55 protein-coding genes and 1 pseudogene (1 of these 56 running past the window's edge) are annotated in these 56657 nt (G+C 63.0%); 29 read left to right on the top strand and 27 right to left on the bottom strand.

Going from position 1 to position 56657, the window contains the following annotated elements:
- Positions 1 to 24: 24 nt before the first annotated feature.
- Positions 25 to 1428, bottom strand: a complete 1404-nt coding sequence (locus F8G81_RS06280; protein ID WP_267278150.1) for a GntP family permease — start codon at positions 1426 to 1428, stop codon at positions 25 to 27.
- Between the two features lie 61 nt (positions 1429 to 1489).
- A complete protein-coding gene (locus F8G81_RS06275) occupies positions 1490 to 2017 on the bottom strand; it encodes a gluconokinase (protein ID WP_267278149.1) in 528 nt (175 codons plus the stop codon).
- 197 nt (positions 2018 to 2214) lie between these two features.
- Between F8G81_RS06275 and F8G81_RS06270 the strand changes: the two genes are divergently transcribed.
- The 3 genes from F8G81_RS06270 (at position 2215) to F8G81_RS06260 (ending at position 5494) form a co-directional block, all read left to right on the top strand.
- Positions 2215 to 2949, top strand: a complete 735-nt coding sequence (locus F8G81_RS06270) for a FadR/GntR family transcriptional regulator (protein ID WP_267278148.1) — start codon at positions 2215 to 2217, stop codon at positions 2947 to 2949.
- 149 nt (positions 2950 to 3098) lie between these two features.
- Positions 3099 to 4853: a cytochrome c oxidase subunit I gene (gene ctaD, locus F8G81_RS06265; RefSeq protein WP_267278147.1), complete on the top strand. Its 1755-nt coding sequence runs from the start codon at positions 3099 to 3101 to the stop codon at positions 4851 to 4853.
- Positions 4854 to 5017: 164 nt separating this feature from the next.
- Positions 5018 to 5494, top strand: coding sequence for a hypothetical protein (locus F8G81_RS06260; RefSeq protein WP_267278146.1), 477 nt, complete (start codon positions 5018 to 5020; stop codon positions 5492 to 5494).
- 125 nt (positions 5495 to 5619) lie between these two features.
- Here the strand turns inward: F8G81_RS06260 and F8G81_RS06255 are convergent, their stop codons facing one another.
- From F8G81_RS06255 to F8G81_RS06220, 8 genes are all read right to left on the bottom strand, one after another.
- Positions 5620 to 5823 carry a cold-shock protein gene (locus tag F8G81_RS06255; RefSeq protein ID WP_024365339.1) on the bottom strand — a complete coding sequence of 68 codons (204 nt, stop codon included), beginning with the start codon at positions 5821 to 5823 and terminating at the stop codon, positions 5620 to 5622.
- Between the two features lie 275 nt (positions 5824 to 6098).
- Entirely contained in the window at positions 6099 to 6860 is a 762-nt protein-coding gene (locus F8G81_RS06250) for an HpcH/HpaI aldolase family protein (RefSeq protein WP_267278145.1), read from the bottom strand.
- Positions 6861 to 6902: 42 nt separating this feature from the next.
- Positions 6903 to 7391 carry an HAD domain-containing protein gene (locus F8G81_RS06245; protein WP_267278144.1) on the bottom strand — a complete coding sequence of 163 codons (489 nt, stop codon included), beginning with the start codon at positions 7389 to 7391 and terminating at the stop codon, positions 6903 to 6905.
- The gene (locus F8G81_RS06240) at positions 7388 to 7936 is read right to left on the bottom strand and encodes a hypothetical protein (protein WP_267278143.1); all 549 of its coding nucleotides are present in this window, start codon (positions 7934 to 7936) and stop codon (positions 7388 to 7390) included. The genes F8G81_RS06245 and F8G81_RS06240 overlap by 4 nt, the downstream gene beginning before the upstream one ends.
- Positions 7937 to 7962: 26 nt before the next feature.
- Entirely contained in the window at positions 7963 to 8352 is a 390-nt protein-coding gene (locus tag F8G81_RS06235; RefSeq protein WP_267278142.1) for a VOC family protein, read from the bottom strand.
- Positions 8353 to 8458: 106 nt separating this feature from the next.
- Positions 8459 to 9223 carry a DinB family protein gene (locus tag F8G81_RS06230; RefSeq protein WP_267278141.1) on the bottom strand — a complete coding sequence of 255 codons (765 nt, stop codon included), beginning with the start codon at positions 9221 to 9223 and terminating at the stop codon, positions 8459 to 8461.
- Between the two features lie 31 nt (positions 9224 to 9254).
- A complete protein-coding gene (locus tag F8G81_RS06225) occupies positions 9255 to 9443 on the bottom strand; it encodes a hypothetical protein (protein WP_267278140.1) in 189 nt (62 codons plus the stop codon).
- Between the two features lie 41 nt (positions 9444 to 9484).
- The gene (locus F8G81_RS06220) at positions 9485 to 10147 is read right to left on the bottom strand and encodes a DUF2087 domain-containing protein (RefSeq protein WP_267278139.1); all 663 of its coding nucleotides are present in this window, start codon (positions 10145 to 10147) and stop codon (positions 9485 to 9487) included.
- A 6-nt stretch (positions 10148 to 10153) separates the two neighbouring features.
- On the opposite strand from F8G81_RS06220, the gene F8G81_RS06215 reads away from it, so the two are divergent.
- The gene (locus tag F8G81_RS06215) at positions 10154 to 10900 is read left to right on the top strand and encodes a potassium channel family protein (protein WP_267278138.1); all 747 of its coding nucleotides are present in this window, start codon (positions 10154 to 10156) and stop codon (positions 10898 to 10900) included.
- Positions 10901 to 10972: 72 nt separating this feature from the next.
- Entirely contained in the window at positions 10973 to 11752 is a 780-nt protein-coding gene (locus F8G81_RS06210; protein ID WP_267278137.1) for an alpha/beta fold hydrolase, read from the top strand.
- Between the two features lie 63 nt (positions 11753 to 11815).
- Here F8G81_RS06210 and F8G81_RS06205 read toward each other — a convergent pair whose 3' ends face one another.
- The gene (locus F8G81_RS06205) at positions 11816 to 12688 is read right to left on the bottom strand and encodes a prephenate dehydratase (RefSeq protein WP_267278136.1); all 873 of its coding nucleotides are present in this window, start codon (positions 12686 to 12688) and stop codon (positions 11816 to 11818) included.
- Between the two features lie 79 nt (positions 12689 to 12767).
- Between F8G81_RS06205 and F8G81_RS06200 the strand changes: the two genes are divergently transcribed.
- Entirely contained in the window at positions 12768 to 13625 is an 858-nt protein-coding gene (locus F8G81_RS06200) for an alpha/beta fold hydrolase (protein ID WP_267278135.1), read from the top strand.
- 169 nt (positions 13626 to 13794) lie between these two features.
- A complete protein-coding gene (locus tag F8G81_RS06195) occupies positions 13795 to 15378 on the top strand; it encodes an alkaline phosphatase D family protein (RefSeq protein WP_267278134.1) in 1584 nt (527 codons plus the stop codon).
- A 47-nt stretch (positions 15379 to 15425) separates the two neighbouring features.
- Here the strand turns inward: F8G81_RS06195 and F8G81_RS06190 are convergent, their stop codons facing one another.
- Entirely contained in the window at positions 15426 to 15989 is a 564-nt protein-coding gene (locus F8G81_RS06190; RefSeq protein WP_267278133.1) for a TetR/AcrR family transcriptional regulator, read from the bottom strand.
- Positions 15990 to 16120: 131 nt separating this feature from the next.
- Here F8G81_RS06190 and F8G81_RS06185 point away from each other — a divergent pair, with 131 nt between their 5' ends.
- Together F8G81_RS06185 and F8G81_RS06180 are read left to right on the top strand one after the other, a co-directional pair.
- Entirely contained in the window at positions 16121 to 16639 is a 519-nt protein-coding gene (locus F8G81_RS06185; RefSeq protein WP_267278132.1) for a cupin domain-containing protein, read from the top strand.
- Between the two features lie 60 nt (positions 16640 to 16699).
- On the top strand, positions 16700 to 17665 hold the full coding sequence (locus tag F8G81_RS06180; protein ID WP_267278131.1) for a HoxN/HupN/NixA family nickel/cobalt transporter: 966 nt from the start codon (positions 16700 to 16702) through the stop codon (positions 17663 to 17665).
- Between the two features lie 6 nt (positions 17666 to 17671).
- On the opposite strand, the gene F8G81_RS06175 is transcribed toward F8G81_RS06180, so the two are convergent.
- A complete protein-coding gene (locus tag F8G81_RS06175) occupies positions 17672 to 18928 on the bottom strand; it encodes a S8 family serine peptidase (protein ID WP_267278130.1) in 1257 nt (418 codons plus the stop codon).
- 254 nt (positions 18929 to 19182) lie between these two features.
- Between F8G81_RS06175 and F8G81_RS06170 the strand changes: the two genes are divergently transcribed.
- Positions 19183 to 19338, top strand: a complete 156-nt coding sequence (locus F8G81_RS06170; protein WP_267278129.1) for a hypothetical protein — start codon at positions 19183 to 19185, stop codon at positions 19336 to 19338.
- A 63-nt stretch (positions 19339 to 19401) separates the two neighbouring features.
- Positions 19402 to 19581, top strand: a complete 180-nt coding sequence (locus F8G81_RS06165) for a hypothetical protein (protein WP_267278128.1) — start codon at positions 19402 to 19404, stop codon at positions 19579 to 19581.
- Between the two features lie 296 nt (positions 19582 to 19877).
- On the opposite strand, the gene F8G81_RS06160 is transcribed toward F8G81_RS06165, so the two are convergent.
- Positions 19878 to 20291: a hypothetical protein gene (locus tag F8G81_RS06160; RefSeq protein ID WP_267278127.1), complete on the bottom strand. Its 414-nt coding sequence runs from the start codon at positions 20289 to 20291 to the stop codon at positions 19878 to 19880.
- Between the two features lie 540 nt (positions 20292 to 20831).
- Here F8G81_RS06160 and F8G81_RS06155 point away from each other — a divergent pair.
- The 3 genes from F8G81_RS06155 (at position 20832) to F8G81_RS06145 (ending at position 22058) form a co-directional block, all read left to right on the top strand.
- Positions 20832 to 21191: a hypothetical protein gene (locus F8G81_RS06155; protein ID WP_267278126.1), complete on the top strand. Its 360-nt coding sequence runs from the start codon at positions 20832 to 20834 to the stop codon at positions 21189 to 21191.
- A gap of 67 nt (positions 21192 to 21258) precedes the next feature.
- Positions 21259 to 21528: a DUF1778 domain-containing protein gene (locus tag F8G81_RS06150; protein WP_267278125.1), complete on the top strand. Its 270-nt coding sequence runs from the start codon at positions 21259 to 21261 to the stop codon at positions 21526 to 21528.
- Positions 21525 to 22058 carry a hypothetical protein gene (locus F8G81_RS06145; protein WP_267278124.1) on the top strand — a complete coding sequence of 178 codons (534 nt, stop codon included), beginning with the start codon at positions 21525 to 21527 and terminating at the stop codon, positions 22056 to 22058. The genes F8G81_RS06150 and F8G81_RS06145 overlap by 4 nt, the downstream gene beginning before the upstream one ends.
- 124 nt (positions 22059 to 22182) lie before the next feature.
- Here F8G81_RS06145 and F8G81_RS06140 read toward each other — a convergent pair whose 3' ends face one another.
- Positions 22183 to 22557 (bottom strand): hypothetical protein, encoded by a 375-nt coding sequence (locus F8G81_RS06140; protein ID WP_267278123.1) that lies wholly within the window; start codon positions 22555 to 22557, stop codon positions 22183 to 22185.
- A 160-nt stretch (positions 22558 to 22717) separates the two neighbouring features.
- Between F8G81_RS06140 and F8G81_RS06135 the strand changes: the two genes are divergently transcribed.
- Both F8G81_RS06135 and F8G81_RS06130 read left to right on the top strand, forming a co-directional pair.
- Complete coding sequence (locus tag F8G81_RS06135; protein WP_267278122.1) at positions 22718 to 23359, top strand: response regulator transcription factor; 642 nt, start codon at positions 22718 to 22720, stop codon at positions 23357 to 23359.
- Positions 23356 to 25104, top strand: a complete 1749-nt coding sequence (locus tag F8G81_RS06130; protein ID WP_267278121.1) for a sensor histidine kinase — start codon at positions 23356 to 23358, stop codon at positions 25102 to 25104. Before F8G81_RS06135 ends, F8G81_RS06130 begins: the two co-directional genes overlap by 4 nt.
- A gap of 39 nt (positions 25105 to 25143) precedes the next feature.
- On the opposite strand, the gene F8G81_RS06125 is transcribed toward F8G81_RS06130, so the two are convergent.
- Both F8G81_RS06125 and F8G81_RS06120 read right to left on the bottom strand, forming a co-directional pair.
- Positions 25144 to 26019, bottom strand: coding sequence for an NmrA/HSCARG family protein (locus tag F8G81_RS06125; RefSeq protein ID WP_267278120.1), 876 nt, complete (start codon positions 26017 to 26019; stop codon positions 25144 to 25146).
- A 174-nt stretch (positions 26020 to 26193) separates the two neighbouring features.
- The gene (locus tag F8G81_RS06120; protein ID WP_267278119.1) at positions 26194 to 26349 is read right to left on the bottom strand and encodes a hypothetical protein; all 156 of its coding nucleotides are present in this window, start codon (positions 26347 to 26349) and stop codon (positions 26194 to 26196) included.
- A 117-nt stretch (positions 26350 to 26466) separates the two neighbouring features.
- Here F8G81_RS06120 and F8G81_RS06115 point away from each other — a divergent pair, with 117 nt between their 5' ends.
- Entirely contained in the window at positions 26467 to 28281 is a 1815-nt protein-coding gene (locus tag F8G81_RS06115; protein WP_267278118.1) for a tetratricopeptide repeat protein, read from the top strand.
- Between the two features lie 58 nt (positions 28282 to 28339).
- On the opposite strand, the gene F8G81_RS06110 is transcribed toward F8G81_RS06115, so the two are convergent.
- Positions 28340 to 29689: a flavin monoamine oxidase family protein gene (locus tag F8G81_RS06110; RefSeq protein ID WP_267278117.1), complete on the bottom strand. Its 1350-nt coding sequence runs from the start codon at positions 29687 to 29689 to the stop codon at positions 28340 to 28342.
- A gap of 315 nt (positions 29690 to 30004) precedes the next feature.
- Here F8G81_RS06110 and F8G81_RS06105 point away from each other — a divergent pair, with 315 nt between their 5' ends.
- Both F8G81_RS06105 and F8G81_RS06100 read left to right on the top strand, forming a co-directional pair.
- A complete protein-coding gene (locus F8G81_RS06105) occupies positions 30005 to 31072 on the top strand; it encodes an IS110 family transposase (RefSeq protein ID WP_267278116.1) in 1068 nt (355 codons plus the stop codon).
- 126 nt (positions 31073 to 31198) lie between these two features.
- Entirely contained in the window at positions 31199 to 32398 is a 1200-nt protein-coding gene (locus tag F8G81_RS06100; RefSeq protein ID WP_267278115.1) for a serine hydrolase domain-containing protein, read from the top strand.
- 204 nt (positions 32399 to 32602) lie between these two features.
- On the opposite strand, the pseudogene F8G81_RS06095 reads toward F8G81_RS06100, so the two are convergent.
- From F8G81_RS06095 to F8G81_RS06070, 6 genes and pseudogenes are all read right to left on the bottom strand, one after another.
- A pseudogene (locus tag F8G81_RS06095) lies at positions 32603 to 33486 on the bottom strand (sulfurtransferase).
- Positions 33487 to 33567: 81 nt separating this feature from the next.
- A complete protein-coding gene (locus tag F8G81_RS06090; RefSeq protein ID WP_267278114.1) occupies positions 33568 to 34185 on the bottom strand; it encodes a CGNR zinc finger domain-containing protein in 618 nt (205 codons plus the stop codon).
- Positions 34186 to 34241: 56 nt separating this feature from the next.
- On the bottom strand, positions 34242 to 35030 hold the full coding sequence (locus F8G81_RS06085) for an enoyl-CoA hydratase/isomerase family protein (RefSeq protein WP_267278113.1): 789 nt from the start codon (positions 35028 to 35030) through the stop codon (positions 34242 to 34244).
- 56 nt (positions 35031 to 35086) lie between these two features.
- Positions 35087 to 36301, bottom strand: coding sequence for an alpha/beta fold hydrolase (locus tag F8G81_RS06080; RefSeq protein WP_267278112.1), 1215 nt, complete (start codon positions 36299 to 36301; stop codon positions 35087 to 35089).
- Complete coding sequence (locus F8G81_RS06075) at positions 36302 to 37024, bottom strand: flavin reductase family protein (protein ID WP_267278111.1); 723 nt, start codon at positions 37022 to 37024, stop codon at positions 36302 to 36304.
- 173 nt (positions 37025 to 37197) lie between these two features.
- Entirely contained in the window at positions 37198 to 38367 is a 1170-nt protein-coding gene (locus F8G81_RS06070; RefSeq protein ID WP_267278110.1) for a thiolase family protein, read from the bottom strand.
- A gap of 286 nt (positions 38368 to 38653) precedes the next feature.
- On the opposite strand from F8G81_RS06070, the gene F8G81_RS06065 reads away from it, so the two are divergent.
- The 4 genes from F8G81_RS06065 to pip all read left to right on the top strand — a co-directional run bounded on the left by F8G81_RS06065 (position 38654) and on the right by pip (position 42556).
- A complete protein-coding gene (locus F8G81_RS06065) occupies positions 38654 to 39547 on the top strand; it encodes an alpha/beta hydrolase (protein ID WP_267278109.1) in 894 nt (297 codons plus the stop codon).
- A 35-nt stretch (positions 39548 to 39582) separates the two neighbouring features.
- Positions 39583 to 40434, top strand: coding sequence for an MBL fold metallo-hydrolase (locus tag F8G81_RS06060; protein WP_267278108.1), 852 nt, complete (start codon positions 39583 to 39585; stop codon positions 40432 to 40434).
- Positions 40431 to 41465 (top strand): TDT family transporter, encoded by a 1035-nt coding sequence (locus F8G81_RS06055; RefSeq protein WP_267278107.1) that lies wholly within the window; start codon positions 40431 to 40433, stop codon positions 41463 to 41465. Before F8G81_RS06060 ends, F8G81_RS06055 begins: the two co-directional genes overlap by 4 nt.
- A gap of 116 nt (positions 41466 to 41581) precedes the next feature.
- Complete coding sequence (pip, locus tag F8G81_RS06050) at positions 41582 to 42556, top strand: prolyl aminopeptidase (RefSeq protein ID WP_267278106.1); 975 nt, start codon at positions 41582 to 41584, stop codon at positions 42554 to 42556.
- A 200-nt stretch (positions 42557 to 42756) separates the two neighbouring features.
- On the opposite strand, the gene F8G81_RS06045 is transcribed toward pip, so the two are convergent.
- On the bottom strand, positions 42757 to 44031 hold the full coding sequence (locus F8G81_RS06045) for an MFS transporter (RefSeq protein WP_267278105.1): 1275 nt from the start codon (positions 44029 to 44031) through the stop codon (positions 42757 to 42759).
- Positions 44032 to 44743: 712 nt separating this feature from the next.
- Between F8G81_RS06045 and F8G81_RS06040 the strand changes: the two genes are divergently transcribed.
- Positions 44744 to 45469, top strand: a complete 726-nt coding sequence (locus tag F8G81_RS06040) for a hemerythrin domain-containing protein (protein WP_267278104.1) — start codon at positions 44744 to 44746, stop codon at positions 45467 to 45469.
- 149 nt (positions 45470 to 45618) lie between these two features.
- Here F8G81_RS06040 and F8G81_RS06035 read toward each other — a convergent pair whose 3' ends face one another.
- Positions 45619 to 46461: a DUF6994 family protein gene (locus F8G81_RS06035; RefSeq protein ID WP_267278103.1), complete on the bottom strand. Its 843-nt coding sequence runs from the start codon at positions 46459 to 46461 to the stop codon at positions 45619 to 45621.
- A 240-nt stretch (positions 46462 to 46701) separates the two neighbouring features.
- Positions 46702 to 47325, bottom strand: coding sequence for a DUF4230 domain-containing protein (locus F8G81_RS06030; RefSeq protein WP_267278102.1), 624 nt, complete (start codon positions 47323 to 47325; stop codon positions 46702 to 46704).
- A gap of 324 nt (positions 47326 to 47649) precedes the next feature.
- On the opposite strand from F8G81_RS06030, the gene F8G81_RS06025 reads away from it, so the two are divergent.
- The 5 genes from F8G81_RS06025 to F8G81_RS06005 form a co-directional block, all read left to right on the top strand.
- Positions 47650 to 48960: a hypothetical protein gene (locus tag F8G81_RS06025; protein ID WP_267278101.1), complete on the top strand. Its 1311-nt coding sequence runs from the start codon at positions 47650 to 47652 to the stop codon at positions 48958 to 48960.
- 80 nt (positions 48961 to 49040) lie between these two features.
- Positions 49041 to 49268, top strand: a complete 228-nt coding sequence (locus F8G81_RS06020) for a hypothetical protein (protein ID WP_267278100.1) — start codon at positions 49041 to 49043, stop codon at positions 49266 to 49268.
- A 612-nt stretch (positions 49269 to 49880) separates the two neighbouring features.
- On the top strand, positions 49881 to 51944 hold the full coding sequence (locus F8G81_RS06015; protein ID WP_267278099.1) for a DUF262 domain-containing protein: 2064 nt from the start codon (positions 49881 to 49883) through the stop codon (positions 51942 to 51944).
- 111 nt (positions 51945 to 52055) lie between these two features.
- A complete protein-coding gene (locus F8G81_RS06010; RefSeq protein ID WP_267278098.1) occupies positions 52056 to 53165 on the top strand; it encodes a DNA cytosine methyltransferase in 1110 nt (369 codons plus the stop codon).
- A gap of 116 nt (positions 53166 to 53281) precedes the next feature.
- On the top strand, positions 53282 to 56657 hold the 5' portion of the coding sequence (locus tag F8G81_RS06005) for a DEAD/DEAH box helicase (RefSeq protein WP_267278097.1). The gene runs 1274 nt beyond the window's last position; 3376 of the gene's 4650 nt are visible here — the first part of the coding sequence; its start codon is at positions 53282 to 53284; the stop codon falls past the right edge of the window.

Genomic DNA, 56657 nt, shown 5'->3' with positions numbered 1-56657 from the left:
GGCGTGAGCAGCTGAGGGCAGCGGCTACCCAGCCACCCCGGCCAGCAGGAAGATCATGGCCGCGATGCCGAAGCCCATCACGCCGATCAGGGTTTCCATCACGGTCCAGGTCTTCAGCGTGGTCTTGACATCCATGCCGAAGAAGCGGCCCACCAGCCAGAAGCCGGAGTCGTTGACGTGCGAGACCACCACGGATCCTGCGGCCACGGCGATAACAAGGGCTGCAACCTGCATGCCGTTGAGGCCTGCCAAAGCAACGGCCGGGGCGATCAGCCCTGCAGTGGTGGTCAGGGCCACGGTGGCTGAACCCTGGGCGATGCGCAGGATGGCTGAGATCAGGAAGCCGGCCAGGATCAGCGGGATGCCGAGGTTGCCGAGTACGTCGGCCAGGGCATCGCCGATGCCGGAGGCCCGCAGCACGCCGCCGAACATTCCGCCGGCCCCGGTGATGAGGATGACCGAGCAGACAGGGCCCAGTGAAGACTCCAGCAGCTTCTCCAGTGCGCCGTTGGCAGTTCCGCGCCGGGCGCCGAGGACGTACATGGCCACCAGGACCGCGATCAGCAGCGCCACAGGGGTTTCGCCGATGGTGCGCAGGATCTGGAACCACTGCTCGTTCTTGACGGCCTCGGACAGCACGCCGGAGGAGGCAAGGGTGTTCAGGCCGGTGTTGATGAAGATCAGGACCAGGGGCAGGAGCAGCAGGCCGATGATGGTGCGGAAGCGCGGCGGGTGCGACTCGGCTTCCGCGCTGGCGTGGCCCAGGATTTCAGGCACGGGAAGGACCAGCTTCTTGCCGGTGTACAGGCCGTAGAGGTAGGCGGTCACATACCAGGTGGGGATGGCGGTGATGAGGCCGGCGATCATGACCAGGCCGATGTTCGCGTCAAAGAATGCGGCAGCGGAGACGGGTCCCGGGTGCGGCGGCAGGAAGATGTGCATTACCGAGAAGGCGCCGGCCGCCGGAAGGCCGAAGCGCAGCACTCCCCCGCCCAGGCGGTGGGCCACCGCAAAGACCACGGGCAGCATCACCACCAGGCCGGCGTCGAAGAAGATGGGGAAGCCGAAGATCAGCGAGGCCAGGCCAAGGGCGAACGGGGCACGCTTTTCACCGAAGACGCCGATCAGGTAGTCGGCCAGGACCTTCGCCCCGCCGCTGGTCTCCACGATGCGGCCCAGCATGGCGCCCAGGCCCACCAGGAGCGCCACGGTGCCCAGAGTGGTGCCGAAGCCATTGATCAGCACCGGCACCACCTGGTTGGCGGGGATTCCTGTGGCGAAAGCCGTGGCGAGGCTGACCACAATCAGGGCGATGAGGGCATGCATGCGAAGCCTGATGATCAGGAACAGCAGGACGCCTATTGCGGCCGCCGCGATGAGCAGCAAGGGCGCTGCGCCCATCGTTTGAGTCCAACCTTCGATGGTCATGGTTCTCCTTTGAAACAGCTGAAACAAATCGGGGAAAGTCGTGTTTGGGAAAAGAGGCCGGTCAGGCGGCCGGGAGCCTGAGCGCGGCGAGGATGGTCTGGACCAGCTCTTCCGGGGATTTGGAAATATCCAGGCGGAGGCTTCCCTGGGCAAGTTCCTCCGGGCTGAGCGGTTCCAGCGTCGCCAGCTGGCTGGGCAGGAGCGTGGGCGGCATAAAGTGGCCTTCGCGCCCCTGCATCCGCTGGCCAATCAGGTCAGCTTCACCATGCAGGTGCAGGAACAGGACTCGGCCTTCAGCCTCGGCCAGCAGGTCCCGGTAGCTCTTCCTGAGGGCCGAACACGTAAGTACGGTGCACTGGCCACTTTGAGCCTGGGCGGTCATCCAGTCCCGGATCTCCTGGAGCCACGGCCAGCGGTCCTCATCCTGCAGGGGAATCCCCTGGCTCATCTTGTTGATGTTGGCCTGCGGGTGGAATTCGTCCGCCTCGGCGCAGGCCCAGCCCAGTTGCTGGGAAAGGGCCGCAGCGATGGTGGACTTGCCGGAACCGGCTACCCCCATCACCACCAGGTGCGTGGCTGGATACTGCATGTTTACCTCCGAAGAAGACGTCTTTGGCTTAGTGAAGAAGCTCACGTGCACTGCCGTCTGGATAGCAGGCGAGTGCACTGGAGATAAGGTATCACCTTTCATCGCGATAGATACTATCTTTGAGTGTCACAAGTCATACCTTTTCGTCATATTGCCTATGATGAGAGGGCGCCTCGAGCGCGGATGGAGGCAGCAAAATGTCGACGGCGACAGTTGGGCCCGCGGATGAAGCGGACGACGGCGGGGCTTCCCCCGCGATGCAGGGACGCGTTCTTGAGGCGGTAGGCGTTGCCATCGCTTCCGGCAGCCTCCCGCCAGGCAGCCGCCTCACCTTGGACACGCTTCAGCAGGAGTATGGGGTTTCCCGGACCGTCGCGCGCGACACCATGAAGGTTTTGGAGTCGATGAACCTCGTCTACTCGCGGCGCCGCGTTGGCATTGTGGTCCAGGAGCGGGCGCTGTGGAATGTTTTTGACCCCAAGCTGGTGCGCTGGCGCCTTGCCTCCGACAGCCGGGCGGAACAGTACAGCAGCCTCACGGAGTTGCGGATCGCCGTCGAACCCATCGCCGCGGCCGGGGCTGCCCGCCGTGCCAGCGCGGCGGAGCGCGCCAAACTGACTGCCCTTGCCGCCGAGCTGAGGCGCCTGGGCGAAGCCGGGGAGCTGGAGGCGTTCCTGGCCGCCGATATCCAATTCCACTGCCTGCTGCTGCAGAGTTGCGGCAACGAAATGTTCACTGCCCTAGAAGGGATGGTGGCCGAGGTCCTGACCAGCCGGACGAAGCAGGGCCTGATGCCGTTCAGGCCACGGGACGAAGCACTTCAGGCGCACGAGGATGTTGCCGCCGCCGTCGCCCGCGGTGACGCGACCACCGCCGAGACCGCCATGCACCACATCCTGGACGAAGTGCGGAACGCGATGGGGCTGCCCTAAGAACCCCTCCGCGTGCACCCCTGAAACCCTTTCCCGGAGCGGCATTCATGGGTAACCTGAAGGAAATCAGGACCTCGGAATGTTATTCCGGGCTGATGAGGGGGCTCATGCACACGGGCCCATAGGCACCGTCCGGACGAGGTGAAAAATTGGCCATCACAGGACAATCATCTGAAGGGGTAGCCGCCACGGCATCACCCGCGGTGGTACCGCGGCGCAAAGGCAGCCTCATCGTCACTTGGGTTACCTCCACAGACCACAAGGTCATCGGGTACATGTACCTGATCGCGTCGTTTGTGTTCTTTATGATGGCCGGGGTGATGGCCCTGCTCATCCGGGCTGAGCTTTACGAACCTGGCATGCAGATCCTGCAGACCAAGGAGCAGTACAACCAGCTGTTCACCATGCACGGCACCATGATGCTGCTCATGTTCGCCACCCCGCTCTTCGCCGGGTTCACGAACGTCATCATGCCGCTGCAGATCGGCGCCCCTGACGTCGCGTTCCCGCGGCTGAACGCCCTGGCATTCTGGTTCTTCCTCTTCGGCTCGACCATCGCCGTCTCCGGATTCATCACACCCCAGGGCGCGGCGTCCTTTGGCTGGTTCGCCTATGCGCCGCTGAACAACACAACGTTCAGCCCCGGCGTCGGCGGGGACCTGTGGGTGTTCGGCCTGGCGTTGTCCGGCTTCGGCACCATCCTGGGCGCCGTCAACTTCATCACCACCATCATCTGTATGCGCGCCCCCGGCATGACCATGTGGCGGATGCCCATCTTCACCTGGAATGCCCTGGTCACGTCCATCCTGGTGATCATGGCGTTCCCGCCGCTGGCCGCAGCCCTGTTCGGACTCGGCGCTGACCGGCGGTTCGGCGCCCACATCTACGATCCGAACAACGGCGGCGCCGTACTCTGGCAGCACCTGTTCTGGTTCTTCGGCCACCCCGAGGTGTACATCATCGCGCTGCCGTTCTTCGGCATCGTGTCCGAAATTTTCCCGGTCTTCAGCCGCAAACCGATTTTCGGCTACAAGGGCCTGGTGTACGCCACCATCGCCATCGCCGCCCTGTCCATGACAGTCTGGGCGCACCACATGTACGTGACAGGATCCGTGCTCCTGCCGTTCTTCGCCTTTATGACCATGCTGATCGCGGTGCCCACCGGCGTGAAGTTCTTCAACTGGATCGGCACCATGTGGGGCGGCTCGCTGACCTTCGAGACGCCCATGCTCTGGAGCCTGGGCTTCATCATCACCTTCCTTTTCGGCGGCCTGACCGGCATCATCCTGGCGTCGCCGCCGCTGGACTTCCACGTCTCCGACTCCTACTTCGTGGTGGCGCACTTCCACTACGTGGTGTTCGGCACGGTGGTGTTCGCGATGTTCGCCGGCTTCTACTTCTGGTGGCCCAAGTTCACCGGCACCATGCTCAACGAGCGCCTGGGCAAGATCCACTTCTGGATGCTGTTCCTGGGCTTCCACGGCACGTTCCTCATCCAGCACTGGCTCGGCGCCGTGGGCATGCCCCGCCGGTACGCAGATTATCTGGTGGAGGACAACTTCATGTGGATGAACCAGTTCTCCACCATCGGCTCCTATTTGCTCGGCGCGTCCATGATCCCGTTCCTCTGGAACGTCTACGTCACGTGGCGGGCCGGCGAGAAGGTCACCGTGGACGATCCGTGGGGCTTCGGCGCCTCGCTGGAGTGGGCCACGTCCTGCCCGCCGCCGCGCCACAACTTCACGTCATTGCCGCGCATCCGCTCGGAGCGCCCGGCCTTGGACCTGCACCATCCGGAGATCAGGGTCCGCGAACACGAACCCGTCCACTCTCCGGCCGCCGCGGCCCTGGGCGCCGCCGACATCGGCGAAAAGGACGTCCGCAGCCCCAATCCGGACGAGTAACGCTCGCCCCTAATCTCTCTTCCAAACTGACTGGCAGCTAACGTCCTCATCAGCGCGTTTGACGACGTTAGCTGCGAGTCAGTTTGTTGTGCCGGGTTGTTGTGCCGGGCGGGAGCGGCCCGGAGTCGAGCATGCCGGATCCTTCGGCCGCGTAGACTCGCACCATGAAATCAGGTTGGGGGACCCTGGGTGTGCTGATCGTCGCCGTGATTGGGGTTGTGCCGAGCACAGGCTGCACACCCCTGGCGTGCCCGGCCATCGGCTACGTCAGCAGCATCACTGTGAACATCGAGGGAAATGCCGCGGCCGTCGATCGGGTGAGCGTGTGCGGCAAGACCGGATGCTCCCAGCCGGAGCCCACGGCCGCGCCGGCACCCTCGAAAACCGTGGTCACCGAGTTCGCCCCCGCGCCCCAGCCGACCGTCAGCCTGGCACCCTTTTACAGCCACCGCGAGGACAAGGACACCTGGGTGTTCACGCTGAATTCCGGGACGCCGCCGGAAGTCACCGTGAAGGCCATCGCCGCGGACGGCACCGTCATTGCCGAGAAAGATCAGGGCCTTGTGTGGACCAGGGTGGGTGGAACCGAGCAGTGCGGCGGACCCATCACCACCCCGCCCATCCAGTTTGCGGTGCCCTGAGCCCTGACCAATCACGTGCTGCACGTCCACGCTCACAGCACGGCCGGGTTAACAAAAGCAGGGCCGGTCAATGACCGGCCCTGCTTTAGAAGATGAAACCTTGCGGCCCCAGATTCTCTAATGAATTAGAGTGCCTGGATGTTGACGGCCTGCGGGCCCTTGGGGCCCTGCTCGGTCTCGAAGGAGACCTTCTGGTTCTCTTCGAGTGAGCGGAAGCCGGAAGAGGCGATCGCGGAGTAGTGAGCGAAAACGTCCTGTGAGGAGTCATCGGGGGAAATGAAGCCGAAGCCCTTTTCAGCGTTAAACCATTTGACGGTACCAGTAGCCATTTTTTATGTCCTTCGTGAAGGTGGAGGAAAAGTCCCGACTTTCGGGTCCTCCTGCGTGGGGTGTTCACAACCGCTTACTTCAGAAGAACGCGGACTTTCGACCGCGCGTACTGCCTGAACTACGAACTGCTAAAAACACAACAACAAGATCGACTCTACACGAGATCCCGGAGACCAATTACCACCGGTCCCTTGAGACCCAGTCAAGGGCGTACGACGGCGGCCGGAGGCTCCCGCCCCTACTCACGCGCCTGCTCCCCCACCTGCTCGCGCGCCTACTCGCCCAGTGCAGTCGAAAGATGGCGGGCCGCCGCGTCTTCGAGGTGGGTCAGGTCCGAGGACACTGTCACGAACGTAAAGCCTTCGTCGATCCGCCGGCGGGCGATCTCGCCGCTGCCGGTGTGGATCGCCGCGATGATGCCCGCGCCCCGGGCTGCATCACGGATGGTGACCAGGGCGGCGTCGAACACTTCGGCCACGTCCGGATCATCGGGGAACCTGCCGCCCACCGCAAGGCAAAGATCGGACGGTCCGATGTAGACGCCGTCGAGCCCGGGGACGGCGCAGATCTCGCGGACGTTGGCCAGCCCCCCGGGGGTCTCGATCATGGCCAGGCACAGCACGGTGGCGTCCGCCTCCGCGGGCACCGGCCCGATCCGGAGCCCGGAGCGCATGGGTCCGTAGGACCGGATGCCGTGCGGCGGGTAGCGCACGGCGCGCACTGCGGCGGCGGCTTCCTCCGCGTTGTTGACCAGCGGCACAATGACGCCGGCGGCACCGGCGTCGAGCGCCTGTCCGATGAAAGCGGCGTTGTTGGACGGTACGCGGACAATCCCGGCTGCGCCGGAGGCGTCGATGGCCATCAAACCGTGCAGCCAGCCGGAATAGCCCATCAGCCCGTGCTGCGCGTCCAGCGCCACGTAGTCGTACCCGAGGCGCGCCACCCGCTCGGTGGACACCGGTGAATCCAGGACCACCCAATATCCGACGACGGTCTGGTGGGCCCGGGCTTTGGCGGCGAATGATGCGGCACTCATTGGCAGATTCCTCTTCAGTGGGCGGCGGGAATTAACGCCAATCTACCGCCCGGTCTCCTCATCGCTGTCGATAAACACTTCGACGGCCACCACCTGCAGTTCTGTCAGCCCCTGGGCCGGGACCGGCTTCTCCAGCAGGACCGGCTGGTCGTACTGATGGGCCCACTCGCGGGCGTCGGGTCCCAGCACGTCGTCGATCCAGACCACTGAGTCCCAGTCCGCCTCTCCGGAGTCCCTCATCCGGGCCAGCCAACGCCTCACCGACCGCAGTTTCGGCGTCGGCTCATCCTCGTCGGCGGCACGGAAGATGAGCGTCACACGCAAAGGGTCGGCGTCCAGCGCCAGCTGCGATTCCAGGCCTCCCGTCTGATCCGCCGGCCACGTGGACACCCAGGCGAGCCGGCCGCAACGGGCCAGCCGTCGCACCAGCGCGGCTGTGGCAGGAGGCAGTGACAGTTCCGGACGGTCGGCGCCGGGACGCACCACGGGGTTCAGGACGCCGTCGATGTCCAGCAGAATGATCGGCTTCATGACGGCGACCCCCGGTCCGGGGACGCGAGGCGGCGCTTGACGTCGTCGAGGTCACGTTTGAGCTCTTCCACCTGGAGCTTGTACGTGAGGAATTCCGCTTTCCGGCGTCTTGCTTCGGCGTAGCCGACAATCAGGGCGGCGAGCGCCAGGGGCAGGGAAATGACCAGCGCCCAGCCTGCCGCCACGAAGAACTCCATGGCCTGGGGAAGGGCAGCGCTGAAGTCAACGAAGTCATTGACGTTGTCAGCTATTCCACGCAGCTGCGCCTCAAGGGACTCCAGGAAACGTCCCACAACGGGCGTATCAGTGAGCGGAGGCACCCCCACACGGTCCTCATCTTTGCCGCTCCAGCGGGGGTCACCCACGTGGTTCAGGACGTAGATGCCCGCCCCGGCGTTGGTGACCAGAAAGACGAACACCGATCCCAGCGCAGCCAAGTGGAGACGGCGGGGGCGCCACAAGCCCAGCATCAGTCCGGTGGCGATGGCAGAGAGCCACGTGAGAGCTTTGAGCCAGTCCACGCTTACGCCGCTCAATATGTCCACAGCAACCGCCGTTCTCTAGAGCGTCCTCAGTCCTGGGCGATGCAGAACTCGTTGCCTTCGGGGTCCTGCATAACGTCCCAATGGAAATCGCCGACGTCGTGACCCTCCACAAACGAGGCACCCAGGAACTCGGCGTGCCTGCGCAGGCTGGCGGCATCCGGGGTATGAATGTCCAGGTGAAGGCGCCGGCGCCCGCCGGTGGGGCTGGCCACCTGCTGGAACCCCAGTTGGGGCGTTCCCGGGCCGGCTGCTTTCAGCCAGATGAACTGATCGATTCGCGAGGCCACCTCGAGGTTCAGGAACTGGGACCAGAAAGCGGCCAGCCGCTCGGCGTCCACGGCGCTGACCATGATTGAAGCGATGTACGACGGCGGAGCGTCCTTGAGTTGGGCGCTTCCGCTGACCTGAGTTTCCATGTCCGTCTCCCCTTTGTTGGCTTTCTGCTCCCGGACGCAATCTACCGGAATTGCGGCGGCAGCTGTTGCCTGCAATCAAAGATGTGTGAGCCCAGCGAAGCGAGGACTAGCCCTGCGTATTGATTTCCGCCTCGATGGCGTCAAGGTCGCGGACGGCGAAGCGGTGGTGCTCCCACTCCTCCAAAAGTATGGTGTGCAGGCACTGGAGTGTGGTCACCGTGTACTCGGGAGCATCGGGGGCCTTGTGCGGCCGTTCAAGGTCCTCCTCCCTAAGGCCGGCCAGGAACTCGCGAACCATGGCCATCCGGCTGGCCCGGACCTCTAGCACCTCCGAGTAGGACGGTGTGGCCGCGCTGAAGACGGACATGTCGAGGCCGTCGGTCTTATATTCGGCATTCGGTTGGCCGATGGGGTGGAATGGCTGCTCATTCTCCAGAATCCCCCCGCTCATCCACTTGTCCGTGGCCATCACCAGATGCCGCAGCGTCTGCGCAAACGTCCATTCGCCGTCCACAGAAATGTCCACCGTGCCGGCCGCCATCGCCGCTACGCGTTCCAGGGTGGCCGCCCAGGTCCGTTCGAGCACAGCCCAGGCTTCGCGCAGGCCCTCAGTATCCTCGGCGCGCCTCTTCTCGCGGCCGGGAAAACGGCGATTAAGTTCGGCCTCGACGAACGGGGCCACATCCACACCGTTGACCCGCAGGAAGCTTCTGCCTTCGAGGAGCCACGGCGCGTCGATGTCCGCCCGCTCCACATCCACCCCGCGCATCACCGCACCGGACAGGTCAGTCCGGACGAATCGGGCCCCGCGCAGGTTCACGTCGAAGAACTCCGCACCCTGCAGGTCGTCAGATCCGGTGAAGGTGGCCATGACGGTAATCTTTCATGCCGGCCTCCGCGCATCAAGGGATTCCGCCGCGCTGCTCCTTCGGCAGCGCCAGGTTCTCGGCCAGGTAGTCACCCGTACGGTGTCCCCACGGCTGCGGGTTGGAGTGGATGAGGACGGCGAATTTCATGAGCTCGACCCTTTCGTAGACGTGGCCGTGCGGCCGTGACATCAAGAAGTCGGAGGCGGGGCTGGAAATCGACATCGCCGAGCCTACTTTGTGAAAACAGTCATCCCAAGGCTTGCCTATTCTTCTTCCTGCCGGGAATAGGAGGATCCCGACGGCGTCCGCGTCAGCAGCCCGAAGTCGATCAGGTAGCGGCGGAGCAGCACAACGTCGTCGGTGTAGCTCAGGAGCCGTTCGTTGACCTGCTGTTCGGTGAGCTCCTCGCCCTGCCGGATGGCGTCACCGGCAATCCAGGCGAGCAGTTCCCGCCGCTGCGCCATGTTGGCCGGGTACCTGTCAATCCGGCCCAGGCGCATAAAACGATCGACGCCGGTTTGCGGCAGGCGCCTGGGTTGTTGGGTGAGGAGGTCCTGGAAGATGGTGCCGGAGGCTTCCAGTTCATTGGCACGTGTCCGTTCCACCAGGCCGGCTGCCAGCAGGACCTCAACGGCACGGGTGCGCCGTTGTTCGGACATACCGGCAAGCACATCCGGTGCCTTGGCCCCGAGCACTATCTGCGCGTAGGCGGTCCGCGCGTCCCGGTTAGCGAGGGCAGCCACCACGCGGCGCCAATGCGGTCCGCCCTGGTTGGATGCTCCGCCCAATGCGTTCACCTCCCCTTGCTGCGCCCAAGTGAGCCACTGGCTCGGTAGCGAAAGCCGGCTGATGGCCCCGCCAATTTCGGCGGCGGCAGCTAACAGGGACAGGATATCGAACCGCCTGGCGCCGGTTTGGCCTAGCATTCGTGCATGACCCAACTGCTCTGGCGCAAACACACCGAATGGCCGCTCGTCGGCGTTGCAACCCTGTTCCTTGCCGCCTACTCCGTCCAGGTCATCTACGACCTGCCCCCGAGCCAGGACGACGTTCTGGAGCTGGTGATCTGGTTGACGTGGGGACTTTTTGGGATCGACTACCTGGCCAACCTGATCCTTGCCGAGAACCGGCCCAGATGGTTCTTTCGCAACATCCACGAGCTGATCATCCTGGTCCTCCCGGTCCTGCGCCCGCTGCGGCTGCTCCGCCTGGTCACCCTGTTGCAGGTCCTGCACCGGACGGCGGGCCGCACCCTCCGGGGACGCGTCCTGACCTATGTCCTTGGCGCTGCCGTCCTGGTTACGTACGTCGGCGCGGTAGCCATCCTCGACGTCGAGAAGGGCGCCGAAGGATCGAACATCAACAACTTTGGCGATGCCCTTTGGTGGGCGGTGGTCACCATCAGTACCGTCGGGTACGGCGATCATTTCCCGGTCACCCTGGTGGGGCGGTTGGTGGCCATCGGGCTCCTGCTCGGCGGCATCGCCGTCCTGGGCGTGATCACGGCCTCTGTCGCGTCCTGGCTGGTGGAGGAGGTCTCCCTCGAGGTGGCCGAAGAGACGGATGCCTCGGAGGATCCCCTGCGCCGGGAGGTGGCCAACCTGGCCGAGCAGGTGCGCACACTCACAGCAAGGCTGGCGCCGGACACGGCGAACGACAGTGATGCCCCGGGGCTCTAAACGAAAACCCGGGCGTCGCTCTTAGCGGGCTGGCCCGTTGGCCTGCCGGGACACCCGGCGTAGGGTTTTCCCATGGAACCGATTCGGGCCATCCTGCTTCCCGGGAGCATCCTCCCTGCCCAGCTGGCCTATGGCGACCTGATCGAAGACCTGGCCCCAGGCGTGGACGCCATCGCCAAGGACCTGGAACTTTATGAGCGCGACGAGCCGCCGCCCGGCTGGAGCCTGGACACCGAGGTGGACGGCGTGCTCCGCGAAGCCGACGCGTTCGGCTGGGAGACCTTCCACCTGGTCGGCTATTCCGGCGGCGGTGCAGCGGCGCTCGCCGTGGCCGCCGAACATCCCGAACGCCTGCTCAGCCTGGCTCTGCTCGAGCCCGCCTGGGCCGGCAGCTGGGACTGGAGCCCCGCCCACGAAGAAGTGTGGAGGAAATACCGGGAGCTGGAAGAACTTCCGCCCGACGAGTTGATACTGGAGTTCACCAGGCTGGGTGTGAAGCCCGACGTCGTCCTTCCGCCGCCGGTTGAAGGCGCCCCGCCGCCGTGGATGGCCAGGCGGCCCGCCGGTGTCAGGGCCTTCCTGGAGACGTTCAAGAGCTACGACCTGGACCGGGAGAAGCTCGCAGCCTTCCGCAAGCCCGTGTTCTATGCCCTCGGCGGCCTGAGTAACCCGGACGCGTACGGCGAGATCGCGGACCGGCTGGCCAAGGTCTTCCCGGACTTCCACATCGAAGTGTTCGAGGAACGCCACCACTTCGACCCGCCGCACCGGGCCGAACCGCTGCGGCTGGCGGTACTGCTGCGGGAGCTCTGGGACCGCGCGGAAGGCAGGGAGCATCAAGTCACCCTTTGACGCGCCGTAACTACGTGACAGCCCGATCCCTGCGGACCGATGTTCCTGGCGCGACTGCTCCCGTCAGCGGGCCGGCGGGCCAGCGGCGGATTCAACGCCCGTCCGGTAGGGATGGGCTGCATAAACGCCGAGAATCCGCACCTCGGACGTGAAGAACTCCAGTTCGTTCAGCGCCAGGCTCAACGGGGTGTCCTCCGGGTGCCCTTCAACGTCGGCCAGGAACATGGTGGCGGCGAACTCCGCCCCCACCATATAGCTTTCGAGCCTGGTCATGTTGACGCCGTTGGTGGCAAATCCACCGAGCGCCTTGTACAGGGCAGAGGGCACGTTCCGGACCCGGAAAACCAGGCTTGTAATAACTGACTCCGGCAGCTCCTGGCGCACGGGAAGTGGACGCTTCTCCCCAAGGACCACGAAGCGGGTGGTATTGGTCGGGTCATCCTCTACCTCGGTTGCGAGGACATCAAGCCCGTACATTCCGGCGGCGAGCGGTGGGGCCAGGGAGACTTTGGTTGGGTCGTTCCATTCCCGCACCTCCCGTGCCGAACCGGCGGTATCCCCCGCGATAACGGGCTTCAGCCCGTGGGAGCGAATCAGCTTGCGGCACTGCCCGAGGGCATGCAGATGGCTGTGCACTTCCCTGGCCTGTTCGATGGTGCTCCCCGGTATCCCCAGCAAGTCGAAGCGGATCCGCAGGAAATGCTCACCCACAATCTGCAAGTTGGAGTCCGGGAGGAGTGCATGGATGTCAGCCACGCGGCCGGCGATCGAGTTCTCGATCGGAATCATCGCCAAATCCGCCTCACCGGCCGTGACGAGCGCAAAGACGTCCTCGAAGCTGGCACAGGGAACTGCCTCCATGTCTGGATACATTTCCAAGCAGGCGATGTGTGAGTTGGCCCCAGGTTCACCCTGGTATGCAATATTTCGAACCATAAAGCACATGCTCCCACGTCACGGGGACGCTCCGCGTTCTACCTGTCACGAACGGCGGGACCGGGCGTAAGGTTCGCTTATGGAACCGATTCGGGCCATCCTGCTTCCCGGGAGCGTGCTCCCCGCCCAACTGGCCTATGGCGATTTGATTCAAGCCCTGGGACCCGAGGTACAGGCCGTCGCGAAGGACATGGAGCTCTACGCCGACGACGAGCCACCGCCCGGTTGGAACCTGGACACAGAGGTGGACGGCGTGCTCCGCGAGGCTGATGCCCTCGGTTGGGAGGCGTTCCATCTGGTCGGCTACTCAGGCGGCGGCGCGGCGGCGCTGGCTTTCGCCGCCAGGCACCCCGACAGGCTGCGCAGCCTGGCGCTGCTGGAGCCCGCCTGGGCCGGCAACTGGGACTGGAGCCCTGCCCATGCCGAGCTCTGGAAGAAGTACGACGAGCTGGAAGCCCTGCCGCCTGAGCAGTTCATGCCAGCCTTTATGAGGCTGGGAGTTAAGCCCGACGTCGTCCTGCCGCCACCGCCGCCGGGTCCCCCGCCGCCGTGGATGGCCAAGCGGCCCGCGGGTATCAAGGCCTTCCTGCAGACTTTCAAGAGCTACGACCTGGCGAGGGAGCGCCTGGCCGCCTTTCCGCAGCCGGTGTTCTTCGCCCTGGGCGGGCTGAGCAATCCTGATGACTACGGCGAGATCGCCGGCCGGCTGGCAAGGGTCTTCTTCCCGGACTTCCATCTGGAGGTGTTCCCGCACCGCCATCACTTCGACCCGCCGCATCGGATCGAGCCGGAGCGGCTGGCCGAGTTGCTTCGGCGCCACTGGGAAGCGGCGGAAGGCAACCCGGCGGCGGGGCCTGCCGATTTTCGCGTCCTGCCGCGCGTCACATCAGAGTCCGGCACAGCGGAGATTCTGGACGACGTCCGTGGAGACCGTTGATCATCTGGAAACCTTGCCGTGGCCGCACGACTCACATTGTTGTCGGTGGAGTTGACCTTCCCCAGGCCTGGCACGTTCTCAGGCGGACTCAACAGGTTTTGTCACGCAGTTAACCGTCAATTCACGTCGTCCTCAGGACCCGTCCAACCGTCCTCCGTACGGTCGAGGCATGGACAACATTTCGCGCAGATCCCTCCTTTCCGTCGGACTCGGGGCCGGGCTGGTCGCCGCTCTGCCGGGTGCCGCCGTCGCCACCTCCATAGCGGACGACGCCGGCCTCCGCACCGATCCGTTCCTCCTGGGCATCGCCTCCGGCGAGCCGTGGCCGGACGGCTTTGTGATCTGGACCCGTCTGGCGCTGGATCCGGTCGCCGAGGACGGACTGGGTGGAATGCCCTCCCGCAACGTCGCGGTCGCCTGGGAAGTGGCCGAGGACCCGGGCATGCGCACGGTAGTGGCCCGCGGCATCGAGCAGGCCCGGATCGAAACGGCCCACTCCGTCCACGTGGAGCTCAAAGGGCTCAGGCCGGGCCGTGAATACTTCTACCGGTTCCGCACCGGCCGGCACGTCAGTGCGGTGGGCCGTACCCTCACCAGCCCGGCCCCTCACGAGATGCCGGCGGCGCTGGCCATGGCGTTCGCCAGCTGCTCGCAGTACGAGCACGGCTACTTCACCGCTTACACGCGGCTGGCCCAGGACCACCCGGACCTGGTGCTGCACCTGGGCGACTACATGTACGAGTACAAGAAGGACAGCTATGTGATTGGCGGCGGAAACCCGCGCGATCACCAGGGCCCGGAGACCTCCAGCCTGGCCGGCTACCGGCAGCGGCACGCGCAGTACAAGTCCGACGCCGACCTGCAGGCCGCGCACGCCATCGCCCCGTGGCTGGTGGTGTGGGATGACCACGAGGTGGACAACAACTGGGCGGACGAGGTCCCGGAGAACAACGACGCCGGCCAGCTGAACGACACCACCGAGCGGTTCCGGCAGCGCCGCGCCGCCGCCTTCCAGGCGTACTACGAGAACATGCCGCTGCGGGCTTCCTCCGTGCCGGCCGGGTTCGACATGAAGATCTACCGCACCATCCAGTGGGGCCAGCTGGCCAACTTCCACATGATGGACACCCGGCAGTACCGGGACGACCAGCTCGCCGGCGACGGCTGGCAGAAGAACGTGGCCGAACGCCTAGCCGAGGACCGCACCATCACCGGCGCCGAGCAGGAGAAGTGGCTGCTGGACGGATTCAAAAACTCCACGCAGTGCTGGGACATCCTTGGCCAGCAGGTGTTCTTCGCCGAAAAGGACCGGAACCAGGCCCCGGAGATCGACGACGTCTCCATGGACGGGTGGGACGGCTACGCCGCTTCGCGCCGCCGCATCACCCAGGGCTGGGTGGACGCAAATGTCCGCAACGCCGTCGTCCTTACCGGCGACGTGCACCGCAACTGGGCCAACGACATTAAGGTGGACTACACGGACCCGGCCTCCCCCGTGGTCGGCTCGGAACTCGTGTGCACCTCCATCACGTCCAACGGCGACGGCTCAGGCTCCACCATCGACCCGGTGATGGCATGGAACCCGCACCTGAAGTTCTACAACGACAACCGCGGCTACGTGAACACGAAGATTACCAAGGACGCGCTGACGGCGGACTTCCGGGTCCTGGACTACGTCACGACGCCAGGATCCGCCGTCAGCACGAAGGCCTCCTTCACCATCCAGGACGGCGTGCCGGGGCTGCAGTCTTAGGACTGCCAGCCGGTTCTATGCAGGAGGTTCCTGCGGACGGACCGTTGTCACGAGGGAACCACGGCTACCAGCGCCGCCATCGCTTCAACTGCCGCCTCTTCCGTGAGCCCGTTCTGCCTGCACAGGGAGTGCCAGGTCCAGAAGGAGACAGCATGGCCCACAACGGCCCGCAGGGTGTTGTCATCCCGACGCTCGGAAAACGGCTCTAAAAGGACGTCTCGGAAATGCGCATCGCGGTCCTGCAGATTGCGGCGCAGGCCCTCCGGCAGGACATCCACGTCCCGGTGGAGCCGCAGGAGCATGTCTGCACCTTCCCGATAAAAACGGTAGGTATCGGACAGTCCCAGGCGCAGGCGGCCGTAGGGGTCGCCGACCGCTGACCACGCTGCGGGGTCCGGCAGCTGCTGTTGTGACCGCCAATGGGCCGAACAGGCGTTGAAGAGATCAACGTCCTCCGGAAAGTGCCGGTAGACGGTCAACCGGGTCACCCCCGCCTGCTCGGCGATGCCGGCAATCGTGGTCCGTGCGGGGCCCACGGTGGCATGGAGGTGGGAGGTCGCCTCCACAATGCGTTGGCGCGTGCCGTCCATCTGGTCCGCTCGCTTGCGCATCTGGTACTGCCGACCTTTGGTTGAACGCTCCTGTTCACTCAAACTATTGACTCAGTCCTTTGCCGTGGCGATAATTCGATATACACCAGTGTATATCGAAACTGGACCTCCCACTGGGAAAGGAATCCGTCATGGAACATGATGAGGCTCCGCGGCTGACTGTCGTGGAGCCCGGGCAGGGACGCGAAGGACCGCTGGGGACCATCGGCGTCGTGTTTAAGCTTTTCGGGGACGACACACATGAACAGCTGTCCATTGTGGAGCATCCCTTTCCGGTGGGGGCCCTGGTGCCTCCCCACATCCACACCCGCGAGGACGAGTACTCCATAGTCCTCGAAGGAGAGATTGGTTTCCGGTCCGGTGAGCGGCAGGCTGTTTTGGGTGCGGGCGGCTACATCACCAAACCCCGGAACGAGCTGCACACCATGTGGAATGCCGGCAAAGTACCGGCCCGCATGATCGAGATCATCAGCCCGGCCGGTTTCGAACACTTCTTCTGGGGCCTCGCCGACCACCTGGAGGCCGGTCCGCCGGATCCGGAACTCATCGAAAAACTGGCGGCCGATTTCGGGCTTCAGTTCGCCGAGGCGCCGTGGCTGCCCGAGATCATCTCCCGCTACAACCTGACACCTCCCCGCCCTAGGGGATAAGTGAACGTGCGGGGCCGATCTTCCGTACCGGGAAAGACGGCCTTCATCCTGTTTCTGCACGTGCTCGGATGGGGCGGCCTGGTGCTGCTCGCTCCGTCATCATCGGTGCCTGGAGTGTTTGGCGCAGAGCTGGGTTTGGCGGGACTGGGGCTGACGGCATACCTGCTGGGATTGCGCCACGCCTTCGATGTGGACCATATCGCCGCGATCGACGGAGTGACGCGCAAGCTCAGTGAACAGGGCCGCCCCTCCGCATCTGTCGGATTCTGGTTCTCCGCCGGCCACTGCTCCTTGGTGCTGGTGTTGTCCGGGCTGTTGACGCTGGGGGCACATAGCCTCGCCGCCGGACCGGCAGCGGAAGGGGCCGCCTTTCAGGTGTTTGGCCTGGCCGGGGCCCTCGTTGCGGGACTTTTCCTCGTCGCGATCGGCATTGCCAACCTCAAGCCGCTGCTTGCTGTTTTGAAACAGCGCAGCTTGCCGCCTGCCGCTTCCGGCCTGGGCGAGGGAACAGTTCCCGCCGTCAGAACGCCGGTAAGTATGGTGCTGGCACGAACGTCGTGGGTAACGGACAGGCCCGGCGGGATGTTCCTGGTGGGGATGCTCTTTGGACTGGGCCTGGACACCACCCTGGAGGTTGCCTTCCTCGTGATTGCGGCGGGAGGGCTCCTGTTCGCGAACCCCTTCGCGCCGGTGATGCTGCCGGTTCTTTTTGCTGCCGGCATGATCCTGCTGGACACCCTCAATGGCTCTTTCATGAGCGCGGCCTACAATTGGGCATCATGGCGGCCTGACCGAAGGACCCACTACAACACGGTGGTCACGGCGATCGCGGTCATAGCCGCCTTCGCGGTGGGTTCCCTGCAGCTGGCCTCTGTCGTTGCCAGCGCGTCAGGCCGGGAACTGGTTCTCGAAGCTGGAGCGGGAATCATAAGAGACGGCGGTGGCTACATGTTGACCTGTGCCTTTCTTATCACCTGGTCCGTTTGGTACGTCCGGCACAGGCGGAGTCCGGCGGCAGCGATCTGACGGGAACTAGCGGACAGCCCGGACAGTCTTATCTGCGTTCACCCGGCCATGTGCCCAGAAGGTCGCCTGGCCGGATTTCATCTCGGCAGTTGATTCGACGTAATAGCGCACTGATGCCTGAGTGTCGCCAGGATGTGAGCTCCAGGCGAGCGCGGCAACACCGGCGACGATAGCTGACGACATTGACGTGCCGTTGCCGACGTCGTAACCGAAGGACCGCTTGTTCTGGGTACCGAGGACGAAGGTGTGGTTCGGGAACGTTGAGTAGACGTTGGCTCCCGGTGCCGCGACGTCCACCCAGCTGGCTCCGTAGGTTGAGAACGACGCTTTGGCATCGGTGTTGTCGGTGGCGCCAACGGCAATCACGTTGGGGTACGCCCCCGGGTAGATCTTGGTCTGGTTGCCGCCGTTGCCTGCCGCGCCCACCAGCACAGCACCCTTAGTCCACGCGTTGTTGACGGCAGATTCGAGCGTTCGTGATGGCCTCACCCCGAGGCTCATGTTGATGACCTTGGCACCATTGCTGACAGCCCAGTTGATGCCGTCCGCCAGGCCTGAGCTCGATCCAATCCCGCTGTCGTTCAGCACTTTGCCGTCCAGAATGCTGCAGCCAGGGCACGTGCCTGCCACGCCTAGGGTGTTGTTGGCGGTGGCCGCGATGATGCCGGCCACGTGGGTGCCATGGCCATAGTTGTCGTCGCCGGTTTCCCCGTTGGTGAAGTTGGCCCGTGCAACCACCTTCGGATTGATATCGGGGTTGTCGTTGGCAACACCGGAATCCAGAACGGCAACTTTGACGTCGACGCCGGTGGTGACGGTCCATGCTTCAACGGCGTCCACATCAGCGTCCGGCGTGCCCTTGTCCACCGTCAGTGTGCCGGAGGTGTTGGTGAACGATTGGCCGGTGTTTTGCAGGGCGTACTGGCGCGGGAAGTATTGGTCGGTTGTAGCGGCCGTAACGACGGGGTCCGGCTCCGCGTACTCCACTGCCGGGTTCCGGCTGAGTGCCTCGGCGAGCTGGAGTTCCTTGCCGGCAGGGACCGTGATGAGGTGTGCACCGGTGCTGCCGATTCCCGTGCCTTCGCTGAGGCCATGCTGGCGGAGGGCGCCAGCAGCAGGCGCGCCGTTGTCGCGGAACTTGACCATGATTTGCCCCGGAGTGTGGGATGGCTCGGGCGGCGCCGCGTTAGTCACAACAGCCGAATTCATTGCGCCAAACGCCATCATCGCGGCTGCGAACCCAGCCACAAGAGTCTTTTTCATGGGGGCTATCTTGCTCCAACCCGCAGCCGCCGGATAGGGAAACCGGCAATTTGCCCTACCTAATTTCCCCTGCCTGACTGCACAGGTGCGGGAAGCGCGGAGGCGGGCGCCGCCGTCGTACTGTCATGAATTACGCCCTTGCGGGACGTTGACTGACGCGACGCCGGTCCCGGAACCACGCGTGATAGGCGGCCAGCAGCAGAAGCGCCGCGGCGCCCACGCCCACTGCAAAGGACAGGAGCACCACGCCGGCAGTGAGCGCCAGGAGCAGGATCCCTTCGATCCTGTCCAGCGACGAGTCTGCCGGCGCCGACGTCCCGGCGCACCTGGGCGCCTTCGGCGCTTCCCTCTACCGCTCCGCCGTCGCCGAGTACGAGCTCACCATCCCCGAGCGGGCCGCCCTGCTCTAGGCCGCCGAGACCGTCGACACGCTACGCATCATTGAAGACGCGATCCGCGAGACCGGTCCCGTCGTGAACGGCAGACCCTCCCCGCTCCTCGCCGAGGCCCGGCAGCAACGGGCTATCCTGGTCCGCCTCCTGGGCCTCCTGGACCTGCGCCTCGACGACGAAGAGGCGCCCGGCGAGAACGGCGTCCGCCCCTCAGTCTCCCGGCAGGCCCGGAAGGCCGCACGCTCCCGTTGGAGCCGCTGACGTGGCCCGGAAAAGGCCGGTCCTCCCGTTGCCGGCGCCAAGAACAGTGACCCCGAAGGACCGCGCCGGCGACCTCCCGCCCTGGCGCTTGCCGCGCCGCCCAGTACGCCGTCCGAAGCCTTGGACGCGCGGCGTGCCATTACGCCGCCGCTCACGCAGCCAGCGGCAACGATAGAACGCTCGTGGGCTCGGCATACCGCGATCATGGCTGTCTACCCTGGCCTCGGCAAGGCCTGTGTCCTGGAGCGGCTGGCGGGAATCGACCGATTGGAGACGTACCTAGCGGGCGGAAATGATTACTGAACCGCGCCCTTGAAGATCGCCGGTGGATCAGAGTAATTCGCCGAGTGGACCTCCATCCGCACGTCGCCGAAGCCCGCCGCCGGGATGCCATAAGCCATCGTCACTGTCTGCGTCTCGCCTGGCAGAATCGTTGAGAAAGAGCCGCCAGTCCCGCCCAACGCCTGCGAGTCGAAAGCGTACTGAGCCTGGATGCCTTGAGCGCCATAGCTAACCTTCGGAGTGCCCATGCCGACGGCATTGATCGGCTCCGTTCCGCCGTTCGTCACGACGACCTCGAAAACCACGATCTTGCCCTCAACGGCGCCCATACCGGTTTGGCTGGCAGGTACAGCCTTGCCCGGCGGGACTCTTACAGCTATCGCGCTGGGAAAGGTGATCGTGTCGCCGAAGGCGCCGGAGGTCTTCACCTGTGGGTTCTGCGTGGGTTCGGGCCCTGCTCCGGTGGGCGGTGCCGTAGGGCCGGCTCCGGTAGGCAGTGGCGTAGGGCCGGGTGTAACTGTGTTTGAACCTCCGCAACCGGAGAGCGAAGCTATCGCAACGGCCGCGGCCGCAAAGAGAACTCTGAGCTTCATTGCCCGTTCCTCCCTATGAAATAGGGCCTTATGGCGGAATTATAAGAGGCAACTTTCGCCCGCACAACGGCCTCAGTGGCCGGCAAAATGGAATCCTCAGCCCACGAAGAGCCCACCCAGGGAGAAAGCAAGGGTGGGCTCTTCTCGTCGCTCTACGGCTGCTTAAAGGCCGCCGCCTACGCGACCGCCCCCAGCGGCGAGCGCCCCATTTCCGGCGCACCTTCAGAGACTATGAGCCCTGTCTAGGGCCGCGCCCATTAGTTCTTCTGCAAAACAATGAACTGCCGGGGGCCGATTGGGTCAATGGGGATCGGCAACCCGGTCAATCCATCCCGTGACAACCCAAAAACGAGGTTTGGGTGGGTAAAATGGACCATGTTGGTCTTCCTTGCAATGGGTTGGCTACTATACGTTGCCTTCCTTCTTGGCGTTCTCGTCCTCGCCGGCATCGTCTGGTGCGTGTGCAAACTGGCGCTCTGGCTCATGGACCCCAAACTCTGGCTCGCTGGCCCACAGCCCGCTGTCGGCTCAAGGCCGAAAGCAGCCCCCGTCCCGCGTAGGCCGAAAGCAGCCCCGCTCCCCCAGCGGGCGAAAGTACCCCAGATCCCCCACCGGGCGGCAGCCGAGGTCACCTCCGACATCTGGCCCAAATGGACCCCGGCGCGCAGGCAGTACATGGACCGCGAACTGTCCCTCTGGCAGGAGCAGTTCGACGCCCTGAACTCCCGCGAGTAGGGGCCCTTCGGTTAGCCCTACCGACAACCGTACAAATGCCGTACAGTCGGGAGCGGAGGTTCACACTATGCCCAACACCAAATCACGTCGGCTTGAATTGCGCACCGACGAGAGCACCGACGCCCTAATAACGGAAGCCGCCGAACTGCTTCACGTGACCAAGTCCGCGTTCGTGGCTGACGCGGCACGACAGGCTGCACAAAAGGTGGTCTCGCGGGCGGATATGACTCTCATGGCGCCCGAGGTGTTTGACCTCATGATGGCCTCCCTCGACAGTCCCGATGAGTCCGCGGAACTGGCGGAACTGGCCAGGCTCCCCCGGCTAATCGGCCGATGAGCGTCTCGTCTTTCCGCATCGCCAAACTGGCCCCCGGGTATGACCTGGGGGCTTTTGACTGCGGTGAGCCCGCGTACAACCAATGGCTAACCGATCATGGAATGCAGGCGGTTGATGCCGGAGCCAGCATGGTCTACCTGCTTCTGGAGGCGGCGCCAGATGCCCAGGAGCGCGTTGTTGGATACTTCGCGATTTGCCCAACTCTCGTAGTCCGCGATGACATGCCGAAGCTACTCCAACGAAAAGTGCTGCGCAGCGCACCGGGCTGGCTCCTGGCCAAGTTGGCACTCGACCGCACCAGGCGTGGCGACAAGGCCCATCAGTGGGGCTCGCAACTACTGCGAGCAGCCTTGGAAAGAATAATCAGCGCCTCCGAGGTGGGCGGCGGCCAGATCATCGTCGTCGACGCGGACAACGCCGGGTTGGTCGGGTGGTACGAACGGCACGGGTTTGCTTCAACTGGCGGCAGCCCCTTGAGGTTGTACATGAAGGTGGCGACGGCCAGGAAGTACCTGGGCCCCGCCGACTAGTGTCGCCGGAAAGCTTGCGCATGGGAACCAGTCCGGCGAATTGCAACAGCGCCGATCCGCCTTCGCGGGCGGAGGAATGGCCGGCCACGAAGGCGGATAAGGACCGCGAGGACTGCGATCAGGCTCAGTCCAGGACCGGCGTCGTGCGGCGCCCAGGTGAGAACATGAGTACGACGGCCGCGATCGTGAGCAGCACGAACACGCCAACCAGCAGCTTGATCACTGCAGGCACGTCGACGAAGAACGCCGGCAGTGCTGTGAGGGTCATGATGATGATCGCACCGGCCGCGACGCGGAGCGCGGCGCGGTTGCCGGTACGCCACGTGATGATCACGGCGACCAGGCCAACCAGGCCGAGCACGCTGTCAATGATGAGGATGCCGATGGGCGGGCCAACCTGGCCTTCCGGAGGAGGGAACAGCACGCCCACGACGTTCAGCGCGCTGTAGAAGCCGGCCAGAAGGAGGCCGACCTTCTGCCGTTTCGATGTGGTTTTCATGATTGCTCCTCGGATGGGTGGATGAAGCGGACAACTCCACTGTCCGCCCGCGCCGCTTCCCTCCGCGAGGGACGGCCTCCCCGTCCATTTTCCCGCGGTTCCCGGCGAAAGGGAGGAAGTTCCCGGATCAACCGGGAGCGTACGCGCCCATAATGGGTTCATGAACCTCAGGGTGCTGATCGCGGACGACCATCCTGTCGTCCGCGGCGGGCTCCGGGCGCTGATCGAAACCCTGGAGGGACTCGAGGTGGCCGGCGAGGCAGGCGACGGCGAGACCGCCGTACGGGAGGCCCAACTCCTGCGGCCCGACGTCGTACTCATGGACGTCCGGATGCCCGGTCTCGACGGCGTGGAGGCCACCCGCCGGATCCGTGCCGCGGTGCCGGAAACGGCCGTGCTCATGCTGACCATGTACGACGACGACGCGACCGTCTTCACCGCAATGCAGGCCGGAGCCCGCGGCTACCTGCTCAAGGGGGCCGGGCAGGAGGAGATCGTCGCCGCCATCCGCGCGGTGGTCACCGGGCAGGCGATCTTCGGGCCGGGCGTGGCGGCACGCATACTGGGCTACTTCACTGCACCACCCGCGCCACGGCCCGCCCCCTTCCCGGAGCTGACCGCACGCGAGCGCGAGATCCTCGATCTGCTGGCATCCGGACGGCGTACGACGGCGATCGCCGAGGCGCTGTTCCTCTCCCCCAAGACGGTCAGCAATCACCTGACCAGCATCTTCGCCAAGCTCGAGGTGCTTGACCGGGCCGCCGCGATCATCCGCGCCCGTGAAGGCGGACTCGGCACGTGACCGCTTATCCTGCACTGCTCGCGCTGGCCGTCCTTGGCGTGAGCGCGGCCGTCAGCGGGTTGGCGTTGCTCGGCGTGCGGCGGGTCCGGCCGAGCGCCGTGCTCATGGTATTCGCAGGACTGGCCATCATCTCGGGGGCCGTTCTGGAAGCGACACGGGGAGGCTACGCACCGCGCCTGACGTTCATCATCGGCGGCGCGTTGCTGGCGCCGCTCGCATTGACCGCGTACCCGGCGCTCACCTGGCGCCACCCGGTGGACTTCGTCTCACTGGTGGTGATCGGAGGTTCGGGGGTCCTGGCGGTGGTCTGGGCAGAGAGCGACGCAGCTGTCACCACGATGCTCCTGGTCATCGGCTGTGCCCTGATCGCGCACACCTGGTGGAAGATCGAACGTGCCCCGGACCGCGACCGGTGGGCACTCAAGTGGATGGCGCTCGCGGGTTCACTGGTGGTGATAACCATGTTCATCAGCCCATTCCTGCAGCCCGGTCCGGTCGGGGAGGTCATCGCCTACCTCGCCATGAGCACCGTCGCACCCGCCCTGTACGTCGGGGTCCGCCGGCCCGAGGTGGTCGATGTCAGGGGCCTGATGGTGCGGTTCGTGGTTTTCGTGACCGCGGTGGTCGGCTACGTGGCCCTCTTCATGACCGTCGAGTCGCTAGTCGAGATCCTGGGCGGCCGCGTCCCGCCTCCGGGCACATTGGCCATCATCGGCGCCGTCGCGGCCACAACGTTCCATCCGCTGCAGGTGGTTCTGCGGGCCGTTGTGGACGTGCTCCTTTTCGGCGCGCGTCCGGACCCGCTGGGGGCGGCCACCCAGGTAGTCGGCCACATCGGTGACGACCCGGTGCTCGCACTGCGGGCGATTCGCGAGGCACTGGTCCTCCCGTACTGTGCGCTCCGCCTGGACGGAAAGACGGTCGCCGAGTCCGGGGCAGCGGTCACCCACACCAGGACGCTCCCGCTCGCCCTGGGCCCGGACCGGCACGGGGAGCTCGCGGTGGGGCTGCGGCCCGGTGACCTGACGCTGCCCCCGGGTGACAGCCACGTGCTCAGCCTGGTGGCGCCGCTGCTGGCCCAGACCCTGCGCGCCCGGGCATTGGCCGACGAGCTGCGGGAGTCACGCGGCCAGGCCATCACCGCAATCGAGGAGGAACGCCGTCGGCTGCGCCGCGACCTGCACGACGGCCTCGGCGCCCGGCTGTCTGGTATCGCGTTCACGTCGGATGCCTTGCGTAACACCCTGCGCACCGACCCTACCGGGGCAGAGGACCTGCTGCGGACCCTGCGCCAGGAGACAGTGACCGCGCTCGAGGACATCCGGGGGCTGGTCTACGCGATGCGGCCACCTGCGCTCGACGAGCTCGGCCTCGTCACCGCCCTGCGGCAGCAGGCACTTGCCCTGCGCACTCCTAACGGGACACCACTGCGAGTCGATCTGCGCGCAGACAGGCTGCAGGCGCTGCCCGCCGCCGTCGAGGTGGCGGCCTACCGCATCGTCGTCGAGGCGCTGACCAACGTGGCCAGGCACTCCACCTCGACTAACGCGACGGTCAGCCTCACACTCTGTGAGGAGGCCCTCGAGATCGAGATCACCGACGACGGGAGCACCGGTACGCCGTGGCAGCCCGGCGTCGGCATCGCCTCTATGCGCGAGCGGGCTGCGGAGCTCCGCGGCACGCTCTCCGCCGAGTGCACCCCCCGGGGCGGCCGGGTGCATGCCGTGCTGCCAATCCCGCCGTGACGACGGCGGGGCGGCGGCTGTCCTGCCGCCCCCACCCCGCTATTTGCCCTGTGGCGCCAGCCATTCCCTAACGGTCCGAGCCTCCGGCAGAATGTCGAGCGTCGCCTGGGTGCCCATGTCGAACTGCCCGGTCCGCAGCCACCGCCACATTGTGGTGAGGTCCTTTCCCACGAACCGTTCAAAGAGCTTCTCCGGCATCGGTAACCCACGTGGCCTTCGCCCGGTCCGTTCCTGCCACATGGTGCGGCACTCGTCTATTGACCGCACGTCAGATGCCAGTCCCAGCACTGCACCGCTCCACCGTTCGGGATCGGCGAACATCCGGGCGGCGATGGCACCCAGATCGTCAACGGACAGCCAGCCGACCGGCCGGGACGGGCCCATCAGCTTCGGCATCAGGTGCCAGGTGGAAAACTGCGGGTAATAGCCTTTGTCCGTCATCAGCTCCATGAAGGCCATGGGCCGCAGCACCGTGAGCGGCAGGCCCAGTTCGCGGAAGCGCTGGGCGATGACCAGCTTCGAGTCCCAGGAGCCAACGCCCGTCGCTTGGTCTCCTACGCCTGCCGCGCCGTACACCACGTGGCGTATGCCGGCTTCAGCTGCGGCCTCCGCCACGTTGCGGCCCTGCCGCACTTCAGCATCGAACCCAATTGTCTGCGGATTCTGGACGTTGAAGAGCCCGTAGGCCCCCTGGAACGGCGTCCGAAGGGAGCCAGGATCCTCGGTGTCCACCTTCTGGATGTCGGCGCCGAGCGCGAGCAGCGCCTGTGAAGCGTCACTGGATGGATTCCGGGTGAGGGCACGCACCTGCCATCCGTCGTTGAGGAGATGCCGGACCACAGACGATCCCTGCCGCCCAGTCGCGCCGACCACTGCCACCACACCGGGAGAGTCCCCGCCAGAGGAAGAAACCATGGCTTAGTATCCCACTTGGGCCGAGGGTTTGACCTGGGACGAAGGACTTCTGGTGCCCGACGACGCTCATACTGCGCGATGCCGCATGGCTGCTTGAGGGCGGGGCGGCCGGCACATGCTGCCAGCCGCCCCGCCGTCGTACCTTCCTCAGCGGTTGAGCGTGTCGAGACTGACTCAGCCAGCAGAGTAGGGAGCGCTGGGAAGGTTGCCTGCCGTCCACGGCGCGGTGGACCGGACGCTGGGCGTGTGGCCACGGCCGTCGTTCACGATGGCGCGAACAGCGGCGCTGAGAACCCAGAGTCCAAGTAGCAGGATGCCGAGCAGTTCCATGAAAATGCACCTCGAGTGAGTGTTGCGGATTGGGTGATTTCAGTGTCTCCAGCCGGCGTGTGAGCAACCGTGTGAGCTCTGCTGACGCCGGCATTGCTGCGGCGTACCATGATCCGTATGGCCGAGAATTGGATTCGGCTCCTCGGTCCGCCCGCGATCGAGTCCCCCGGCGCAACGCCCCCGCAGCCCAGGGGCCGCAAGGCCTGGGCCGTGCTGGCCTACCTCGCCCTTCAGGCGGACGGGACCCGTTCCCGCATGGCGTCGCTGCTGTTTCCGGATGCGGCGGACCCGCTCGGCGCCCTGCGCTGGAACCTGTCAGAGCTGCGCCGGACCCTCGCCGGCGTGAGGGTCACCGGCGATCCCCTGCGGCTGGACATACAGCCGCCGTGGCGCTGCGACGCGCTGGAGGTACTGGACTCGGCAGCTCACCCCGGCCTTGACCCGCGCAGGTTCAGCGGCCAGCTGCTGGAGGGGCTGTCCTTCGATGACTGCCCCGTCTTCGATTCCTGGCTGGCGGAGCAGCGTTACCGGCTCGATAACTGTGTCCAGTCCCTGCTCTACGAGGCCGCGCTGGCCGCATTGGCGTCGGGCGATCCGGGCGGCGCGGCGGAGCTGGCCACGCTGGCGCTGCAGCGCGATCCGTTCCATGCGGACTGCAACGCCGTCCTGGTCAAGGCGCTGGTGGCCCTGGGTGAGCACCGCAGGGCCCGTGAACACGTCACCAGATGCGGGAAGCTGTACCGGGAGGAGCTTGGCCTGCCGCTGCCGTCGGAAGTCCGGCGGGCCCTGTCGGGCGCGGCCCCGGTGGCGGACCCTGGGATGCCGGCCACTATGGCGACGGTGCGGTCCTATCTTGACGCCGGCGGCGCGTCGCTCTCGGCCGGCGCCGTGGACCGGGCGCTCGATCAGCTGCGGCTCGCGGTGGTGCTGGCCCAGCGCATGAACGAGCCGCATCTGCTGGCCGAGTCCCTGGTGACGCTCGCCGGGGCGCTCATCCACCAGGCGGGCGGCCGGGGCGCCGAGGTGGCGGACTTCCTGCACCGGGCGCTGCAGGCGGAAGAGTCCGACGGCGCCTCCCGGACTGCCGCTGCTGCCTACCGCGAACTGGGCTACCTGTCCGTACAGCGGGGCGTCCCGGACCGTGCGGCAGGCTGGCTGGGCCGGGCAATGCAGGCTGCCGAAGGATTCCCTGACGAGCAGGCCAGAGTTCTTGCCATCGAGGGCATGCTGGCCTCGGACACGGCGCGGTACCAGGACGCGGTGGCCGCACTGACCCAGTCCGGAAGGCTTGCCAGGGCTGTCCGGAACCGCCGGCAGCAGGCGTTCAGCGAGGCCCTTCTGGGCCGGGTGCGGCTGCTTTGCGGGGAACTGGAGCTGGCGGCCGGCTCACTGGACAGGGCGCTGGAGTGGATAGCGGAGGAACACTGGACGGTGTTCGAGCCGTTCGCCGATGGGGTGCGCGGCGAGACCTATCTTGCCGCGGGGCAGCTTGAGGAAGCCGCAGCCCTGATTGACCGGTCCTGGGTGATGGCGGACCAGGCAGGCGACCACTGTTACATGGCCCTGGCGGCAGGCGCCGAAGCACACCTGTTCCTGGCGCACGGCGACCTGGCAGCGGCCGAGCACTGGATCGACCGGGGCCTGGAACCGAAGCCCTGGTACCTCTGGTACTCGGCCCGGCTGCTGGATACCGCGGCGGAAGTTGCCATCGCCAGCAGGTCTCCGCGTGCGTCGGAGTTCGTTGAGCGGCTGGCCGAGTTGGCGAGCCGGAGCGGCATGCGGGAGTTCGTGGTGCGGGCGCAGTCGCACCGGGCCGTGCTCGGCGACGAGGCAGCAGCGCAGGCCGTGCCATGGCTGGCGAGCGAGATTGGCAACCCTGCGTTGACGGCGTTCCTGGCACAGCGGCACGCTGGGCTGAGTCTAAACGTGTGAGTGCCGGTAGTGCCGGCCCCGGGAGTGTCCAAGCTGCCCGGCCGGAGAAGGACGCTGCCTACAGGAGTTCCTTGAGGATCTCGTCGGCGGCCCGGCGCCCGGAACGGATTGCACCGTCCATGTAGCCGTTCCAGACCGTGGAGGTTTCCGAGCCCGCCCAGTGGATCCGGCCCACCGGCGCAGCGAGGGCCGGGCCGTACTGGGTCCAGGCGCCCGCGCCGAGCCGCCCACCGTAGCAGCCGCGGGTGAACTCTTCAGCGCTCCAGTCCTGCTCGACGACGTCGAAGGGGTGCGCCGCCTGCGGGCCGAAGTATTTCACCAGCGCGGCGATAACCAGTTCGCGGCGCTCGGCTGCGCTCATCAGGCTCGCGGTGCGGGCGTGGGCGCCCTCGAGGAAGCCGACCAGCACCCCGCAGGAGCCGTCGTCCGGGCTGTTGTCCAGGACCACGCTGAAGGCGTCATCGAGGCTGAGTACCGTTCCGCTCCTTCCGTCCTCGCGCCAGAACGGTGCGTCGAAACCGACCTGGACCTTGATGACTGACCCGGCCGGCATCTGCTGGGTGAGCCCGTCGCGCAGCGCGGGCAGCGGCGGGACGTAGCGCAACCGTCCGGCCAGCGTCTGCGGTATGGCGACGACGACGTGCTGGGCCGTGACACTGCCGCCTTCGTATTCGACAAGGATGCCCGTCTCATCCTGGCGGATGGTCCGGACCACGGCATTGAGCCGGACCCAGTCGCCCAGTTCGGCAGCCATCCGCTCCGAGATTTGGTGGGTGCCTCCCAGAACGCGGCTCTCCTGGGCACCCCCTGTGATCGTCATCAGTGCCTCAAGGCTGGTGCCGGACTTGATGTAAAAGAGGAAGTGCAGGAGGGAAAGCTCCGGGGACTCGGCGGAGAACAGGACAGGCACCACCAGGCGGAAGAACCGCAGCGCAATGCTGTCTTCGGTGTTGGCAGCCAGCCACCCGTCCAGCGTCTGCCGGTCCAGGTCCTTCGCGCCGTCAGTTTCCCACGGCGCCTCAAGCGCAACCGTGGAGGCCAGGATCTCCAGGTCCTCCCAGAGCCGGCCAACCTCCATCGCCGACTCCGGCGGAAGGCCGAAGGTCTCGTCGGCGTACCGGACCACGTTGCCGTCGAAAACGGTCAGGGCGTCGCCCCCATCGAAGGTGGGGAAGGTCTTGAGGCCCAGTTCCTCGATGAGCCCGAGCACCACGTCCTGTGTGGGGCCCACCCATTGGCCGCCCATCTCCACCGGCACCCCGTTGCTGAGAAAGCCTCCCAGTGTGCGGCCGGCCACCCGGTCACGCGCCTCCAGCACTGCAACTGTCCTCCCGGCCTGAACCAGTTTGCGGGCTGCACTCAGGCCGGCCAGGCCTGCGCCCACGACGACGACGTCCACATCGTTCATCCTGCGAACCTCCATCGATTCAGCCGCACGCATGACTTAGACATGAGCATACGACTCCCGCTGGGCACTGAGGAGAATAGGGGCAAGTGGCAGGGGAGAGGTTCCTGACCTACCCGCTGCGTGACGATCCGAGGCCGTTCCGGATTCTGTCTCCGTGGAGATCTGTCGGCTCCACTTCCCTGCCACTCATTATGGGCGACCGGGCCGGACGGGGTAGTGACTTGATAGGAACGTGCAGCTTAGCTCTTCAATGCTCTGTCCGCCCGGCCCGGTCGACCGTGCTCGCCTTCCCAGCATCGACAGGAATGAGTGAGCATGACGCTAGTAATGACCCAGCCCATCAGGACCATCACGATCGGTGTGGACACCCACTCCTTAATGCATCATGCAGCCGCGGTGGACCAGGACGGCCGATTCCTTGGGGACGAACGATTCGCCGCCGACCTGGATGGCTACCGGCAACTGCTGGACTGGGCCTCCGGTTTCGGCATTATCAACGTGTTCGGCATCGAATGCACCGGCTCCTACGGCGCCGGGCTTACGAGGTACATTCTCGCCGCCGGAATCGACGTCGTCGAGGTGAACCACAGCCATATCCAAGTCAAAAACAGGGTGGGGAAGACCGATGCCGTCGATGCAGAAGCAGCCGCCCGCAAGGTTCTCTCCGGAGAATGCTCCGCCCCGGCAAAAGACACCACAGGAACAGTGGAAGCAATCCGGAACCTGCACCTAGTCAGGGATTCAGCGATCAAAGCCCGCAGCGCCGCCTTCGTCCAGCTGCGCGACATCCTACTCACAGCCCCTGGCGACCTCAGGGCACGCCTGAATGCCAAGACCCTTGAGGGCAAAGCAACCCAAGCCAGAAGCCTGCGGCCAAACCCAAAGCGGATCCATGAACCCGAACACGCCGTGAAATATGCCCTCCGCGAGCTGGGCCGCCGCGTCTACGAACTGACTAACCAAATCAACGACATCGATAAGCACCTGCTCCGTCTGGTCAGCGCAGTCGCACCCAACACACTCGCCCTCCCACAGGTCGGACCGGTCAGCGTAGCCCAACTGCTCATTAGCGCGGGCGAAAACTTCGACCGATTCCGCAACGAAGCCGCCTTCGCCCGCCTCTGTGGCGTCGCACCAATCCCGGTTTCTTCGGGGAAATCACATCGCATGAGGCTACACCGGGGAGGCAACCGGCAAGCGAACCGGGTCATCTACCTCATCGCCATCTGCCGCCTGCGCTATGATCCCCGAACCAAGGCCTACCGTGATCGAAAACGAGCCCAGGGCCATTCATCCGCCGATGCAATCCGCTGCCTCAAACGCTTCATCGCCCGCGAAATCTACTACAGCCTCAAGCGAGACCTGTCGGGCGCAGAGCACTGAATGTTATATCGCCAAAGCCAGTGTGATCTTGACGCTGCTCGAAGCTACGAGGAACATCAAAAGTGCCGGTGCAGCTGGCCGTCTCTCGAAGTCCAGGTGGGGACCGGCCTGCTGAAGGGACATAAAATGCAGACAGCTTTCAACAGTCTGATCTCGATCCGCGTTGCGATCGTCGCCACTGCAGCCATGTTCTTGTCCTCAATCGGAGGCTGCACGGCCGCGCCGGATCCGCCTGACCGGCAGTCCCCGGCAGAACAATCCTCGCCGCCGCCGGCCTTCGCCTCCGTTCTGGAGAAGTACACCGAGGATGTGGTTGCTCTCGGAGCCCCGTCGGTCCACATCCAGATGAATTCGCGGCTGGGGGAATGGTCCAAGGCGGTCGGCTTCCGGAGCCTTGAGAACCAGGAGCCGGCGCAGCTGACGGATCAGGTCCATATCGGCGACGTCACGATGTCGATGGTGGCAGTTTCGGTCATGAAGCTGGTCGATGAGGGTAAGATCCGGCTGGACGAACCGATTACGCAGTATCTTCCGGAACTGCGCGACGTCATCAACGCCCCCGATGCCGTGAGCGTGCGCAGCCTGCTGAACCATCGGTCTGGAATGCCCAGTTATTGGGAGATCCTGCTGAAGTCCACACCGATGCGCGAGGTTCTGGCCAAACGCATGTCCCATGAGGAGCGCTTGGCGGTCGCGGCGACCGTCCCTTGGGGAACACGGGCGGACACACCCGTCGGGGAGCCAGTTAGCGAGTTCAGCTACTCAAACTCGAACTATGCTGTCTTGGGCCTCTTGGTAGAGCGGCTGCGCGGCCAGGGCATAGGAGATGTCCTCGATGCTGAGGTTGCAGAACCACTGGGGTTGCAGGATACCCTCATGACGCGCGCGGAATCTGCTCCACAGAAGATGGCCCATGGATACGTACTCCTGGGAGGCGAACGTGTTGACACAACACTCCCCGCACACGACATCGGTAACGCTGACAGCGGAGTGATTTCTACGGTCGCAGACCTCAACACTTTTACGGCCGCACTTGTGCAGGGAAAATTAGTGAAGGCCGAAACCGTAAAAGAAATGCACTCTTCAAAGTACGAGGATTATGGCTTGGGTCTCACTCTTTTCGGTGATGCCTGCTCCGATAGCAACTATCTCGGCCATGTTGGGGACGTTCCGGGATACGGGACCGTTGCCCTGACCAGTGCCGATGGCTCCCGGCAAATAGCGATGGCGGTGGCGCTACCACCCGCATCGCCCCGCGAGGAGTTCGATCCGCGTGTGAACCAGATGGTAGACGTAGCCCTCGAAGCGCTCAACATGGCTTGCTGACCGGTTGGCCAACGCAGAAATCTGATCGAGTATGGCACCGTACATCGGATGAAATCGGGTCACCATCGAAACGTACTCTTGCGGTACGAGCCATTCAGCCAGCACAAGAGGCGGGTCCTCCGGCACCACTTGCGCCGCCAGACGACCCGAACACTTGTCTATAGGAACATCTCCGCCATACAGCCCGCTAGTGCGGGCACCGAGTCAGGAACTACCTACAGCTATGGGAGCCCGAACAGCGTTGCCCCATTCGGTCCAGGAGCCGTCGTAATTCCTCACCCTGTCCATGCCCAGCAGGAAAGTCAGCGCAAACCACGAATGGCTTGAACGCTCGCCAATGCGGCAGTAGGTGATGACTTCATCGTCGGCCTGCAGTCCGACTTCGTTGAAGTAGATATCCTCGAGTTCGCTCCGCGGCCGGAAAGTCCCGTCGTCGGAAACAGCCCGCGCCCACGGGACATTGCGCGCCCCGGGGATATGCCCGCCGCGGAGGACCCCCTCCTGCGGGTAATCGGGAATTGACGTGCGCTCACCCGTGAATTCCTCAGGGCTGCGGATGTCTATCAGGGGCAGGCCGATGTGTTCCTGGACGTCATTCTTAAACGCCCGGATGGACGTGTCGTCCCGCGTGACCACCGGATACGGCGCTGCGCTCCTGGCCGGCGCAGGCGCAGTCTCGAGGGGACGCCCTTCGGAAATCCACTTCTCACGCCCGCCGTCGAGCAAGCGGACGTCAGGATGGCCAAACAGCCTGAACACCCACAAGGTGTAGGCCGCCCACCAGTTGTGCTTGTCACCATAAATGACCACGGTGCTGTCCCGTGAAATACCGCGGGACGTCATCAGGTTGGCAATTCCTGGCCCGTCAAATAGTCGCGCATCACCTGGTCGTTCAGGTCTGTATGCCAATCAATTTTCACGGCCGACGGTATATGGCCCACTTGATAAAGCAGCGGATCCTCGTCCGACTCCACGATGACCAGCCTGGGGTCGGCCCTGTGCTGCACAAGCCATTCGGCCGTGACCAGCCTGTCGGAATGTGCGTACTCTGCGATTCGGTCAGAATTGTCTGGAGGTAAAGCGTGCATTGAGGTCCTTTGATGGGATTAATAGCCCGTCAGCGAAAAGACCTCCCCCTGCCAACCTGTTCATCCACGAACAGGAACGGGTCAATTCACGAGCTTTGATTCATGTTTTCGCGCCCGGTGCGCCCGAAGGTTCGCCGGGTTGCCGCAGATTTTTACGTCATGCCACACGCCGCTGTTGTTGCGTGAACGGTCAAAGAACGCAACCCTGCATTTTTCGCTGCGGCAGAGTTTGAGCCGGTGCCAGGTTCCTGCGAGCTGGGCCTGGAAAATCTCTGTCATGGCCAGGGATTCAATGTGCCCGGCTCCCGCTCCCTGCGGTTCTGCCTGGACCGTTCCATTGGATTTGAGCTTCAAGGACGTGGCGGTTGTCCAGACTGTGGGCAGGGCGTCGACGTCGGAACTGACGACGGCGGCAGGGTCGCCTTCGGCGTTGAGCGTGCCGGCAAGTTCATCACGGAAGTACCGCAGATGTTCGAGGTCGCGTTCCGTGAGTTTGACGTCGACATAGCGCCTGCCGGTTGCCAGTGCCCACTGTTGGAGCCCCGCATCCACCCAGGCCTGGGCGGGCCCAAGGTCAAGCAGTAGATCGGACCGTCGCGGCTTTCCGGCGGATTTTGTGTTGAGCAGGTCATGCACAAAACCGAGCCCGCCAGGAGCACTTTCCATGTCATAGCGCCGCGTCGCTTTCCAGTCGCTCACTGCATCCTCTTTCGCCAACTTTTAGGGCACTTGGCCAACCACTAGCTTAAAGGCCTTCAGCGTCCTTGAAATTCCAACACGGGCCGTGGCCGTCCGGCTTTCAGGGCTTCCACTGCCGAGTTGAGCCCCACCTGGGTGTCTTCGCGCTCAAACAAGGGCATGGCGATATCAAACATGGCCTGGTCTGCCGCAGCGACGCCGCCCAGCGACCAGGTCCGCAGCAGCGCCTTGTGCGCGGCGTAGGCCCGAGTGGCGCCGGTGGCGATTCGCTGCGCAAAAGCCAAGACTTCCTCGCGGAGCTTGTCATCGGAAACCACCCGGTTCACTACTCCGGCGCGGCTCATTTCCGACGCCGGCACTTTCTCCGAGGTCATGGCCCATTCCGCTGCCCGTGCCTTGCCCGCCCTTTCTGCCACCCGGTAGATGCCGCCCAGGAGGGTAACGATGCCAAGAGTCTGCTCGGGATGCCCGAACTCCGCTGACTCTGCGGCAAAGATGAGGTCGGCCCGCAGGGCGAGTTCAAATCCGCCTCCAAAGCAAAGGCCCTGGACTTCGGCAATGACCGGCATCGGCAGCAATTCAAGCTGGTTGAAGACTGACATGTAGCGCTCAAACAAGGCACGCAGCTCCCGCGTTTCGGCCCCTGGCCACGTCATGATGTCACCTCCGAAGCTGAAGTCCGGGCCTTCAGATCGGATGATCACCACACGGGCGTCACTGCTGCCGATGGCGGTGACGGCTTCGGAAAGCTCGTCCGCCATCTGAAGGTCGATTCGGTTCTGGGGCGGATTGTCCAGGACGATCGTGGCAATCTGGTCCTGGACAGTGAACGTCAGGTGGGTCATTGGCTTAGGCCCTTTCGTTGTGGAAAAAGTTGTGTTCCGGCTGAGTGCCGCACGATTCAGTCCGCGGAGTAGAAACGGGATTCGCCCACGGTCTTCCCGATCCGCTTACCGAGTTCAGCCGAAAAGCGGAGCGCCGCGTCAAGCGGCCGGTGGTGGATGGCGGCTGAGACGATCTGACCGTTCTCGTCCTTGGTGAGGATGGTGACTCCGTAGAGCTTGAGTCCGCCGAACGCCGTCGCCTGCCACTCAAGATAGGTGCGTGCACCATTAGCGGTTTGGTGCGTGAACTCCAGGGACTCGTAGACGGAGCTGGCTGCGCTCATCGCCGTTTTGACGTTCTCCCGGCCGGTGATCGGAGACCTGAGGACAGAAGCCTCAAGGACAACGTCGCGGTGGAAGGCCTCGCCAAAGTCGTCCGCGGACTTGCTGGCAAAGGCGTTGATCCAGCCTTGGGCGCCGGCTGCGTCAGGCGCACTGGCAGATCCTTCCGAAAGTTCGTTGAGGAACCGGCCGATGAGTCCGGCCACATTCTGGGGCTGCTGGACGTGCGGCCAGTGGCCCGCACCGCTGAGTACTTCCTCCTTCACGTGCTGGAACCGTGGGGTGACCGCTGCGGACACCAGGTCGGCGGTGGCGAACCCGTCGGCTTCACCGCGGATTATTAGCACAGGTGAGCTAAATTCACTCTTCTCAGGGGCGCCCGGAATCCCCTCGTTCCAGCAGTCAACAAGGTGGGTCACAACTTCCGGGCGGATGCGGCTGCCTATGGAGGTGAGCTTATCCAGCCCGGATTCATTCAGCCCGCCGCCCAGGTACATCCGGACGCCGCGCTGCGCTTCTACATCCCCACCAAGATGCCGGAAGGAACCCACAGCTTCCTCCGGAAGGTGTGTCCCTGCCAACGGCACGGGCGTTAGGAATACTGCGCCCAGCACCTTGTCCGGGTGGCGGACACCAACCAGCTCGGCCACGAGCGTGCCCATGCTTTGCGCGACGAGTACCACGGGCTTGTCCAGCCCGGCAACGACGCGATCGACGTCGTCGGCGTACCGCTCCAGACTGTAGGGGCCCGCGTCACCGCTCCGGTCCCCCATCCCTGCCAGGTCCAGCCTCAGCAGTTGGGCGTCCGCGGTGGCGAGTTCGGAGACGACGTCGTCCCAGACACTCTGATCGTCCAGGAAACCGTGGATGAAGAGCACGGCCACATCGCCGCTGCCCGTCGTTGTGAGAGAAGGATCCTGCTCCTGCAACTGCTCCATTACAGTGCTCATTTACTGCTCCTTGGTGAGGGTGGAACCGGACGCCGACCAGGCTGCCGTATTGATGGGTGACCAGTCATCCGGCTGACCGTCCAGCCGTGCCATGCGCTGCTTGTGCTTGGACTTGAGGAGGTCCTCCTCAAGGGGTGTGGTGAACACGTTTTCAACCAGGGTGTATTCAGCCGCCAGCCGGCCCACGGCGGTGACCGCTGCGGTATCAATCCGGCCCCGGTCCAGGTACAGCTCGTCCTTGACGTGGAACCGGACAACTTCGCCCCAGACGACGTGATCGTTCATATCGCCCACGGGAATGATGCGGTTGACGATGCATTCCATCGCGATGGGCGCGTCTTTAATCCTGGGTGCTGACACGGCCTGTGACGCCTCCTTTTCAAGCCCCACCGCTTCAAACTCGTCGATTCCCGAGGGGAATTCGAAGGCGGAGGAGTGCAGGGCGTGGGCCTGTGGAAGCGTGGCCACGTTGACCACAAAGTTTCCCGTGTCGCGGATGTTGACGAACGTGTCCTTGAGGGTCCTGCCGTCTGAGCGTGGCTGCAGCGAGATGGAGACCATGGGCGGCTTTCGTCCCACCGCCGTGAAGAAGGAAATGGGGGCGAGGTTGGCCACTCCGTCTTCGGAGATGGTGCTCACCCAAGCAATGGCCCGGGGAATGATGCTCCCGATGAGGAGCTTGTAGGAGTCGACGGCGTCGAGATCTGCACTGTTGATGATCATTGAGGGCCTGTATCTTTCCCTGTCAGTATGTGGGGGCGTTCCGAAGAGGAAACGCGACCTGAGGCTGCATCGGCGCGGCCCGCGGTGGTGGAAGTGTTAGAGCTTTGATTAATCAGCTGAAGTAAGCGTACCTATTTTACCTATGTCATTCAAGAGGTCTTGTCAGAATTCCCTTAGCGCTCCAGAACAACAGCGAGGCCCTGCCCCACCCCGATGCAAATAGCGGCAACTCCAACCCCTCCCCCGCGGCGTTTCAGCTCCCGCGCCAGGTGGATCAGAACGCGGGAGCCGGACGCGCCCAGCGGGTGTCCCAAGGCCAGCGCGCCGCCATGGATATTCACCTTCTCCGGATCCAGGTCAGGCCACAGCCGCAGGCATGCCAGGCTTTGGGCCGCGAAGGCCTCATTGAGCTCCACAACATCCACGTCTGCCCAGGTCTTCCCCGCCCGGGCCAGGGCCTGGTTGGCAGCCTCCACTGGCGCAATGCCGAAGATGTCCGGATCGTTGCCGGCCACTCCACGTGAAACGATGCGCGCCAGGGGTTCCGTGTCCAGGGCGCCCTCCCGGCCGATGAGCATGGCTGCTGCACCGTCATTGAGCGGAGACGAATTGCCTGCAGTGACGGAACCGCCGGCACGGAATGCCGGAACCAGGCCGGCAAGGGCTTCCTCAGAGGTGGCGGGGCGGACACCCTCGTCGGTGAGGAGCTGCGAATCGGGGTGAGGCACCACCTCGTCGTCGTAGATTCCCTCGGACCAGGCCTTGGCGGCTAACCGGTGGCTACGCACGGCAAACTGGTCTTGTTCCGTCCTTGAGATGCTGAACTTGTCGGCGAGGTTTTCCGCCGTTTCGCCATTGGAGATGGTCCATGCCTCGTTCATCCTGGGGTTGACCATGCGCCAGCCCACCGTCGAACTGTGCAGGGTTTCGGGGCCGGCAGGAAAGGCCCGCTCTGGTTTTGCGAGGATCCAGGGCGCCCTGCTCATGGATTCGACGCCGCCGGCTACAACCAGGCTGGCATCTCCAATTTCCACCGCCCGGCTCGCCTGGATGGCAGCCTCCAGGCCGGAACCGCACAGCCGATTGACCGTGACGCCAGGCACCGACGTCGGAAGCCCGGCCAGCAGCGCAGCCATGCGCGCCACATTGCGGTTATCTTCCCCCGCACCGTTGGCGTTGCCCAGAATCACCTCATCAATCCTGTACGTTTCGAGCCCCGGCTGCCTGCCCACCACCTCGCGGATCACATGTGAAGACAAATCGTCGGGGCGGATGCCCGCCAATGACTTCCCGAATTTTCCGAAGGGGGTACGGATCCCGTCATAAATGAAGCTGCCTGCCATCGTTCTGCCTTTCGTTGCGCATGCGTGAAGAAGATCTGGAATGGGTGGCCGGCCCGCGGCCGTGAGAGGAGCATACGCCTAAAAGCGTTGCAAGACATAGTCTAACGCTGTACGCTTATTTCACACCTTGTACCCGCAAAGGCTGGGTTTTCTGGCTGGAAACCGGGACGCAGGCCCTTCAAGCACCACGCAACTGATCCGTTCCAATTTTTCCCGCGGCGCGCGGCGTGGCTCCCGCGGTTCCACACCTACCCGGCCGCGAGTGCTGGAGAGAAAAGAGAGACTCATGGCAGAACGACTGGATGTTGAATTCACCGCCGAGGGAGACATCAAGCTTCGTGCTTGGCTCTACATTCCGGATGGGCCAGGGCCGCATCCGGCCATCACCATGGCCCACGGCTATGCGGGCACACGCGCCCACCGACTGGATGCATATGCCTCCCGCTTTGCCGACAACGGATTTGTGGTCCTGGTCCACGACCACCGGAATTTCGGCGCCAGCGAGGGCGAACTCCGCCACGACATCAATCCCTGGCAGCAGATCAAGGACTGGCGCCGGGCGGTTACCTACCTTGAGGGCAGGCCCGAGGTAGACGCCTCCCGCATCGGCCTGTGGGGGTCCAGCTACTCCGGCGGGCACGCCCTGGTTCTGGGAGCAACCGAACCCCGGCTGAAGGCAGTGGTCTCCCAGGTGCCCGCCATCAACGGCCATGTGGCCGGTTCCCGGCGCGCGGTGGGCGATGCCAGGACGGCGCTGGAACAGTCCTTCGTCGACGACGAACGGGACCAGGCCGCGGGCAAGGCACCCCGGATGATCGCTGTGGTGAGCAGCGACCCAAGCCAGCGTGCCGCGTACCGGCTGCCGTCCGCCGTCGCCTTCTATACACAGCCCGGCCCGGAAGAATTTGGCTGGGACAACACCGTCACGTTGCAGTCCACGCGGGCAGCGCGCCTCTACGAGCCGGGAGTCTGGGCTTCACGGGTGTCGCCGAAGCCATTGCTCTTCATCGTGGCCGAGGATGATGAACTGACCGGCACGGACCTGGCCCTGGAAGCCTACGAACAGGCCCAGGAGCCTAAATCCCTGGTGATGCTTCCGGGCGGCCATTTCGAGCCGTACGTCGAGAACTTTGAAGACTCAAGTTCCGCCGCCCTCGGCTGGTTTTTGCAGCACCTCTAAGCCACCACGAAACTTCAGGGAAAGCGACACATACTATGGCACCCACAACCGAACTGGCTTACGACGTCTTCGTCTCCGGCACCCTGCCTCAAACAGGACGGGGGACCCTCCCGAACGGGGACCCGCGCATCTGGTCCCCGCTGTCCGCAACGCTGATCTCCGGACGGGAGAACGCGGTGCTGGTTGACCCGCCCATGACGGTGGAACAGACACAGAAGGTGGGCGACTGGATCGAGGCATCGGGGAAAAATCTCAGCCACATCTACATCACCCACGGCCACGGTGACCACTGGTTCGGCGCGGGCCCGCTGGTGGAGCGGTTTCCGGGTGTGAAAGTGCTGGCAACCCCGGGCACGCTCCAGGAGATGGAAATGCACGGCTCCCCCGGGTTCCGCTCCTCGTTCTGGGACTCGATTTTCCCGGACCAGATTCCGCCCACCACCACGGTGACCCAGCCAGTGGAGAGCGGGTCGTTCGAACTCGAGGGTCATGAACTGCGGATTGTTGAAGTGGGCCACACCGATACTGACAACACCACCATGCTGTTCGTTCCATCCATCGGGCTCCTGGTAGCTGGGGACGCGGTCTACAACGGGGTCCACCCCTACCTGACTGAATCGGAGAACGGCGGCCTCGAATCTTGGCTGCGGGCGCTGGACATCGCTGAGAGCCTGGAGCCAAAGTTCGTGGTGGCCGGGCACAAGAACCCCGCATTGCCCGATCTCCCCGGACAGATCCAGGAGACCCGCAGCTACCTGCAGGACGCGTCGAAGCTCCTGGCCGAAAAGCCGACGCCGGAGGAGTTCTTCTCGGCAATGCTTGCCCTGCACCCTGGCCGGATCAACCCCGGCGCGTTGTGGGGTGCGGCGCTGAAACTGCTCAGTTGACCAGCCGCCAGGCGGCCACGATGGAGCCGGCCGCGCCGGCCTCGGAAGCAGTTGTCCGGCCCGATGTCCTGGCCGAACGTTCGCCCAAGCCTTCGATGCACCCCTTCAACCTGTTTGCCATTCCGCTGGGCATCACCGGGTTGGGGGGCGCCTGGCAGGCGGCCCGTGTGACTCTTCACGCCCCGGCGTGGCCGGCTGAAGTCTTCTACGGGATCAGTGCCGCCATCTGGTCCGTCCTGCTTGTCTGGTACCTCGCCAAAAGTTTCCGGTCCAGGACCAAGGGGCACTTCGACAAAGAACTGAGACACCCCGGAACCGGCCCGTCGGCATCGTTCATTCCCCTGGTGGGCATCCTCCTGAGCAGCCACTACATCGAATACAACAAGGTGTTCTGGTCCGCGCTGTGCCTGTTCTTCATCATCGCCCTCACGCTCCTCGGAGCCAGGCTTCTGGCCCTCTGGGTAACCGGCGGAGTGACCCTGGAGTGGGTCCACCCCGGTTACCTGCTGCCGGTTGCTGCAGGTCCGTTCATCGCCAGCATCGGCTTCTCCACCATGGGTTGGCCCCAGGTGGCTGTCGCTGCCTGGGGAACCGGTGGATTTTTCTGGCTGATGATCGGGACTGTAGTCACCGTCCGTTTCATGGCCGGGATTGAAATGCCGGACGACCTCAAGCCCGTCCTGGCCGGATACCTGGCCGCCCCCGCCACCGCCTGCGTAGCCTGGATCGTCATCCGCCCGGACGGTTCCGGCATCATCCAGCTGGGCCTCACGGGAATCCTCTTCATGATGATCCTGATGCAGGTTGTCCTGATCCCCCAGTACACCTGCCTGCCGTTTTCGCTGACGTTCTGGATCTTCACCTTCCCGGTGTCAACGTCGGCGAACTACGGCATCAGATGGCTCGGAACCCTCGGCGTCTCCGGCTCGGATCTGATCTCCTGGGCCCTCGTAGGCCTTGCCACGGCTTTTGTCCTGGGTATCGGAATACGGACGCTCGTCCATGGTGCGCCGGCCAAGAGACGTCGCTGACGCTTCCGCACACCCGTAACCACAGCAAATCCGGCGCGGACGCGCCTAAGTCAACGTCCGACGTCGGGGGCTGGCGTTGTGGGAAAAGCAGCGACAGCTGACAGTAGGATCGGAACGTGCCTTACCCAATCCCTGATCCCTATGACTCCGGAATGCTCGATACGGGTGACGGCCACCGGATCTATTGGGAGGTTTGCGGGAACCCTGACGGCAAGCCGGCCATCGTCCTTCATGGCGGGCCGGGGTCCGGGGCCGCGCCGTGGTGGCGCCAGTACTTCGACCCCGAGCGCTACCGCGTTGTCCTGTTTGACCAGAGAGGCTGTGGCCGCAGCCTGCCCAACGCCTGCGACGACCTTGCCGGTCTTGAAAACAACACCACCGCGGACCTGCTGAGAGACATGGAGCAGCTGCGCGAGCACCTTGGCATCGATCAATGGCTGCTCTTCGGCGCCTCATGGGGATCGACCCTTGGCCTGGCCTACGCGGTGGAACATCCCAACCGTGTCTCGGAGCTCGTGCTGTGGGCGGTGGTCACTACCAGGGCCAGCGACGTGGCCTGGCTGACGCACACGATGGGGCAGATCTATCCGCAGGAGTACGACGAATTGCTGGCAGCCGTCCCCGCTGCCCAGCGGGACGGCAACATCGCGGCGGCCCTCCATGAGCTGCTTCGATCAAGCGATCCGGACGTGAGTGGCGCTGCCGCACTTGCCTGGTGCAAGTGGGAGGACCGCCTGTCCACCCTCAGTGGTCCGCTTCAGCCAAGCGCACGTTTCCAGGATCCGCGGCAGCGTCTTGGCTTCGCCAGACTGGTCACGCACTACTTCGGCAACCACGCTTTCCTCGATGATGACGCGATCACAGGCCGCCTGGACCGGCTGAACAACATTCCGGCGTACTTTTTGAGGGGGCGGCTGGATATAGCGTCACCGTTGAGAAGCGCCTACGAGGTTGCCGGCAGACTGCCGCTCGCAACGCTTGAGGTGGTGGAGGCTGACGCACACGGCGGCGGAGACAACACCCAGGCCAGGCTCGTCGAGGTGCTGGACAATTTCGCCGGATCTCGTCGCGGGACTTCGAACCGGCTTTGAACACGTCACAGCTTTGTGCAGGTTCCACCCTGCAGGAAGCGGCATCTGATGAGGGCGGCTGCCTCCGCCAACAGCCCGAGCCACCCTGCTCCGGATCAGGAGCAAGGTGGCTCGGGCTTCTGTACCGCTGCGGTGTTGTGACCGAGGGCCGGTCACCGATGGTGCTATTCGGCCGACGTCGGGTCGGGGAACCTCAGCTGCTATGCAGCTGCGGCCGAACGCCGGGTGGTCATAGCTTTCACTGCAGCCACGGCCGCGGCTCCCGCCAGGAGCGGTATGGCCAGGGCGAAGAAGATCTGGTCCACGCCCCATCCGGCGCCCAGCATCACGCCACCCAGCACACCGCTGACGATGGAACCGGCTTTGCCGAAGCTGTGCATCCATGACACCCCGGTTGCGCGGGCCTCGGTGGGGAAAACCGAGGTGCTCAGGGCATTCATGCCGCTGTTGGCCCCCACCAGCACCACGCCGATGGTGAAGCCCAGAACAAGCAGCAGGGGCAAGGTCAGGTTGACTGATGCAAGGATCCAGGCCGCTCCTGCTGCCAGCGTGAAGGCCGCACCCAGGGATACATATTTGCCCAGCTTCTCCATGGCAAAACCGATGGCCAGGGCTCCGATCACACCGCCGAGGCCGAACATGGACACCACATTGCCTGTGCCCGCGGCGTCGATGTTGAGTTGCTTGACGATGAGCGGCAGGTAGTTCAGGAACATGTAGACCACCGCGGCGCAAATGAAGTAGCAGAGCCAGATCAGCAGCGACACCACCACAAGTTTCCTGGACAGTACCGCCCGGACGCCGCCAACCGGCTTGGCACCGCCCACGGGGGCTGCGCCTGTCAGGTCAACCGTCTTCATGTCGAACCCGGGAATGATGGCGCCCAGTACCTTCGTCACGTTTTCTGTCCGTCCTCCCCGTCGGATCATGAAGACGGTGGATTCCGGCAGGCCCCATACCAGTGCGGGCAGAAGAATCAAGGCGAGGACTGTTCCGGTTCCGAGCAGCCACTGCCAGCCCAGGGTGGGAATGATGGTTGATGCCAGGAAGCCGGTGATGACTGTCCCCAGTGGGAACCCGGTGAACGTGATCGCCACGATGGCGGCCTTCCGCTTTTCGGGCGCGAACTCGGCCACGAGCGTGATGACCAGGGGCATGACGGCTCCCAGGAACAGGCATGCCACCACCCGGAAGATTCCCAACGACAGGTCGTTTTGTGAAAGCGCGCCGCCTAACGTGGCGAGACCGAACCCGGCCGTGCCCACGATAATCGGGAGCCTTCGGCCAATCTGGTCAGACAGCGGGCCGGCAACCATCGAACCGACGGTGAGCCCCACCACCCCCAGCGTGACCATGGTTGTCACCGTTGCCAGCGAGGTACCCCACTGGGTGACTATTTGGGGGTAGATAAATCCCCACAGGCCGATTTCAACTCCTTCCAGGGTCATGGTAAGGAACCCGAGAAGGATGATCACGCGCCGCCTGTTACCCAGTGGCGCCTGATTGAGTAGTCCCTGAACGGTCAAGCGGGGGGACGCTGAGGTCAGGAGGCCGGTCGTCTTTGACGCCTCGTTGGCTATTGCCATGTTGTTCGCCTTTCTGATGCACGCCGTCGTTGGCATGCGTGAGCTGATGCGAAGCTCGTAGTGCTCAGTGAATCGTGGGCTCGCAGCCTTGGATGAGCGGTTGCCGTCTAGGTTGTTTCCCTGTGCCTTGCTCATGGCAACCGAACCTTCAAGTGTGTTCGGGGACACAAGGGGAACTCTGCGATTGAAAGAAGCTTAGGCTATACAGGTCTTTCATACAATGGTTTTTTTATAAAGTCTGACCCGCTGACGAAAGTGCCTACGTAGTTACGCTTCTGTTGCAATTGCTGCGAGCACTTTGGGCAGCACGATCAAGAACGCCCTCACCGCGGACTTGCGGATTCTGGACTGCGTCACGACGCCGAGATCCCCCCTCAGCACGAAGCCTCCTCGCGATCCAAGACGGCGGCACGGGGCTGCAGGGGCGGCAATAAGCAGCTGACGACGGCGCGGCGGCCGGCACTTCCGCTGACCGTTCCCGCCGCTGTTGTTCAGTCAGCCGTGGCTGGCGAACCGGCCATTGTGCGGCGGACGGGCCAGCGATACGATGCTGCCGGGGAGAGGTCCTGGTCTCGCACGTCGACCGTTAGGGGCCAATCCAATGACTGATTTCTTCACCATGCAGCCCGGCGAGACCGCAGCGCCGCTGCCACCGGGACCCGTCCTGTGTCAGGGAACGGCAGGCATGCGGCGCATCCACCGCTTTTTCCTCTGGGCGTACGACGAGGCGCCGGGACTGGTGCGCTCCGCCGCAGCCGGCGACACCGCCCGTGCCGCTTATGTGGGCGACGTGCTGGGGAACTTCGACAAGGTGCTCCATATGCACCATGAGGGCGAGGACCAGAGCATGTACCCGCAGCTCGCGGAAAGGGCGCCGGCGTGTGCGTTGCACGTAGCGCAGATGCTTGAGCAGCACCGGCAGGTGACGGACCGGCTCCAGGGCATCGAGCCGGTCCGGCTTCGCTGGATGGAGACCGCAGACGCAAAAGCCGGCCGGGAACTCGCTGAGCGCTACGAGGACTTAAAGACTGTTCTCAACGTTCACCTGCGCCGCGAAGTCACCGAGGTGATGCCCGTCGTGGACAGGGTGCTGACCGAGAAGGAATTGCAGGAGGGCGCGAAGCACGGGATCGATCAGCTCGACAGGAAGTTCCTGGTCGGCTACCTCGGGATGGTGTTGTCCACGAATCCACCACAAGACCAGAAGGAAATGTTAAAGGACATCCCCGCACCGGTCCGCCTTGGCTACCGCCTCGTGGGTCGCAGGATGTACCGAAAACAGTACGCGACACTCTTCCCGGGGCGCCCGATTCCCAAGACGCTGTAGGCACCGCCCGGGCGGCCTGATCGCTGCCCAAGAGGAGTGGAAGGTATTTCGGATTTAAGGCCCTTGGAAGCGAGTAAGCTTCCGACCAGGCGCTTCCGGCGATACGGGGAACGCCTGGTCTCGTTGAAGCCCGGCAGCCCGGACATTCCTCACGGGCAGTGCAGTGTCGCAGCTACTTCCTTTTGCCATGCGTCGATCCTGCGATTGCGTGCGCTGATGAAATCGTTGCTGCATCGTAGGTAGCTGAGGTACTCCTTCTCGTCACTCGGAACGGCGTCCTTTGCTCTGAAATTGCCGAGCGGGTGGAAAAAGTCGACGGTCTTGCCGTCATCCTTTAGGAGATCCTGCAGCAGGAAGAAGTCGACGTACCCGCTGAAGGTCTCGAACAGGGCGAAGAAAGCCTCGTACCGTGCTAGGGGCTCCGCAAGGGGGTTCGGCAGCTCACCAAGATAGTGGCGACGGATGCACTCCAGGGTCAGGTCGGGGCGATCGGCGATTCTGGGGTGGAATCCGCGCGCACCATTGATTGTCATCTTTCTGCCGATCCTGTTGCCCGGGAACACAAGAGTGCTTCCGACCGTGTAGCCGATGTACTCAGGCAGGTCCTCGGCCAAAATCCCTCGTATGACTCCCGCCGCCTTGCCGCGCAGCCTGGTGGTGAAGGCCTCGCTGGCGAGGAAGAACACACCCACGGCGGATCGGTGCACGAGATAAGCGCCGGGCTCGGGTCTCAGATCGAACCGTTCACCGCAGGGCAACTCCTTGTTCCACAGCAGCTGGTGGTACTCGAGCAGTTTCTGGCTGTATTTATCAGGGTCCTTGCCGTCCGGAGTATCCCAGTGGAAGTCGAAGGTGGTGTCAACGCAGGCGGTCATTCCGTGCATCCCGTCTGCTCGACACGTAGGAGCCCGAACGCAGCCGTCAGCGCAAGGGCTGGTATTGACCTTTTGTAATTCATTGTTGGAGACCCCCAAATTGTCCGTGATGCGCATGATGCGTGAATCCTCTCACGCGATACCACGAGCAAAGCCGGTCTTGATCCAATGCTGTGTCAAAGCTGAGACGACATGGCTGGGTCCCTGTGCATCTTGGTCTGATTGCCCCATCTGGCCATCGGGACGCCGAAGCAGCGGGTGACTTTAGCGCAGGCCACCCGGCGAGACGGACTCGTAACTCACCACCGTCGATATGAGGGTTGGAACAAAACGCTGGTCCATCCCGGCCTGGCAGGACTAAGCGTCGTCGAAGGTGATCTGGATTCCGAGCGAGCCGAACATGCCGGTAAGCATCGACTTGGTGTTCTCGGTGGCCTGCTTCCGGAGGTCTGATTCCTCCGCGGCAGTGGCCATCTTGGTTTCGGCGAGCTTGTAGATCTCTGTCTGCGCGGGCGTCTCAAAAGCATCGACGATCCGGTCGAAAATGCCGCGGTCCTGATCGTAGATGTACGACCGGTCAAAGTTGAGGTTGGGCTTGTCGAGTTTCGGCTCGGGCAGCCGCACCATCACCGACTTGCCGTCTGCGGATAGCGCCAGATCCTTATCGGCGAGGCCGGAAAGGTCGATGTAAGTATTAACGGTGCCCGCGGCGACAAACAATGTCCGCTGACCGGCGATGATGTCGGGCATCCACGCGACGTCGTCCTCGATATCGAGGACGAGCTCAAAGTTGCCTAGTGCAGCGTTGTACTGGCTCAATTCCTGTACAGATTTCAGAAGCACGGGCTGGCTACGGTCGGTCCGACTCACTTGGAACGGGTTGGAACCGAACATGTTCACGACACCGAGCCCGGTCAGCGCCACCGCCACGAGCGCACCAGCCACAACCAGCGCGACACCCTTCAACAGCTTGCCGATCATCGGCCCCTCATCCCCCCGGTGAAACGCCTTGGAGCCGTTCCGATTAGTTGCCCGTCCGGCGGGTGCCGGGTGGGCTAATGCAGCCTTAGTGTAGCGTTTGTGAACGGCTTGGCAGGCGTGTGACTCTGGGGTGCCATCGCAACGGCGGGGCGGGCAGTTACACCCCGCGCTTTTCCGTAGGCAGCTAGTCGTTCATCTGCACGCCAGTGTGGGACGATAACGAACGGCGTTGGCGTGTCGGCACGAGTTTGGGCCTGCTCTCTGAGCGCCGTATGCGTTGCTACCGCCACCTATGGTGGACGTCAGTTCGGGAGGGGACAATACGTGACTACTGATAACCAGGATCTCGTGCCGGTATGGACACTTGCTACGGAGGCCGTGAGCGTGTCGAACGTGCTGGACGATGATGGCATGACACCGGCCCGTCTCGCCGAACTAAGAACAGTCCTAGCTGCACTTGCGGATTCCCCAGTTGTCACGTTGGAAGCGCATGCAATGCCGACGAAGAGCCAGCGGGACGGCGGGATACTCCTTCATGCAGCCAGTCCGCTCGCAAAGCAGTTATCGCACCTTGTGACGGAGACCGCGAAGTCGGCGCCTTCGAAGCTGAATGTCGCCGCCAGCGGTGAGGTCCTCTACCGAATGGTAGTTCCCGCAAAGGTTGCCGCGCAGGTCGGCAAAGGACTCGTGAATCCCATGGCTTCGAAGACAGTCGCAGGAGGCGTTTACAGCGCGCTGCGCGACTCCACCGGCGTCGTGGCTAACGCCACTTTTGTGCCCGTTGCTGGCAAGGCCGCTGCCGCAGGCGCTGCAACCGGTTCGGCCGCCACCGCTGGTTTGGCAGTCGCTAGTGCCGGGGCACTAACAGTGGCTGCGCCTCTTGTGCTGATGGCCGTCGCCGTCAGCGCCAGCGCCTACGCCGATCACCAACGGCAGCAAGCGATCGAACGAATCACCGATCTTCTGGAGCAGTTACACGACGACAACCTCGAGAGCGAACGCAACGAGCTAGATGCCTGTCCTGAAGCGATCGACAAGGCGACGTCGATCCTCCTCGACCAGGGCAGAATAGGCCTGTCGCTAGGACTGGATTCGTCATCGCACGCGATCAGCACCGCGATCGCAGCAACCCGTCGGCGGCTCAAAAAGTGGCAAGCTGCACTGGATTCACTGCCCGACGGTCCGGTCGAAGTCGGGGCATTGACGAAATCATTCCCCGGTATCAACGAGGAAGGCGGCGCATTCCGCGCACACCTCGAGATTGCCCGGCTCGCCATTGCACTCAAACGCCGAGTGCTCGTGCTCCAAGCAGTTGAACACGCTCAACTCGACACGAACAATCCATTTAAGAGCTTCATAGGGTCATTGCGCGACGACGAACGCGGCATAGATGAGTTGGAATCAGGCATTAGCTCAGTTCTATTTCGTATTTCAAATCTCGAGTTGAAGCGCGACGGCGGTTTTCGGATCCCCGCGTTCACGCCGGGCGAGGTCGACCAACTACTCCAGGCTGCATATCGTCTTCGCGCCTTTGGCGACGACCGCCACGTGGGAATCCACGAGGCTGACGTTGCGATTGAGATCGAACGAAGCAGCGACGGATCGCTCGTCGTTTTCCCTGTAGTCGCAGCCTAAGGAAGTCGTCACACACGACCGCCAGAGTTTTGCCCAGTGCTAGTCCCGCTTGACGAACTACCGACCTTACGGAGAACACTATGTCTGGAAAAGTGGACAAGGCTGCAGCTGTGTTGAAGAAAGGCGGAACTAAGGCAAAAGCTGGCGGAGCAAAGCTGTACTCGATCGCCACGGACCCAGAGATGCAAGCCAGGAGCAGAAAACTACTCGACGACGGCAAAAAGGTTTATCGAGCCGCGACAAGCCCCGAGGCCAGGCGGGCGTACCGTCAGGCCTCGGAGCTTATAAAAAAGGCGCGGAAGAAATAGCCTTGAATCATTCCACTCCCAGTGTTCAACTTTGGCGAATGGATACGCTGCATTGGGCAGACTTCGGATGACACTGGGCGTCATTCCAATTCGTTGGAAGTAATTGGATGAGTCATCCGAAGCAACGTATAACCGCAGCTGGCATTCCAGGTGGTCGTATCCGGTGTGGCGTAGCTCTGAAGGAACTCTTGCCGAAGCAGCAGCAGCTCGCGTTCAAGATCGTACACCGGGGAATCACGCTCGAGTGCAAGTGGGACCCTCGGGATGGGCCTGACCCCAACAGATCCGGCGTTCTCTCGATCGGCAAGGCGTCACTGCAACAACTCCTGAAAGCTGACGACATGTCGACGCTGGAAGTGATCGACGGCCTCCGCATTCCCGGTAGCTCCGGTAACTCCGGCCAACCTAGACAGCTGAGCTCTGGCGGTCTCTCACTAACGGGCGATCTTCCAACGATCTTCAAATAAAGGCAGCGGTTTTCGCAGCACAATTCATCAATTCAGGGCTGCGCCTTACCGTTGGGATACGCATAGACATCTACTATGAAGTTGTTTTTGTAGTGCACCAACTGCAGATCAGTTGATCTCGAGGCAAAACGATGGAGAGCTATCCGTGGACTTGAAGGCTGATAAGAAGTCACTGAAGGCATTGCTATCAATAGAAGAGCAGCAGTTCCGCATACCGCCTTACCAGCGCCCCTACTCGTGGACTTTCGAGCAAGTTGACGACTTGTGGGGGGACCTGCTGGAGAACGCTCGGTCCGGTCATTTCCTTGGATCGATAGTTATGACCACAGAGGATGAAGATCGCCCTCTTGTCATCGACGGACAGCAGCGCTTAACGACTCTGATGCTATTGCTTGCTGCCCTACGCGATGAATGCTTCGCCCGTGGCATGACTAAAGATGTGCAGCGGATCGAAAAGCGGCTGACTGCAGATGACCTGGCCGAGGGTGACGCATACTTCAAGTTCAAAACCGGCTCCGCCAACTGGCCAGTCTTTCGCGACTTCGTGTTGAGGGGTCCCCACGATCCTCAGCGAAAGCTCCTGGACGAGGAATCTTCTTTACAAAAGGAAGTGCGCTCGCGGAACAGACCACTTCTGGCCAACTTGAGGAGACTGCGAGGTCATCTCGCCGGACATCTCCAGTCTCTGCCACATAATGAAGGTTCAGCTTGGCTGCGGTCGTTTGAAAAGAACCTGATGGAGAAGGTTGAGATCGTAGTAATCGAAGTTCGCGACCTCGCTGACGCCTTCCTGCTATTCGAAACTCTCAATGACAGAGGCTTGCAGTTGTCGGCAGCAGACCTTCTAAAGAGCCACGTTCTGGGCCAGATCGCCAAGAACTCATCGGACGAAGACGTGGACGCTGCCTCCACGGACTGGGACAAAATGCTCGAGAGCCTTGGCACCCAGGTCGATGTGAGTCGCTTCTTGAGACACTATCTTTTGGCTACGGTGCCCTCTGTCCGAAAAGAGGAAGTCTTCGGACATTTCAAGACACTGGTTGCGAGCAGGGGCGCGACCTGGGTCTTGGATGATCTTTTAGTTTCCGCCACCTATTACGGCGAATTTGAGACGCCAAGCAAAGTTACCTATGAACCAGCTCGAAGGGTACTCACCGATCTTCAAACTCTTCGCGCTAGGTCTTGCTATATCGCACTATTGCCTGCGCGGCGCTACCTGTCCGAAACGGACTTCGTCGAGTTCGCTCGGCTCGCCGAGGTCGTAACTTTCCGATACAGCAGCGTGGTGGGGCTCGGCACAAACGACATAGAAAGGCGGTATAGAGACGCCGCTCAGCTGCTCGTTGAAAGTGAGGGTGGCCGGGTGGAGGACGCTCGGTCTCTTCTCATCGGGGGCATCCCCGATAGCGAACAGTTCCTTGCTTCGTTCCAGACCCTCAAAATGGGCAGACAATATCTCTTGCGATATACCCTGCAGCGCATAGAGGAGACGCTCTCCTACAACAAGGAACAACAGTTAAAGGACTCCAGCTCGGTCCACATCGAGCACATAATGCCACAGACGCTATCCGCAGACTGGCGGGACGACTTGGGCGAAAACGTTGATCTGCATTCCGACTACGTGAACCGCTGGGGAAATCTGACTCTCCTATTTTCCGGGCTGAACATTCCTGCGAGCAATAAGAGTTTTGCCGACAAGAAGACGCATTACGCTGAATCTCAAGTGACTTTGACCACTGCACTCACGAACATTCCCAGTTGGGGAGTTGACGAGATCGAGGAGCGGCAGCGCTGGCTCGGTCAGTTATCAGATCAAGTCTGGCCCAAGCCCCCCTCTGCCGACCGGTCACTCCGAGAAGTCCCTACGGGCACGGTGGCACACTTCCAAGCCGAGCTAGGTCCACTCTGGGAACACGTCGAGCCGTACTGCATTGAGACAACTAGCGAAGAGCTAATGCAGCTCTCCGAACTATTGCCCGCCCATTTACTGGGCCACCCTGTCCACGGGGAAACCGGGACAGGGCTGGCCCGTCGTGTTGAAGTGCTGCTAGCGGACTGGGACAACTTTGACGCAGCTCAAAGGAGAATAGCGAGGGGCGTCACAACGTACTTTCTCGCGACAGATGACGCGATCTCGGACGACCGGCCCGACGGGTTGGACGACGATGAAACAGTCATCAGCACGGCAGAGAGGATCCTGCTCAGTTGAGCTCCCTGTTGCCCTCTTACCAACTGCTACGGGCCAAACAGCCTAGACCCGTTTCGCCCTTCGTCGCAGTGCGCTTATTTCGTCTGCCATGCCGGATATCCTTAGTCCACAATGAGTAGAGATCCTGTTAGCAAGTCCGCACCCTACGCACGAAAGAAGACCCCCAACTCCATCACCGTGTTGGACCTCTTCTCGGGAGCCGGCGGACTCACTCAGGGGTTCTATGCCGCCTCTCCTCGATTCGTTACCGAACGCGCCGTGGAGTTCGAACCGGCGGCGGCGGCATCGTTCGCGGCAACCTTTGGCGACAAAGTTTACCCAGGACCGATTCAGGACTGGCTAGGGAACGAAGCTGTTCCCGAGGTAGATGTTGTCATTGGTGGACCGCCGTGCCAGGGGTTCTCGCAGCTTGGCAAGCAAGACCCGGACGATGTTAGGAACCAACTCTGGCGCCCGTACGCTGAGGCGCTTCGCCGGGCGAAGCCGAAATATTTCATCGTCGAAAACGTTCCAGCCTTCAGCAAGTCCCAGCAGCTTCAGGACTTCCGGGATGCTACCGGTCCGGAAGGGCTCATCCGGGACTACGACTTCCAATGGCACGTCCTCAACGCAGCGGACTATGGCGCACCGCAAGCACGTAAGAGAGCAATTCTGATTGGTCACCACCGGGACTTGCCCTTCCCCGGCTTTCCGATGCCCTCACATGTAGGTCGTCATCGTACAGTCCGGCAAGCACTCAAAGGCGTGATGTCGCGGGTATCCGAGACGAAGCTTCCGGAGCGCACAACACAGTACGCCGGTAGGACCTTCACGGGATCATTTCAAACGTCCGAGCTTCATCTTGGCCGTGACTACGCAGAACTGTCGTTGAACAGGTTTGTTAACATTCCCGCAGGCGGCAACCGGTTCGATCTGCCCAAAAACCTCAAAGCAGCCTGCTGGCTGAAGCACGAATCTGGCTCCGGGGATGTCATGGGCCGAATGCATTGGGATAAGCCTTCAGTCACCGTCAGAACCGAATTTTTCAAGCCAGAAAAAGGCCGATATCTTCACCCCGTCGAACACCGTGCCATCACCCACCTTGAAGCCGCAAAGCTCCAGGGCTTCCCGGACGATCGACTGTGGGTCGGGTCCAAGACCGCGATCGCCAAGCAGATCGGCAACGCAGTTCCGACAGCCCTTGGACGCGCCATTGCGGCTCAACTGCTGCAACATTTCTAGTAGATCGAGCCTAATAAGCCTGGCTTAGCATAAATGTCACATCTGGATGGTAAATATTGTCTTGAAGACTTCGGTGGACGCCGAAAGCACTGATTTCGATGTGGGGGACGGAACCAATGATGGTTCGGGATTCATGGGCGGGTAGGACGTCGCCGCTGAGCAAGTTCGTCGCGGCTGAAACTGAGAGCGCGCTGAATGCGTATCGCGCCCGCCCGGACCTCGTCCGAGAACACAGCAATATTGAGGCCGCCATCTCCCAAGGCGGCTACGGTCGCAAACAGCTAAACGAACTGGTCCAAAACGCTGCAGACGCCATTAAGGAACCCGGCGGACGCATCCGAGTTGTCCTGACAACGAATGCCCTTTATTGCGCGAACGAAGGGGCACCCTTTACCGAGGCAGGTTTCAGGACGCTGATGCTGTCTCACTCCTCTGAAAAGCGTGATGACGAGATCGGCCGTTTCGGGCTTGGCTTTAAATCAGTTATTCAGGTGACTGATGAACCACGGATATTTAGCCGCAGCGGCTCGGTTTCATGGAGCCAGGATCAAAGCCGAAAGCTCCTCGAAAACCTGTACCCGGGTCTGACTGCCTATCCCATTCTTCGCTTAGCCTCGCCTGTGGACCCCGACATCGAGGCCGCCAAGGACCCCGTCCTCTCTGAGCTATTTGGATGGGCGACCACGGTGGTCAAGCTTCCCCTGAGTGGCAGCGTCACCTGGCTCTCGGAGGAAATGAAGAAGTTTCCCGAGGAGTTCCTGCTCTTCTCGGACAAAATTGGTTCCCTTGAATTTGAGGACAGGGCCCAAAGCTCTTCCTGGACGTGGACAGCAACACGCGACGGCAGCCGTGTCAGCCTCTATGACGGCGCCAACAGTAGCGAATGGCTGATATTCAAACACAAGCACGAAGTCAGCCCTCAAGCTGCGATCGAGGCCGGAAGCATCGTTGCGCGACAAAATGTCGACGTGACTTGGGCTGTCCCGTTGACAGGCAACCAGCGGCGCAAGATGGGTCGATTCTGGAACTACTTCCCGACTCAGCACGAGACTTCGCTTCGCGGCATCGTTAACGCGGCCTTCAAAATGAACGAAGACCGCCATAGCATGCTGGAGACCCTCTACAACCGGGAAATTCTAATCCGGACGCTTCCCCGTATGGTGGCAAGCGCCCTAAACGACCTCAGGACACCAGAAGATCCAGCTCTCTTTCTGGACATTCTGCCGTCGCGTGACAAGGAGTCAAGTTCGTGGGCCGACTCCGTTATCAACAAACCCATTTTTGAAATTCTGCCATTCGCACCCTGTCTGCCGGACAGATCAGGCGTACTCAGGCGCCCCAGTGAAATCAAAGTACAACCAGCACTGGAAGAAGCCACTCGACTCATCTCTCTGTGGGACACATGGGTGCCAGCGGACCGGCACTGGCTACACTCGTCAGCCTTGCGGCGGGAATCCCAGGTAATACGCATCTTGAAGGAAGCGAATCTCAAGCGCGCATCCATCGAGGAGTGGCTGGAAGAAGTTGTCGCAGGTGCAGGGCTCCAGGATTATGAAAACGCCCTACAGATCGCAGCGATGATCGACAAGTCTTACACCGACTACCGGCCCGCAATGCGACGAAGCCGGATTGTGCTCATGTCAGATGGCAGCGTCCAACCGCCAATCACCTCGAGAGTATTTCTGCCCATGAAGGTGGATGACGAGGCAGCCAATGTTGTGTCTTACGAGCTTATGCATCATGGGAATGCGAACGCTTACCTTCGGGCCCTTGATCTCCAGGCGCAAGACGGCAGAGGTATCGTCAATCGTGTCGCGAGCGACGTCGCGGGAGACTATCTAGACTCAGAACTAGCTGGATCCCTTTGGAAATTAACCCGGTCGCTGTCCGTTCCGGAAAGTCTCTCCATACTTAATGAGAGGACAGAACCGACAAAAATTCTCGTTCGTTGCCGCGATCACAAGTGGCGCACGCTCGGTGATGTCTGGGTGCCGGGTGGTCTGATTCCCCAGACCAATATCGGGGATGAGCACATTCTAGTAGACGATCAGTTCCACGCCCACGACCTCGCCCTTCTGAGAAATCTTGGTGCACGAACGTCACTTCCGGACTCGAAGATGGTCCGCGCCGGGGGCACCTACGATTTGTGGAAAGGGCAAGAGGCAACCCGTTTTTCAAATGAGTCCCGGAACGGACCCGTCGGTCTTTCCGAAGCGGGGATCCGCTTTAGCCAGGCTTTGACTACAGATGGTCTCCACCTGTTGGCGGATGCGTCTGCAGCCACCCGAGCAAAGGTTACGAGAACAATTTTGGGCCGGGCGCAGTACCCGACAAAAGTTGAGTTCAGCAGCGGCTTTAGAGCCGCTGAAACAATCGACGGGCCGGACCTTTGGTGGGTTAAAAACCACGGCGCTTTTGAAACCCCTCTCGGCTTAGTGGACACCAAGCACTGCGTGGGCGAAATCGATGGGATTCCCACAGACTACTTGCCATTTCCCGGTGAGGAGGAAGCCAAGGCGTTGGGACTGCCCACCGATACACGCAAGGTCCAATGGAGTTTCGTCCTTTCGTTGGCAGAACAGCGGCTGCCCATTCTCCAGTTGCACGAACTCTATGGCGCGCTAGCCGTCCTCGATGTGCGTCCACCGAAGGAACTTCTAACCCCTCTCAGCGGAGGGCGAAACACACGCTACCTGACGTCTGATGTAATTTTGGCTGCGGATCTCGACTCCCGCGACTATCTGGCTGAAACAGCGGACGCGCCCGTCATATACACCGGTCATCCAGATTTGGACGAAGCGCTAGCCCAGAACTGGGGGCTCAAACCGGTCACAGTCGAGTTCCATACCTCAGCCCGCGCTACGCCTGTAGAAGGGGAGACACCCGAAAGCGTTAAGTCGAAGTTTCCGTTCCTTAAACGCGCAGCAAGTGAAGTTGCCGTCCAGACCCTATGCGTTCCTTGCACTTCCGTAGACGAAGTCCGAACGAACAGCTTCGACTCGCGCGCGGAAGCTACGCCCAAAGCGTCCTACCTCCAGGATGGTGTCCTCTACTACCGGGCCCCGCAGGGTGACCAGGCGTTGCTCACAACAATTCTCGGTGCCTTCGGCAGTAAACGCGCGACAGCGCAGGTCATGCAGACAATGCGGCAGCTCAAAAAGGACGACGAAGCCCAAGCTCGAATTGGACGAGTCAACAAACAAAAGACTGATGCCGGAAAGATCGCCGAACTTGTTGGTCGTGAGACCCTTCGAAAGCTAATTCCAGACGCGATCATGAAGATGCTGGATGCCCGTGAACTCGAGCTCACCGACGAACGCTTGTTCGAAATCGTCAGCAATTTGCACGGCAGCAGCCTCCTCAAAGTGCTCAAGCCTGCCCTGTCTGAAGCTGGCATTGAAACTCCTGATCACTTCCGCGGTGGGCGCACGGCCCAAGAGTTCGTCAAAGAGCTCGGGTTTTCCCCCGCAATGGCCGGTGAATCCATCAAGA

Origin of the sequence: Arthrobacter sp. CDRTa11 (assembly GCF_026427775.1) — a bacterium.
Taxonomy (GTDB): Bacteria; Actinomycetota; Actinomycetes; order Actinomycetales; family Micrococcaceae; genus Arthrobacter.
The sequence above is the reverse complement of the archived record's forward strand: the minus strand, read 5'-3'. Positions and strand labels throughout refer to the sequence as shown.

Coding starts and splice junctions, on each gene's coding strand:
- F8G81_RS06280 (WP_267278150.1), bottom strand. CDS start 1,428: ATGACCATCGAAGGTTGGACTCAAACGATGGGCGCAGCGCCCTTGCTG.
- F8G81_RS06275 (WP_267278149.1), bottom strand. CDS start 2,017: ATGCAGTATCCAGCCACGCACCTGGTGGTGATGGGGGTAGCCGGTTCC.
- F8G81_RS06270 (WP_267278148.1), top strand. CDS start 2,215: ATGTCGACGGCGACAGTTGGGCCCGCGGATGAAGCGGACGACGGCGGG.
- F8G81_RS06260 (WP_267278146.1), top strand. CDS start 5,018: ATGAAATCAGGTTGGGGGACCCTGGGTGTGCTGATCGTCGCCGTGATT.
- F8G81_RS06255 (WP_024365339.1), bottom strand. CDS start 5,823: ATGGCTACTGGTACCGTCAAATGGTTTAACGCTGAAAAGGGCTTCGGC.
- F8G81_RS06250 (WP_267278145.1), bottom strand. CDS start 6,860: ATGAGTGCCGCATCATTCGCCGCCAAAGCCCGGGCCCACCAGACCGTC.
- F8G81_RS06245 (WP_267278144.1), bottom strand. CDS start 7,391: ATGAAGCCGATCATTCTGCTGGACATCGACGGCGTCCTGAACCCCGTG.
- F8G81_RS06235 (WP_267278142.1), bottom strand. CDS start 8,352: ATGGAAACTCAGGTCAGCGGAAGCGCCCAACTCAAGGACGCTCCGCCG.
- F8G81_RS06230 (WP_267278141.1), bottom strand. CDS start 9,223: ATGGCCACCTTCACCGGATCTGACGACCTGCAGGGTGCGGAGTTCTTC.
- F8G81_RS06225 (WP_267278140.1), bottom strand. CDS start 9,443: ATGTCGATTTCCAGCCCCGCCTCCGACTTCTTGATGTCACGGCCGCAC.
- F8G81_RS06220 (WP_267278139.1), bottom strand. CDS start 10,147: ATGCTAGGCCAAACCGGCGCCAGGCGGTTCGATATCCTGTCCCTGTTA.
- F8G81_RS06215 (WP_267278138.1), top strand. CDS start 10,154: ATGACCCAACTGCTCTGGCGCAAACACACCGAATGGCCGCTCGTCGGC.
- F8G81_RS06210 (WP_267278137.1), top strand. CDS start 10,973: ATGGAACCGATTCGGGCCATCCTGCTTCCCGGGAGCATCCTCCCTGCC.
- F8G81_RS06205 (WP_267278136.1), bottom strand. CDS start 12,688: ATGGTTCGAAATATTGCATACCAGGGTGAACCTGGGGCCAACTCACAC.
- F8G81_RS06200 (WP_267278135.1), top strand. CDS start 12,768: ATGGAACCGATTCGGGCCATCCTGCTTCCCGGGAGCGTGCTCCCCGCC.
- F8G81_RS06195 (WP_267278134.1), top strand. CDS start 13,795: ATGGACAACATTTCGCGCAGATCCCTCCTTTCCGTCGGACTCGGGGCC.
- F8G81_RS06190 (WP_267278133.1), bottom strand. CDS start 15,989: ATGCGCAAGCGAGCGGACCAGATGGACGGCACGCGCCAACGCATTGTG.
- F8G81_RS06185 (WP_267278132.1), top strand. CDS start 16,121: ATGGAACATGATGAGGCTCCGCGGCTGACTGTCGTGGAGCCCGGGCAG.
- F8G81_RS06175 (WP_267278130.1), bottom strand. CDS start 18,928: ATGAAAAAGACTCTTGTGGCTGGGTTCGCAGCCGCGATGATGGCGTTT.
- F8G81_RS06155 (WP_267278126.1), top strand. CDS start 20,832: ATGTTGGTCTTCCTTGCAATGGGTTGGCTACTATACGTTGCCTTCCTT.
- F8G81_RS06150 (WP_267278125.1), top strand. CDS start 21,259: ATGCCCAACACCAAATCACGTCGGCTTGAATTGCGCACCGACGAGAGC.
- F8G81_RS06145 (WP_267278124.1), top strand. CDS start 21,525: ATGAGCGTCTCGTCTTTCCGCATCGCCAAACTGGCCCCCGGGTATGAC.
- F8G81_RS06140 (WP_267278123.1), bottom strand. CDS start 22,557: ATGAAAACCACATCGAAACGGCAGAAGGTCGGCCTCCTTCTGGCCGGC.
- F8G81_RS06135 (WP_267278122.1), top strand. CDS start 22,718: ATGAACCTCAGGGTGCTGATCGCGGACGACCATCCTGTCGTCCGCGGC.
- F8G81_RS06125 (WP_267278120.1), bottom strand. CDS start 26,019: ATGGTTTCTTCCTCTGGCGGGGACTCTCCCGGTGTGGTGGCAGTGGTC.
- F8G81_RS06120 (WP_267278119.1), bottom strand. CDS start 26,349: ATGGAACTGCTCGGCATCCTGCTACTTGGACTCTGGGTTCTCAGCGCC.
- F8G81_RS06115 (WP_267278118.1), top strand. CDS start 26,467: ATGGCCGAGAATTGGATTCGGCTCCTCGGTCCGCCCGCGATCGAGTCC.
- F8G81_RS06110 (WP_267278117.1), bottom strand. CDS start 29,689: ATGAACGATGTGGACGTCGTCGTCGTGGGCGCAGGCCTGGCCGGCCTG.
- F8G81_RS06105 (WP_267278116.1), top strand. CDS start 30,005: ATGACGCTAGTAATGACCCAGCCCATCAGGACCATCACGATCGGTGTG.
- F8G81_RS06100 (WP_267278115.1), top strand. CDS start 31,199: ATGCAGACAGCTTTCAACAGTCTGATCTCGATCCGCGTTGCGATCGTC.
- F8G81_RS06085 (WP_267278113.1), bottom strand. CDS start 35,030: ATGACCCACCTGACGTTCACTGTCCAGGACCAGATTGCCACGATCGTC.
- F8G81_RS06080 (WP_267278112.1), bottom strand. CDS start 36,301: ATGAGCACTGTAATGGAGCAGTTGCAGGAGCAGGATCCTTCTCTCACA.
- F8G81_RS06075 (WP_267278111.1), bottom strand. CDS start 37,024: ATGATCATCAACAGTGCAGATCTCGACGCCGTCGACTCCTACAAGCTC.
- F8G81_RS06070 (WP_267278110.1), bottom strand. CDS start 38,367: ATGGCAGGCAGCTTCATTTATGACGGGATCCGTACCCCCTTCGGAAAA.
- F8G81_RS06065 (WP_267278109.1), top strand. CDS start 38,654: ATGGCAGAACGACTGGATGTTGAATTCACCGCCGAGGGAGACATCAAG.
- F8G81_RS06060 (WP_267278108.1), top strand. CDS start 39,583: ATGGCACCCACAACCGAACTGGCTTACGACGTCTTCGTCTCCGGCACC.
- F8G81_RS06040 (WP_267278104.1), top strand. CDS start 44,744: ATGACTGATTTCTTCACCATGCAGCCCGGCGAGACCGCAGCGCCGCTG.
- F8G81_RS06035 (WP_267278103.1), bottom strand. CDS start 46,461: ATGCGCATCACGGACAATTTGGGGGTCTCCAACAATGAATTACAAAAG.
- F8G81_RS06030 (WP_267278102.1), bottom strand. CDS start 47,325: ATGATCGGCAAGCTGTTGAAGGGTGTCGCGCTGGTTGTGGCTGGTGCG.
- F8G81_RS06020 (WP_267278100.1), top strand. CDS start 49,041: ATGTCTGGAAAAGTGGACAAGGCTGCAGCTGTGTTGAAGAAAGGCGGA.
- F8G81_RS06010 (WP_267278098.1), top strand. CDS start 52,056: ATGAGTAGAGATCCTGTTAGCAAGTCCGCACCCTACGCACGAAAGAAG.